Origin of the sequence: Blautia ammoniilytica (assembly GCF_025566965.1) — a bacterium.
GTDB classification, from domain to species: Bacteria; Bacillota; Clostridia; order Lachnospirales; family Lachnospiraceae; genus Blautia_A; species Blautia_A ammoniilytica.
Map to the genome: position 1 here is coordinate 1 of NZ_JAOQJL010000016.1, position 57,671 is coordinate 57,671.

Below are 57,671 nucleotides of genomic sequence, written 5' to 3' on the forward strand. Positions count from 1 at the left end.
CACGCGAGGATAGCTTGTAGATACTTGGCTCAGTAGAGCCATTGAGCAAGAAGCCCCCACTTCAAAATCTGAGATTTAAGTGGTGGGAGCATGTCACAAAAGATGTTAAATATATGGATGAAGATTCTTTGGAAAAGTACAGGGGAACCTTTGGCGACGAAAAGCTCTTCATGGAAGAAAAAGATACTTCAGACAGGATTTTTCTGCTAAGTGAGGAAGAAGCAGAAGAATGCCTGCCTACCTCACAGGAAAAACAGGCTGAACCTACAGAATATGCTTTGGCGCAGGGAGTGTCAGCTGTGGAGAGAACAACAGATTTTGACTATGGTTACTGCAGCTGGTGGCTGCGTTCTCCGGGATTTTTACAAAAAAATGCAAATTATGTATCTGAAAGCGGAGTTACCAGTTTTTATGGTGCAGCTGTGGATAATCTGGACTTTGGTGTGCGGCCTGCAATGTGGATCAATATAACCGCTTCCTGAAATTTGTGAAAGATTACTACTATTCTTCATTTTTTTTAAGAATAAGCTTGTGCCTATTCTTAACTTTTTCTGAAGAATCAGGAACGTTGTTGCCTGGATCATGGAATTGTAATATAATGGGGAAGTTAAATTTGACTGGAATTATGGACTGGAGGTTATATTATGAGCAGACTGTCAATTGTCCTCCCCGCATATAATGAGGAACTGATGGTTGGGAAAACCTGCAAAGTATTAAAGGAAGAATTGGAAAAAGCAGGGATTGCCTATGAACTGGTTCTTGTGGATGACGGATCCAAGGATCACACATGGGAAGAAATCAAAAAGGCCGGTTTTAAGGATGCAAATGTGGTGGGTATTCATTTTTCAAGGAACTTTGGAAAAGAGGCGGCTATCTGTGCAGGGCTTGCACAGGCAGAAGGGGATGTAGTAGCGGTGATGGACTGTGATCTGCAGCATCCGCCGGAAACGCTGCTTCAGATGTACGCACTGTGGCAGAAGGGCTATGAAGTGATCGAGGGAGTGAAGCTCTCCAGAGGCAAGGAAAGCGTGCTCCATAAGGAGTGTGCAGGCTTCTTTTATGGGATCATGTCCAAGGCTACCGGAATTGACATGAAGAATGCTTCGGATTTTAAGATGATGGATCGAAAGGTGGTAGACAGTATTTTGTCGATGCCGGAGCGGAATATGTTTTTCCGGGCCGAGTCTGCATGGGTAGGATACAAAACAACTACCGTTGGATTTTATGTTCAGGAGAGAGAAGCAGGTGAATCCAAATGGTCCACCTGGTCTTTGATCAAATATGCATTTACAAATATTGTGGCATTTACGACTGTGCCCCTGCAGTTTGTTACGATAGCAGGAGCAGCATGCTTCCTTTGCTCACTGGTACTTTTGATCTATTCTCTTGTGCAGTTCTTTGGCGGCCGGGCTGTAGAGGGTTATACTACTACGTTGATCGTGCTTCTTATGATCGGAAGTGCTGTGATGTTAAGCCTTGGCATTATAGGCTATTATATTGCGAAGATTTATGAAGAAGTAAAGAAACGGCCAAGGTATATTGTATCAAAGATATTACGTGGAACAGGAGAACAGCAACAGTAAAATGAAGGAACTGATCAAAAAACTATATAAGAATGATGTGGTGCGGTATGTCTTTTTTGGCGGCTGCACCACTATGGTTAATCTTGTAAGCTTTTATATCCTGCGTAAAGCAGGTACGGAACTGAATACAGCTAATCTTATTTCGATTATCCTTGCCATTCTTTTTGCCTATGTGGTAAATTCAAAATATGTATTTCAGGATAAATGTGAGACCCTGAAGGATCACATTAAGCCTTTTGGCAAGTTTATCGGAGCCAGGCTGGCAACTATGGTGATCGAGGTGGGCGGCGTATGGCTTCTGGTAGAACAGCTTCATATGAATGATATGTTAGGGAAATTTGCCACCCAGTTTGTGGTACTTGTGCTGAATTACATATTCAGTAAATTCCTTGTGTTTACCACAGGAAAGAAGTAAGGAGAGAGAAAAGATGACAATAAATGAAACCATTGCTGCTGTCCGGCCGTTGGATCAGCAGATCATGGAAAAAGCAAAGAAACGATGGGACAGTATTGCAAAGCCTTTACATTCCCTGGGAAAGATGGAGGATCTGATCATACAGATCGCTGGGATCACCGGGAAATTTAACGTAGATATACATAAAAAAGCACTGGTTGCAATGTGCGCGGATAATGGTGTTGTGGAAGAGGGCGTGACCCAGACAGGACAGGAAGTGACTGCTATTGTGGCGGATAATTTTGTACGCGGCACTTCTACTGTATGCGTGATGTGCCAGGAGTGCGGTGTGGATATGAAACCGGTAGATATTGGTATGGTAACAGATGCACTGGCAAGAAGGGATCTGAAGGTTGCTTATGGCACCAGGAATATGGCAAAGGGTCCTGCCATGACAAGAGAACAGGCAGAGCAGGCGATCCGTGCCGGGATCGCTATGGCAGAGGAACTGAAAGGCCAGGGATACCAGATACTGGCTACCGGCGAGATGGGCATTGGGAATACCACCACCAGCAGTGCAGTGGCATCTGTTCTTTTGAGTCAGCCGGTAGAAAAGATGACAGGCCGGGGAGCCGGGCTTTCCAGTGAAGGACTTTTACGGAAGATCCGCACCATAGAGAAGGCGATCCAGCTGAATCAGCCGGATCCAGAAGATCCAGTAGATGTGCTGGCAAAGGTAGGAGGACTGGACATTGCAGGACTTACCGGAGTTTATCTTGGAGGAGCAGCTCTTGGTATGCCGGTTGTTATGGATGGATTTATTTCCTGTGTGGCAGCTCTTGCAGCCAGGAAAATGTGTGAACTGGCAGGTGATTATATGATTCCTAGCCATATGTCAAAGGAACCGGCTTCCAGGCTTTTGATGGAGGCACTGGGAAAGGATCCGGTGATCCATGGAGACATGTGTCTTGGGGAAGGCACCGGGGCAGTAGCGCTATTTCCATTTTTGGATATGGGTGCAAAGCTTTACAATACGCTTAGTACCTTTGAGGATATCCATGTAGAACAATATGAAGAATTGAAATAGCCACATGGAGAAACGATGAACATGCTGAATATGAGGAACTTAAAATAATGCTGGTTTTGGTAACAGGAGGCAGTGGAAGCGGGAAATCTGCCTATGCAGAAGAAAAGATCCTGTCTTTTGGACAGGGAAAACGGATTTATATCGCTACCATGTTTCCTTTTGATAAAGAAAGTGATGCAAGGATCCTGCGGCACAGACAGATGCGTGCAGGAAAAGGTTTTGAAACAGTAGAAAGATATACGGATCTTAAGGGACTAAAGCTGGATCCGGACAGTGTAGTGCTTCTGGAATGCATGTCCAATCTGACTGCCAATGAAATGTTTCAGGAAGAGGGTGCCCATGAAAGAACTGTGGAAGCAGTGATGGAAGGGGTAAAACATCTTCGTGACAGTGTACAGCATCTGGTGATCGTGACCAATGAAATTTTTTCGGAAACTGCCCAGTATCTGGGAGAGACCGCTCTTTATCAAAGCTATCTGGGAGAGATCAATCGTCAGATTGCCGGGGAAGCAGATGAAGTGACGGAAGTTGTATATGGGATTCCGGTATATCTGAAAGGAGGATGTGTACCTGATGAAAAAACTGTGGAATAATTTTAAGGCGGCGTTTGCTATGTATTCCAAGATCCCTATGCCTGTAACTGACTGGGATAAAGAAAATATCAAGTATATGTTCTGCTTTTTTCCATTTATAGGTGCAGTGATCGGGCTGATCACCTGGCTGGCAGGATATGCAGGGCAGTATTGTGGATATAATGGCAGCTTTGTGGCAGTAGTTCTCACTTTGATCCCAGTACTGGTTACAGGAGGGATCCATGTGGACGGTCTTCTGGACACATCAGATGCATTAAGCTCCTGGCAAAGCCGTGAGCGCAGGCTGGAGATCCTGAAGGATTCCAATGCAGGAGCTTTCGCGGTGATCACAGCAGGTATTTATTTCCTTACATGGTATGGGGCTTACAGTCAGATGTGGAGAAACGGCAAAGCGCTGCTGATCATGGCAATGGGCTTTATGGTTTCCAGGTGTTTTTCCGGGATCAGCGTGGTTACATTTCCAAAAGCAAGAAAAGATGGAACAGTTGCAGAGTTCTCAAGAAAATCAGAAGATATTACGGTTCGGAATGTGCTGGTCATTTATCTGGCAGTTTTGCTTGCTCTTATGGTACTGGTACAGCCTGTTTTAGGAATCCTGGCTTTTCTTGGCGCACTGGCGGTTTTTGTCTGGTATCATCATATGGCCATGAAATTTTTTGGAGGGATTACAGGGGATCTGGCAGGGTTTTTCCTTTGTACCTGTGAGGCCGGGATGTGTGTGATCCTGGCTATTGCCTCTAATTTTATATAATGAATAATAAAATGAAACCAGGGAGAAAGTAAATGGAATTGATCATCGGAGGGGCTTTTCAGGGAAAAAGCGATTATGCAAAAAAACAGCATCCTGAAATTTGCTGGAGAGAAGGCAGAGATCTGGGCGCAGACGAGATTTTTACAGCATCAGGTGTTTTGAATCTTCATGAGTTTATCCGAAAGGAAATGCAGGCAGGACAAGATCTGGAAGGATTTGGAGAGGAATTGATAAGAAGAAATCCAAATCTGATCCTTACTTCCTGTGAAATCGGCTATGGAGTTGTTCCTGTAGATGCTTTTGACCGGGCATACCGCGAGAAGACAGGAAGGATCTGCACTGTTCTTGCATCCTACAGCCGGAAAGTGACAAGAGTGATATGTGGAATAGGAACGGTGATCAAAGATGCTTGATTTGTGGCTGATTCGTCATGGGCAGACAGAGGGAAACAAATCCGGCAAGTACATTGGAGTGACAGATGAGCCTCTTTGTGTGGAGGGGATAGAGTTTCTTAAAACTCTTCAATATCCGGAAATAGATGCAGTGTTTGTAAGTCCTAAAAAGAGGTGTCTGCAGACTGCACAGATTCTTTTTCCGGAACATGAGGCGTATGTTATTCCGGAACTTGCAGAGTGTGATTTCGGAGAGTTTGAGAATAAAAATTATAAGGAACTGTCTGGTAATCAGCATTATCAGCAGTGGATTGATTCTAATGGGATGCTTCCATTTCCAGGAGGTGAAAGCAGAGGGGCTTTTAAGAAAAGATGCTTTGACGGATTTGGAAAAGCAGTGCAGCAATGTATCAACCGTAAGATACTAAGAGCAGGTCTGGTAGTGCATGGCGGCACCATTATGAATCTTATGGAGGAATATTGCGATGAGCACAGATCCTTTTATGAATGGCATGTAAAGAACGGAAAGGGCTTTCATGTAGTTCTTGATCCAGAAGCATGGAGTCAGGGAGATCGGCGGCTGATCCTAAAATACGCATATGAATGAGAGAAAGAAGGCAAAAGGAAATCATCCTTTTGCCTTCTTGTACATTCCAACAAAAAAATTAAGAATATCAAAAAAATTTTTTGCAAGTTCCATTGAAATTTATACAAATTTATGATAAATTGATACTATAAAATATGGAGTATTCCTAAAAAAATCAGTTAAATAAAAAAGGAGGAGGTAAATATGCTTATTATTGGTAATGGAAGAATGATCACACGGGACAAATCTCACATATTCTTTGAAAATGGGGCAGTGGCCATAGATGGCAATACGATCCACATGGTGGGCAATACGGAAGAAGTAAAAAAGGCCTGTCCAGGGGCAGAATACATTGATGCAAAAGGTGGCCTGATCATGCCTGCATTTATTAATGCACATGAGCACATTTACAGCGCCTTTGCCAGAGGGCTTTCTATTAAGGGGTACAATCCATCTGGTTTTCTGGATATTCTGGATGGACAGTGGTGGACGATCGACCGGCATCTTACGCTGGAGCAGACCAGGCTCAGCGCTTATGCTACCTATATTGATTCCATCCGCAACGGTGTAACAACTGTTTTCGACCATCATGCCAGTTTCGGGCATATTACAGGATCTTTAAGTGCTATAGAGGACGCAGCCAGGGATCTGGGGATCCGTACCTGCCTGTGCTATGAGATTTCTGACCGTGATGGTATGGATAAGTCCAGGGAGTCTGTTATGGAGAACGTGAATTTTATCAAACACGCCCTGGCAGATGACAGCGATATGATCGCAGCTATGATGGGTATGCACGCATCCTTTACGATTTCTGATCAGACAATGGAGCTTTGTAATGAACTGAAGCCGGAAGGTGTTGGTTACCATATTCACGTGGCTGAAGGGATCTATGACCTTCATCAGTGCCTGAAAGAGCATAATAAGCGGATCGTGGACAGGTTATATGATTGGAATATCCTGGGACCCAAGACTCTTCTGGGACATTGTATCTATGTGAATGAGCATGAGATGGATCTTATCAAAGACACAGATACTATGGTTGTACACAATCCGGAATCCAATATGGGAAATGCCTGTGGATGTCCTCCTACTATGGAGATGGTACATAAAGGAATTGTTACAGGGCTTGGAACAGACGGATATACCCATGATATGTTGGAGTCCTGGAAGGTGGCAAATATCCTTCACAAGCATAGCCTTTGCGATCCTAATGCAGCCTGGGCAGAGGTTCCCAGAATGCTGTTTGAGAATAATGCAGTGATCGCAGGCAGATACTTTAAGAAACAGCTGGGTGTACTGAAGAAAGGTGCTGCAGCGGATGTGATCGTAATGGATTATGATCCTCTTACACCAATGCGTGGGGACAATGTGAACGGTCATCTTCTGTTTGGTACAACCGGAAGAGATGTTGTAACAACCATCTGCAATGGAAAAGTGCTGATGAAGGACAGAGAAGTATTGGTATGTGATGTGGAGAAGGTGATGGCAGACTGCAGACAGTCTGCGAAAGAACTGGCAGATGATATTAACAGTGGGAAATAGGAGGCAGACGAATGAGTGATCTTATGACATGTATGTCCTTTGGACAGCTGATGGAGTGGATCCTGGAGGAAGAAAGATCAAGAGGAACTGTATTTGGAGTGCATAGGGCTTATAAGGCAGATCCTGGGAAAGGCGGAGAGATTTTTGGCAGGAAGCTGGAGAATCCAATTGGGCCGGCAGCCGGCCCCCATACTCAGCTTGCTCAGAATATTGTAGCTTCATATTATGCAGGAGCACGATTCTTTGAACTTAAAACTGTGCAGAAGATGGATGGACAGGAATTGGCTTCCTGTATTAATAAGCCATGTATCCTTGCTGAGGACGAGGGATATAACTGTGAGTGGTCTACTGAGCTGACAGTACCAGATGCAATGGGAGAATATATTAAGGCATGGTTTCTGCTTCATGTAATGGCCAAAGAGTTTGAACTGGGAGGACAGGACGGATTCCAGTTTAATATTTCCGTAGGATATGATCTGGCAGGGATCAAGACTCCTAAGATCGATGCCTTTATCGAAGGCATGAAGGAAGCAAAGGATACCGCTGTTTTTAAAGAATGCCAGGAATGGCTTCTGGATCATACAGACCTGTTTCAGCATGTAAATGCAGAAGATATTAAGAGGATCCCATCTGCAGTCTGTAATTCAGCTACGATTTCTACTTTGCATGGATGTCCGCCAAAGGAAATCGAAAGTATTGCAGATTACCTGCTGAAAGAAAAGCATTTAAATACATTTATTAAATGCAATCCTACTCTTTTGGGCTATGAATTTGCCAGAAAGACTATGGATGAGATGGGATACGACTACATGGCATTTGGAGATTTCCATTTCCTGGATGATCTGCAGTATGAGGATGCTGTGCCTATGCTGACCAGACTGATAGAGCTTTCCAGTCAGCTTGGGCTTGAATTCGGAGTGAAGATCACCAATACCTTCCCTGTGGATGTGACCAGAGGTGAGCTTCCAAGTGAAGAAATGTATATGTCCGGGAAGTCTTTGTTCCCGCTGTCTATTTCACTTGCAGCAAAGCTTTCTGCACAGTTTAAAGGAAAGCTTCGGATCGCTTATTCAGGAGGAGCTGATTATTATAACATTGACAAGATCGTTTCCTGTGGTGTGTGGCCGGTAACAGTAGCTACTACTTTATTAAAACCAGGCGGATATCAGAGATTTACCCAGATGGCAGAAAAAGTAATGGAAAAGCCTTTGGAGAAATGGCAGGGTGTACAGGTGGAGAAGCTGTCTGCCCTTGCTGAAGAAGCGAAAAAAGATCAACACCATTTAAAGAGCATTAAGCCTCTTCCTGTAAGAAAGAGTGATCAGCAGGTTCCGCTTCTGGATTGCTTTTATGCACCTTGTCAGGAAGGATGTCCTATCCATCAGGATATTCCGGAGTATATCCGGCTGACTGGGGAAGGCAGATATAAAGAAGCTCTTGAAGTGATTCTGGATAAGAATCCACTTCCTTTTATTACGGGTACCTTGTGTGCACATAATTGTATGACAAAATGTACAAGGAACTTTTATGAAGAGCCGGTGGACGTGCGCGGAACAAAGCTAATGGCTGCCAAAAACGGATACGAAAGTGTGCTTCCATATGTAAAGGCGAAGGCTGCTATCAGTAAAAAAACAGCTGTTGTAGGCGGTGGCCCGGCAGGTATAGCTGCAGCTTACTTCCTTGCAAGAGAGGGAGCGGATGTAACTATTTTTGAAAAAGAGGCACAGCTGGGCGGAGTGATCCGTTACGTGATCCCGGAGTTCCGTATTACAGACAGTGACATTGAAAAGGATCTGTCCTTCATAAAAGCACTTGGTGTGACAGTAAAGACAGGCAGGGCAATTGGTTCTGTTCAGGAACTGAAAGATGAAGGATTTGATTCTGTAATTCTTGCAGTAGGTGCACACAAACACGGCATTCTCTCTCTGGAAAAGGGAGAAGTTCGAAATGCACTTGAATTTTTAAGGGAATATAAAGAAAAGAATGGAGAACTTTCCCTTGGAAAGAATGTAGTAGTTATCGGTGGCGGCAATACTGCCATGGATACAGCAAGGGCAGCCAGCCGTGTGAAAGGCGTGGAAAAGGTTTCACTTGTATACAGAAGGACTAAGAGATATATGCCGGCAGCTGAGGATGAATTGCTGGAAGTTCTTGGTGAGGGTATTCAGTTTTGTGAACTTCTGTCACCTGTTAGTCTTGAAAATGGCAGCCTCCTTTGCAGAAAAATGGAACTGACCCAGGCAGACGAATCTGGCCGTGCAGGTGTAAAAGAAACGGATGAATGGATGCAGGTTCCAGCAGATACTGTGATTGCAGCAGTTGGTGAAAATGTACCCACAGAGTTTTATCAGGCAAATGGACTGGCTGTGAATGAAAAGGGCAGACTTCGCCTGAATACCCAGACCTGTGAGACAAGTGTGGCCGGGATTTATGCAGTAGGAGATGGATCCAGAGGAGCAGCTACCATTGTAGAGGGCATTCGTGATGCTCAGTTAGCAGCAAAGGATATCTTGAAAAAAGACATCGTAAGCCAGCATCCGGATCAGGGAACAAATGAAGATTGCTATAAAAAGAAAGGTATTCTTTGTGAAAAAGCACAGGCTTCATCCGAGGCAGACAGATGTCTGGATTGCAGCAGGGTTTGCGAGAATTGTGTGGATGTATGTCCAAACAGAGCCAATATTTCCATTCATGTGCCTGGCATGGAGAAAGACCAGGTGATCCATGTTGATTATATGTGTAATGAATGCGGGAACTGCGGCACTTTCTGTCCATATGCAAGTGCACCATATAAAGACAAGTTTACTTTATTTGCCAGTGAAGCTGACATGGCAGACAGCAAAAATGACGGATTTACTGTACTGGATCATGAGAATCGGATCTGCAAAGTCCGTTTTCTGGGTACAGAAAAGCAATGCAAGGCAGACGATCCGGAGGATCCATTATTCGAAAACCTTAGAAAACTGATACTTGCAGTGATTTGTGATTATAGTTATCTGATTCCGTAAAGTAGATCGTTCAGGTTCCGGAAAATATGGGAGGGATCTATGTACCGTTTTTATGTAAATGGAAAGGAATATCAGGAGGAAGGCGATGGGAAGCTGCTTCCTTTCCTGAGAAATGTATGTAAATTAAAATCAGTAAAAGACGGATGCAGCGAAGGCGCCTGTGGTACCTGCCATGTCCTGATCGATGGTAAGCCCATGAAAGCCTGTGTCCCCAGACTTTCCAAGCTTGAAGGAAAGCATATCCTGACTGTGGAAGGTCTAAGTGAGCAGGAAAAGGAGATTTATGTAAGAGCCTTTGGGGAAGCAGGTGCCGTGCAATGCGGTTTTTGCATTCCTGGGATGATCATCAGTGCAAAAGGGCTTTTGGACAAAAATCCGGATCCTTCCAGAGCAGATGCTGCAGATGCCATCAAGAATAATATTTGTCGCTGTACAGGTTACAAAAAGATCATTGACGGGATCCTTCTTGCAGGGAAATATTTGCGGGAAGGGCTTCCAGCCACTCCTTCCTATACTTGGAAGATGGGAGAGAGAGTTCCAAGGATTGATGTACAGGAAAAGGTACTGGGAACCGGTAAATATCCGGATGACCTGGAGTTTGAGGGAATGATCTATGGAAGCGCCCTTCGGGCAGCTTATCCCAGGGCACGGGTTCTTGCTATTCACACAGAGGAGGCAAAGGCACTTCCAGGAGTGATCGATGTTTATACAGCAGAAGATGTTCCAGGCAATGTTAAAACCGGACATCTGAAAAAAGACTGGGATACATTGGTTCCGGTGGGACGGCTGGTTCATTATTTGGGAGATGCGGTTGCCCTTGTGGCAGCCCGCACACCGGAGATCCTTGAAGAGGCCAAAAAACTGATCCGTGTAGAGTATGAAGAGCTTCCTATGGTTAAAGACCCATATCAGGCTATGAGGCCGGAAGCACCTAAGGTTCATGAGTCAGAAAAGGATAATCTTATGGCTCATTGGCATGTACACAGGGGGAATGCAGATCAGGCGATTGCACAGTCTGCCTATGTGGTGAAAGACAGTTTTCAAACACCATGGACAGAGCATGCCTTTTTGGAACCGGAGTGTGCAGTGGCAGTTAAGGATGAAGATGGCGGTGTGACCGTTTATTCTACGGATCAGGGCGTTTACGATACACAGCAGGAATGTATGACTGTTCTGGGACTCCCGGCAGAAAAGGTTCGTGTACGGAATATGCTGGTAGGCGGAGGGTTTGGCGGCAAGGAGGATGTGACTGTCCAGCATCATGCTGCTATGATCGCTTATTTGTCCGGTTATCCGGTAAAGGTTAAGCTTACCAGGGCAGAAAGTATCCTGATCCATCCAAAGCGCCATCCTATGGATATGGAGTTTACGCTGGGGTGTGATGAAAATGGGATCATCCAGGGAGTAAAGGCAAGTGTGATCGCAGATACAGGAGCATATGCCTCTCTTGGCGGACCGGTGCTGCAAAGAGCCTGTACGCATGCATCCGGGCCATACAATTATCAGAATTTTGATATTGATGGTAAAGCGTATTATACCAATAATCCTCCTGCAGGTGCTTTTCGAGGGTTTGGTGTGACCCAGACCTGTTTTGCAATTGAAATGCTCCTTACCAAAATGGCAGAGAAGGTAGGAATCAGTGACTGGGAAATCAGGTACAGGAATGGGATACGGCCCGGACAGGAGCTTCCTAATGGTCAGATTGTGGATGCATCCACTGGCCTTTGTGAAACACTGGAAGCAGTAAAGAAAGTATTTGATGAACATCCAGGTGCCGGCATTGCCTGTGCTATGAAGAATGCGGGTGTAGGAGTAGGGCTGCCAGACTGGGGCAGATGCAGGCTGTTTGTGAAGAACGGGCGTGTGGAGATCCACGCAGGAGCATCCTGCATCGGACAGGGGGTAGGAACTGTTCTGGTGCAGCTGGTATCAGAGCATCTGGGACTTCCAAGAGAAAAGATCTGTTACAGTGGGTCAGATACCTATAGTGCACCGGATTCAGGTACTACCTCTGGTTCCAGGCAGACTCTTGTTACAGGGGAAGCTTGTATACGAGCCTGTGAAAAAATGAAAAAAGCTCTGGAAGGAACAGATCTTTCTAATCTGGAAGGCAGTGAATATATAGGTGAATATTTGGCGAAAACAGATCCTATGGGAAGTGATCTGAAAAATCCGGTTTCCCATGTGGCTTATGGATATGCTACCCAGGTATGTATTTTGAATGAGGACGGAATGGTGGAAAAGATCGTAGCTGCCCATGATGTGGGAAAAGCAGTGAATCCGTTGTCTGTGGAAGGGCAGATCGAAGGCGGTGTGATCATGTCTTATGGATTTGCACTTACAGAAAAATATCCTCTTACAGATTGCAAACCAACAGCCAGATATGGTACACTGGGATTACCAAAAGCAAACAAAATACCTTTGGTAGAGAGTATTATTGTAGAGAAAAAAGGGCTGAATGTAGCAGGAGGGGCCATTGGAATCGGAGAGATCACATCTATACCAACAGCACCGGCTATTGCAGCAGCCTACTATCATTATGATGGAAAGTTCAGGACGTCCCTTCCTCTTTCTGATACTCCCTATGAGAGGAAGAAATAGAAGCAGATAAAGAGCCAATGGCGGTTCCTGAAATGGCAGGGAGCTGTCTGGCTCTTTTAAAATATTAACAAAGCTATGAAAAAAGAAGGTGAAGCTTATGATCGGAAAAAGTGTACCAAGAGTGGATGCTTACGACAAGGTGACCGGAAGAGCCAGGTTTACAGATGATATGATTCTGAACCACTGTCTGGTTGCAAAGGTTTATCATGCTACCATCGGAAATGGCAGGGTAATTTCCATTGACACCAGTGAAGCTGAGGCTTTGGACGGTGTGGTAAAGATTGTAACATTTAAAGATGTGCCCACACATCCTTACCCTACACCAGGGCATCCATGGTCTGTAGAAACTGCACATCAGGATGTGTCAGACCGTAATCTGCTTACCGGACGTATACGGTATTATGGAGATGATATTGCAGCGGTTGTAGCAGAGGATGAAGTGACAGCCTCCAGGGCTTTGCGGCTGATCAAGGTGGAATATGAAGAATATCCTGTGCAGATCCATCCAAGAGAGTCCATGAAAGGAAGTAATCCTCCGATACACCAGGAGAAAAAGGATAATATCCTGGCACATTCAGATTATGAAATTGGAGATGTGGATCAGGGGATGAAGGATGCGGCAGTTGTAGTGAAAGCTAGCTATAAGACACCTATTATACAGCATTGTCATATTGAGAATAATATTTCTTATGCTTATATGGAAAATGGCCGGATCGTAGTAGTATCCTCTACCCAGATCCCGCATATTGTGCGCAGGGTGATCGGTCAGGCACTGGGAATCCCGTGGGGGAAGGTACGAGTGATCAAACCCTATATTGGCGGTGGCTTCGGCAATAAACAGGATGTGCTGTATGAGCCTTTAAATGCCTTTCTTACGATGGCTGTAGGAGGGCGTGCTGTAAAGCTGGAGCTTACAAGAGAGGAAACCTTTGTAAATACCAGAACAAGACACTCCATAGAGTATGATCTGGCTGCTGGAGTGGATGAAGATGGCCACTTGATAGCAAAGGATATGCATGCTTATTCTAACCAGGGTGCCTATGCTTCCCATGGACATGCCATTGTAGCTAACGGGCTTACCGCCTGGCGCCTTCAGTATGGCTGTCCTAATGTGCGGGCAGAGGGATATACCATTTATACCAATACACCTGTAGGTGGTGCTATGCGTGCTTATGGGATTCCACAGGCAAATTTTGCCATGGAATGTTTTATGGATGATGTGGCATATGCCATCCATATGGATCCATTGGAATTCAGAAAGAAGAATCTGATCAAGGGCTTTTACCAGGATGCATACCTGAAGCCTATTGCAGCTCATTCTAACGGTATTTTTGAATGCCTGAAAAAAGGCGCAGAATTTATCCACTGGGAAGAAAAAAGAAAAGAATATGCTAACCAGACAGGCAATATCCGAAGGGGAGTGGGAATGTCCCTGTTTTCTTATAAAACAGGAGTATGGCCTATTTCCCTGGAAATCGCAGGAGCCAGAATGTCTCTGAATCAGGACGGCAGCGTGCAGCTTCAGGTAGGCGCAACAGAGATCGGACAGGGTGCAGATACGGTATTTTCACAGATGGCAGCAGAGACGCTGCATATGGAGCTGGAGAATATCCATATCACTTCTGTGCAGGATACAGATGTTACACCTTTTGATACAGGTGCCTATGCATCCAGGCAGTCCTTTGTAACAGGGACAGCAGTGAAGGAATGTGCCCAGCTTTTGAAGGAGAAGATCCTTGCTTATGCCAAGACGCTTCTTCCTGAGGCTGTGGGTACGCTGGAACTGGATCATGGATATATCCTGGAGAACGGAGAGAAGGTGCTTTCACTTGAACAGCTGGCACTGGAATGCTATTACAGCCTGACGAATTCCTCTGTAATTACAGCTGAGGTTTCAAGACAGGTAAAGAAAAATACCCTTGCCACAGGCTGTGGGTTTGCAGAAGTGGAAGTGGATATGGCTTTAGGAAAAGTAAAAGTACTGAATATTATTAATGTACATGATAGTGGGAAGCTGTTGAATCCCCAGCTGGCTTCCATGCAGGTTCAGGGCGGGATGTCCATGGGTATGGGATATGGTCTGTCTGAGCAGCTGCTTCTGGATGAAAAGACAGGACGTCCTTTGAATGCCACTCTTCTGGATTACAAAATGATGACCATGATGGATACGCCGGATCTGACTGCAGGTTTTGTAGAGATGGACGATCCGGAAGGCCCATATGGCAATAAAGCACTGGGTGAGCCGCCTGCTATTCCTCCGGCGCCAGCTATTCGCAATGCAGTACTTCATGCAACCGGTGTAGCATTTAATGAGAATCCGCTTACGCCTCAAAGGCTGATCGAAGCCTTCCAAAGGGCAGGACTTATACCAGTTGTGGGATGATTGAGGAGGACTGAAAAATGTATGATATTGAGAATTATTATCAGGCGTCAACCATAGAGGAAGCGGTAAAGCTTCTGAAAGAACATCCCCATGCCAGAGTTATTTCCGGAGGCAGTGATGTGCTGATCAAGATCCGGGAAGGCAAAATGGCAGGTACTTCCCTGGTGAGTATCCGGGATATAAGGGAGATCCAGGGAGTATGGATGGCGGAGAACAGGGATATCTGGATCGGGGCAGGCACTACTTTCTCCCATGTGACAGCAGATCCTTTGATCACTAGGCATTTGTCTGTACTTGGTGAGGCAGTAGATCAGGTAGGAGGTCCTCAGGTAAGGAATATCGGTACCATCGGGGGCAATGTATGTAATGGGGCTGTCAGCGCAGACAGTGCACCTACACTGTTTTCCTTAAACGCAATGCTGCTGATCCGAAATGATCAGGGAGAACGGCTGGTTCCTATCCAGGAGTTTTATCTGGGTCCTGGAAAAGTAGATCTTCACCCTGGGGACCTGCTGACCCACATTGTGATCCCTGCCTGTGAATATGAAGGTTATAAAGGCCACTATATTAAATATTCCATGCGTAATGCCATGGATATTGCAACCTTAAGCTGCAGTGTAGTAAGTGCGGTAGACCTTGATACATATACGTTGAAGGATGTAAGGATCACCTTTGGTGTGGCAGCACCTGTACCCCTTCGGTGCAGGGAAACAGAGCAGGCACTGAAGGGAATGAAGATTGGGGAGGAGCTTTATACCAATGTAAAAGAACTGGTACGAAAGGAAATCAATCCCAGGAATTCCTGGAGGGCATCCAGGGCATTCAGACTTCAGATCGGCGGTGAGATTGCAGCCAGGGCGCTGGAAGAAAGCATCCGTCTGCAGGGAGGTGACAGAGCATGAAAAAAGAAATGAGACTGGTACAATGTACAGTAAATGGACGGCCTGTAGCGGAATATGTGGATGTAAGAGAGTCTCTTCTGGATATGTTACGAAATCGTCTTGGACTTACCTCTGTGAAAAAAGGATGTGAGGTAGGAGAATGTGGTGCCTGTACAGTGATACTGGATGGAGAGACCATTGATTCCTGCATTTATCTGGCTGTCTGGGCTGATGGCAAAGAGATCCGTACCTTGGAAGGCCTGGAGAAGAACGGAGAGCTTACAAGGATCCAACAGGCATTTATAGAGGAGGGAGCTGTACAGTGCGGCTTTTGTACTCCAGGTTTCATTATGTCTGCCACAGTGCTCCTGGAAAAAGGGATTCCACTGTCCAGAGATGCTATCCGCAAGCACATGGCAGGGAATTTGTGCAGATGTACCGGATATGAGAACATTGTGAATGCAGTAGAAAAAGTAAATAAGGAAAATCTTCAGAATAATGAGTGAGCATTATATTATTGTAAGAGGTGGCGGTGACCTGGCCACTGGGGTGATCCACAGGCTTTTCCGGTGCGGATATAAAGTCCTTATATTAGAGTGTGAAAAGCCAAGTGCTATCCGCAGGAAAGTAGCTTTTTGCGAAGCTGTATATGATGGAGAAGCCTTTGTGGAAGGTGTGCTTTGCAGCAGGATCGAAGATATTAGCCAATGCAGGCAAGTGTGGGAAAAAAGACAGATTCCGCTGTTGGTAGATCCGGAGGCGGCATGCCTTAAGACCGGGCTGGATGGCCAGACACCAGCAGCTTTGATCGATGGAATCATTGCAAAGAAAAATCTTGGAACAAGGAAAGAAATGGCACCTGTAACCATTGGTCTTGGTCCAGGCTTTCTGGCTGGAGAAGATGTGGACTATGTGGTGGAAACGATGCGTGGACATGATCTTGGCAGGATCATAGAGGACGATTATGCACAGCCTAATACAGGCGTGCCAGGTATGGTAGGGGGAGTAAGCAAGGAGCGTGTGCTCCATTCTCCGGAGGCAGGGATCATCCATGTAAAGAGCCAGATTGCAGATCTGGTGGAGAAGGGACAGATTCTTGCCTATGTAGGAGAAGTGCCTGTACCGGCTTCAATCACAGGTGTGCTGAGAGGGATCATACGTGATGGATATCATGTCTTTAAAGGAATGAAGATTGCTGATATTGATCCCAGAAAAGAAGAAAAAAAGAACTGTTTTACCATATCAGATAAAGCCAGATGTATAGCAGGAAGTGTGATTGAGATCCTGCTTGGAGAGCATATACTTCCATAAAGGAGGAGCCGATGCATTATTCAGAATATTTTCTGGATCTTCTTGATCTGGATATCCAGAACGATCCAGTGATCGCTGTTGTTGGAGGCGGAGGGAAGACTAGCTTGATCTACCGTCTGTGTCAGGAGCTGACGGCTATGGATAAAACTGTGGTGATCGCTACAACCACGCATATGGAATGGGAAAAGGACAGACCATTTGCCAAGGATGGCAACAGGCACCAGGTGCTGGCGTGCCTGGAGCAATATAAATATGTGGTGGCAGCAGGACTGGATCCAGAGAAAAATAAGATAACAGCCTTGCCAGAACAACAGCTACGGGAGCTTAAAGATTTATGCGATGTAATGCTGATCGAGGCTGATGGAGCAAAACATAAACCATTGAAGGTACCAGAGGAATGGGAACCGGTGATCCCGGGGTTTGCACATATTGTGATCAGCGTGATCGGGCTGGACTGTCTTGGTCATCCTATTCGGGAAGTGACCCACAGAGCAGAGAAAACATCCGTATTTTTACAGAAAAATATGGATGCACCAGTAACTGGTGAAGATGTTGTAAAGATCGCATCATCTATACATGGTTTATTTAAGAATGTGGAAAAACGTATTTATCGTGTATACCTGAATAAGGCAGATGTACTGGTAGACCCGGAAGAAGCAGCCAACATTGCCAGATGCCTGGAAGAAAAGGGTACAACGGCTGTATGGGGAAGTATAAAAAATGAGACAGCATGAACTAACAGAACTTGCATTAATTTTACTGGCGGCTGGATATAGCCGCCGTTTTGGACAGAATAAGCTATTGTATCCTGTAAATGGAAAGCCTATGTATAGTTATGGATTGGATACATTAAAGAAAGCTGCAGGGTTGCTGAAAGTAAACTGTCAGGTGCAGGTTGTGACTCAGTATGAACAGATCCTGGAAGCATGCATCAGCCAGGGATTTCCAGTCTATATGAATCCGGCTCCTGACCTAGGGATCGCTTCTTCCATGCAGGTGGGACTGCAGCATAATCTTCACAAAGATGCATGTCTTTTTATGGTGGCAGACCAGCCTGGCCTTACAGCCGGCAGTGTAAAGGAACTGGTGGATGGATTTCTTCTTTCAGGGAAGGGCATGGGTGTGTGCTGTTTTCAGGAGAAAATGGGTAATCCATGTATTTTTGGCAGCAGGTATTACCCTCAGCTTTTAAAACTTACCGGTGACAAGGGCGGGAAGGTACTGATCCGTCAATATCCGGAGGATGTGTTTTATTATCAGATAAGGGATCCACAGGAATTACTGGACATTGATTATTCACCAGAACTGTCCGGCAGATCATAAGAAAACAAAAGGAGTTATCCGAAATGGGAGCGGAAGTGTAAGCACCTTTCTTCTCATTGGGATAACTCCTTTTTGATTACGTGGACGTTAAATGTATTGGTGATGTGATACCAGGCAACCTGTTTATTTCAATAAGTTACTATTACCAGGTTGTTTTATAGATGAATCAGGGTTCCTGTTTTCCCCTGGATCCCTTCTTTCGCCTTTTCAAGCAACGTGATCAGTGCTGTACGTCCGGAACCGGAGCCGGCAAAATCAATGGCTGCTTCTACCTTGGGAAGCATGGAGCCAGCAGCAAATTGGCCTTCTTTTACGTACTTACGAGCCTGGGATACTGTAAGGTCATTCAGCCATTTCTGATCAGGGGTGCCAAAATGAATGGCTACCTTTTCAACTGCTGTAAGGATGATCAGCATATCGGCATCCAGCTGCTTTGCAAGAAGACAGCTGGCAAAGTCCTTGTCAATCACTGCGGATGCACCTTTCAGATGATGATCCTTCAGGATTACTGGAATACCGCCACCGCCGCAGCAAATCACGATCTTATTGGCATCCACCAGGCTGTTGATGGCATCCTGTTCAACAATCTCTACAGGCTTAGGTGATGCTACCACACGCCGGTAGCCACGGCCTGCATCCTCGCGCATGATGTGACCATAGGCTTTTGCCTGATATTCGGCCTCTTCCTTGGTAAGGAATTTGCCGATCGGCTTTGTGGGATTGGCAAAGGCAGGGTCATCCGGATCTACCCTGACCTGGGTGACAACTGTTACTACAGGAGTGCGCATAAAACCACGCTTCCGCAATTCTTCCCTGAGTGCGTTCTGGAGATCGTAGCCAATATAGGCCTGACTCATAGCAACACATACGGAAAGAGGCGTGTTAGGCTGGGTATCATCCTCTCTGGAAAGGGCAGACATAGCATTATTGATCATGCCTACCTGCGGACCGTTTCCGTGGACAACCACCACCTGATGTCCTTCCTCAATAAGATCACAGAGAGCCCTGGCAGTAGTTTTTACAGCAATCATCTGTTCAGGAAGGGTATTTCCCAATGCATTACCGCCAAGAGCGATTACGATTCGTTTTCTCTGATACATACAAACCTCCCACTCCCCAACGGGGTATTATGCCATGATTCTGGGAGCTGCTTTCACTTCCAGCTTTTTCAGGATGTCCTGAGGATTCTCAAATTTAGACAGCATGATCATAGCTGCAATAACATAAGGTTTAAAGCTTGCTTCTTTGTAAAGCGGGATTCTGTAGCGGTCAAATACACTTGCATCAACCTCACCGGTTTCACAGCTTACACCTGTGATATCTGCAGGCAGGCAGTGAAGGTAAAGAGCTTTTCCATTCCTTGTGGTTTTCATAAGCTCTTCTGTGCATGCCCAGTCTTTATGCTCTGCATTTTGAGCAAGCAGTTCTTTTTCCAGTTTGTCAATGCCATCGAAATCACCTTCACCATAAAGGTTGGTACGCTTCTCCATGGCTGCAAACGGAGCCCAACTCTTTGGATAAACAATATCAGCATCTTTGAATGCTTCTTCCATGCTGTTGGTCTTTGTGAAAGAACCGCCGGAAGCCTGTGCATTCTTACGTGCGATCTCCTCAACCTCTGGCATTACATCATATCCGTCCGGATGAGCAAGAACAACATCCATTCCGAAACGTGTCATAAGTCCGATCACGCCCTGAGGAACAGAAAGAGGTTTGCCATAAGAAGGAGAGTATGCCCAGGACATAGCGATCTTTTTACCTTTCAGGTTCTCAACACCGCCAAATTCATGGATGATATGCAGCATATCTGCCATGCACTGGGTAGGATGGTCTACATCACACTGAAGGTTTACAAGAGTAGGACGCTGCTCCAAGATACCGTCCTGATTGCCTTCTGTAACAGAATCCATAAATTCTTTCTGGTAAGCATGTCCTTTGCCAATATACATATCATCACGGATACCAATCACATCAGCCATGAAGGAAACCATATTTGCTGTTTCGCGTACTGTTTCGCCGTGAGCGATCTGAGATTTCTTTTCGTCCAGGTCCTGTACTTCAAGGCCTAACAGGTTGCAGGCAGAAGCAAAGGAGAAACGGGTACGTGTGGAATTATCACGGAAAATAGAAATCCCAAGACCACTTTCAAATACTTTGGTAGAAATATTATGCTCTCTCATAAAGCGAAGTGCATCAGCAACAGTGAAAACAGCTTCCAGTTCATCATCGGTCTTATCCCATGTCCAGAAGAAATCGTTGTTGTACATTTCTTTAAAATTAAGGCTGTTCAATTTGTCAATATAATCCTGTAATGTTTTCATGATTATCATTCTCCTTGTATGTTTTATGATGGATTATCTGGTATACAGCCGGGACGCACAGGTGCGGATCCCGGCCCTGATTGCGGAAAAATAATTATTTGCAGTAATTGCCTGGAAGTGCTGCATATACAGCTGCACATCTTACAAGGTCATCTTTCCAGGTTCTTTCATTTGGAGCATGAGCCTGTGCCTCTGCACCAGGTCCAAAGCCGATGCATGGGATATTATTACGTCCCATAATGGTTACACCATTTGTGGAGAAGGTCCACTTGTCGGTAAGAGGACGGGATTTACGAAGCTGGGATGTTACATCATTGCCCTGGCGTTCTTCGCCATACAGTCCCTTGTATGCATCCTCAAGTGCTTTTGTAACCTTATGATCCTTGGGAATGACCCAGGTAGGGAAGTAGCATTCAATAGGATATACAAGTTCTGTCCAGGAAGGACGGGAATATTCGTACATGGAAACCTTTACATCGTCTCCGTATTTCTTTACGGAAGGAAGGGCACGGATCTCATCCAGGCAGCTTTCCCAGGTTTCGCCTGCGGTCATACGGCGGTCAAGGGATACAGAGCAGGAATCTGCAACTGCACAGCGGCTTGGGGAAGTAAAGAAGATCTCAGAAGTAGTAACAGTACCTCTTCCAAGGAAACGTGCTTCTTCCCATTCTGGATTGTATTTCTCATCCAGCATTTTAACCAGGCCTTTGATCTGTGTTTCATCAGCTGCATCATTTTCGTTGAGGGCACGTATATCCTGAAGGATATCAGCCATCTTATAAATAGCATTATCTCCACGCTCAGGAGCGGAGCCATGGCAGGAGATACCTTTTACATCTACACGGATCTCCATACGTCCACGCTGTCCACGATAAATACCGCCGTCTGTAGGCTCTGTAGATACAACAAACTCAGGACGAATCTTGTCTTCATGGATGATGTATTGCCAGCAAAGACCGTCACAATCCTCCTCCTGTACAGTACCGGTGACTACAACCTGAAATTTGTCATTTAAAAGACCAAGATCTTTCATGATCTTTGCACCATAAACAGCAGAAACAATACCGCCCATCTGGTCAGAGGTTCCACGGCCGCCGATCTCAGAGTCTGTCTCGTAGCCTTCGTATGGATCAAATTCCCAGTTATCTCTGTTACCAATACCTACAGTATCGATATGAGCGTCAAAACCGATGAGAGTCTGGCCGCTTCCCATGAAACCAAGGATATTGCCCATAGGATCGATCTGAACTTTGTCAAAGCCAAGTTTCTCCATTTCTTCTTTGATCCGCATCACATGGCCTTTCTCGCCACAGCTTTCTCCCGGGATTTTTACAAGATCCCGTAAGAATCTGGTCATGTCTGCTTTGTAGCCTTCTGCTGCTGCATTGATTTGACTGTAATCCATTTTTCTTCCTCCTGTATATGTGTAATATTAAATGAATAATTATGTTCTGATTATTTACTGAGAGACTGGGATGTGCCATAAAGACCGTCCCATACGATCTCACGGTAGCGTACCGGGTCAGTGTCTCCCTCTGTGGAGATCACAAGGATGTTGGAATCCGCATCCAGGTGAAGGGCTTCTTTAAGGTCTGCTGCATCTGCATCATGAAGCGCAGTGTAAACAAGGCCAAGCGGTACAGAGCCGGATTCACCGGAAATAACCTTAGGATCATCTCCAAGCGGGTTGGCATAAATTCTTGTAGCTTTTGCACTCATCCAGTCAGGACATGATGCAAATACGGAAACATGGTTCTTAAGGATATCCCATCCGATGGTATTGCCCTCGCCACAAGCAAGTCCAGCCATGATAGTGGCAAGGTCTCCGGTTACATTTACAAGATCACCGGTCTTTGCACAGGCAGAGCGGTAAAGGCAATCAGCTGCGCCTGCTTCGCACACCACCATGATGGGAGGATTTTCTTTATATTTGTTTGCAAAATAACCTACCACAGCACCTGCAAGGGAGCCTACGCCAGCCTGAACAAATACGTGAGTAGGCCGCACACCGGCTTCTTCCATCTGATGATCTGCTTCCAGAACCAAAGTGCCATATCCCTGCATGATCCAGGAAGGAATCTCTTCATAACCGTCCCAGGCAGTATCCTGGACAATGATCCCATGAGGGGTTTTGGCGGCTTCAGCAGCTGCCATCCTTACACAGTCATCATAGTTTACTTCTTCAATAGTAACTTCTGCGCCTTCTTTTGCAATATTGTCAAAACGGGTCTTGGTTGTACCTTTCGGCATCCGCACAACGGCCTTCTGTCCAAGGCGATGAGCTGCCCATGCAACGCCACGTCCGTGGTTGCCATCTGTAGCAGTAAAGAAAGTGGCCTGTCCGAATTCTTTACGAAGTTCTTCAGAAGAGAGAACATTATAAGGCAGCTGGCTGATATCTTTCCCAAGTTCTTTTGCAATATAACGGCCCATTGCATAGGATCCGCCCAGCACTTTAAAAGCATTCAGCCCGAAACGGTAGGATTCGTCCTTGCAGAAAATATTGTTTACGCCCAAAAAACTGGCCAGGGCAGAAAGCTTCTGCAGGGGTGTTACAGAATACTGGGGAAAGCTTTTATGGAATTCATTGGCTTTTGCTACGTTTTCCTCGGACATAAGATCCAGGTAGGAATCAGAAGACTTTGGCACCTGGTTCACAGTCCATTTCAATCCTTCTGTCATATGAAACAACCTCCCTTTATGTTTTTTTAAAATTTATAATTTCTTATTTCTATAATATCATAAAATAAATAATTTACAATAGAAATATGCAAAAATATTTAGGTATTTCAAAAAAAAATTAGGCTCATTGTCATGGGGTGGAAACTGTGGTAAAATAAACTGATGTTTTTGGGTAAATTATTCTGCAGATAACTGTACTTAGAGATGAGAGGAGAGATTATTATGGCCATATTAAGGGCTTTTCGTGCCCTTCGTCCTGTACCGGAGAAGGCGGCAAAGGTGGCTGCACTTCCGTATGATGTGGTGAACCGTGAAGAAGCCAGGGCGATAGGAAAAGCAAATCCGGATTCCTTTCTGCATGTGGATAGGGCTGAGATGGACCTGCCTCCGGATGTAGATCTGTATGACCCTTCTGTTTATCAGAAGGCAAAAGAAAACCTGGAAAAAATGGAAGAAACAGGAACTATGATCCAGGATCCTGATCCCTGCTATTATATTTATGAACTGGTTCGTAAAGGCAGGACCCAGACAGGGATTGCAGGCTGTGCATCCATTGACGACTATATGAATGGTGTAGTGAAAAAGCATGAGCTTACAAGGGAAGATAAGGAACTGGACCGTATCCGCCACGTAGATGTGTGTGATGCCAATACAGGCCCTATTTATCTTGCCTGCAGATATACACAGCAGCTTCTTTCTCTGATGGAACAATGGAAAGAATCCCACAAGGCAGTTTATGATTTTGCGGCAGAGGATGAAGTGATCCACAGGGTGTGGGTGATTGATGATGAGGATACCATCCGGAAGATTTCACAGGAGTTTGGTGATATCCCTGCCTTTTATATTGCAGATGGCCATCACAGGGCTGCATCTGCTGTGAAGGTAGGGCAGAAGAGAAGACAGGAGCATCCAGACTATACAGGTGAGGAAGAATTTAACTTTTTCCTTTCTGTTGTTTTTCCCTTTGACCAGCTTACCATCCTTCCTTACAACAGGATCGTAAAGGATCTGAATGGTCTGACAGAACAGGCATTCCTTGCAAGCCTGAAGTTTAATTTTGAATTAGTGGCTATGCCCGGATTTCCATGTAAGCCTGTGGAGAAGCATTGCATCGGCCTGTATATAGGCGGACAGTGGTTCCATTTGAAGGCATGGCCGGATGTATATGAAAAGAAGGATATTGTGGGGCAGTTGGATGTGCAGATCCTTCATGACAAAGTGCTGGCACCTGTCCTGGGGATCAAAGATGAAAGGCGGGATCCAAGGATACGCTTTGTAGGAGGCAATCGAAGCCTGAAACAGCTGGGAGAACTGGCAAAAGAAGAAGGTGGGATTGCATTTGCCATGTATCCCACCTCTGTTGAGGATCTGATGCAGATCGCTGATGAGGGTAAGCTGATGCCGCCCAAGTCTACCTGGTTTGAGCCAAAGCTTCGCAGCGGGATCTTTATCCACAAGCTGAAAGATTAAAGCTCTACCAAATGTCCGGACTCTTTATCATAGCGGCAGTATTTGCCGTTGCCGGAGATGAAAGGCTGGTATGTATTGGTCTTAACGTCCTTCAGATATACGATCCCTGTAGAGATCATATGCACCAGGGAGAACCGCTCGCTTAGGGAGGAGATCCACTCATAAGTCTTGTTGTGAGAAGAGTCTGCCATGACCAGATTATAGCCTCCATCGCAGGGCTCCAGTGAAAAATACACTTTTTCTGCATGGGCCGGGTCGTCAAAAACCTGGCTCAGGATATAAGAAGAAAAATGGTCCTTTACAAAATTATAAAAGCTGTCCATGGTATATGTGATCCCGGATACTTCATCTGTGATCCTGTCACCACGTTCCAGACGGGTTCGGATTACTTTTAGGACTTCAATAGTCGAATTGATGAATGAGATACCGGTATAGTCCAGGCTGTTGAGAAGTTCTTCGATCAGCTGTCTGGATAATATATTAGAGCGGACTGCTTCTTCGTACATTTCCTGATTCATAATGGCCTCCTTATAGGTTGTTTTTATGATTACAGTATAGCTGTTTTGGCAGGGGATTTCAAGGAGGGGAGAGAAGTGGAAGAGGAATTTATTTCAGGATTTTGCAGGACCATGAATGGAAGTAATACGGTATGCTGTGAATATGAGATCACAGATGGAAAGAAAAAGCTGACATTTATGGACTGTGCTTATAAAAGATGCGTAAACAGCGGCGCCTGTGAAATTTATAAAGAAGCCTGCGCTCTGGAAGAAAAGTGAAATCTCTTCCAGGCCGCAGGCCTTTTCTTTGGAAAATTACTTATTAACATCAATATAGCTGTATAGCGTATATTTGGAAATGCCAAAATAATTGGCTACCTTATCTCCTGACTTTGTAATAAGAAATGCCCCTGAATCATTTAGGAACTGGATGGCTTTTACTTTGTCATCCTTATTCATCAATGCAACTGGCTTGCCTGCAAGTGCTACGGACTCCTCAATCAAGCGATCCAGCAAATCATTCACATTGTGAGAGATCTGCTTTGGCTTTTCTTCCTTATTCTGTGGGGTGATCAGTGCGTGGAGCGCATTCTCGATCATGGTAAGCTTGGTAATATCATAATTGATCCCAAATACATAATGGAGAGATCCATCATCATCACGGATATAGGATGTGCTGCATTTCAGAATCTTGCCGTCACTGGTTTTCATCAGATAACCAGAGTGGTCAGAAGGTTCGCTGCCTTTGCGGTTCCGGTTGCGAATTACATCAAACACTGCATCTGAAGGCCCGTCCCCAATGCTGCGTCCTGTAACATGGCCGTTTACGATATAAACAATAGAGTGTTCAGGATCCTTGGTTTTCAGGTCATGGATCACAACCTCACAGTCAGGCCCGAATTCTGAAGCCAGATCCTGGGCGATTTGTTTTAAGACAGTCAGACGTCCCATAAAAGCTGCCTCCTTTTCTATAAAATAATGGTAACTGCTTAGTGCCTTTACGGCTGCCAGGCAAATGGTCGCTTGTCCTCCTTGTGTATGCACAGGTGGTCTCAGACCTGTTGATACTGTAATCATAGTATATCACAGGCGCAAAAAAATAAAAAGGATTTTCACAAAAAAAATGTGGAAAGCTAAAAAAAATTGTAAAATTAAAGGATATGTATGGAATAATCTGTACAAAAGTGCTATATTGAAGCAAACGGATATGATGCCTTAGGGCAACATGTTCATAATGGGGCCAGTCCCCGGGACAGTGGAATCATAAAACCTGAATGATAAGGAGGTATCACCATGAGATATTTACTTAAGAACGGAACGGTTGTGTCAGGAGAAAAGTCAATGAAAGCAGATGTACTGACAGATGGAGAGAAGATCCTTGCTGTCGGAGAGAAACTTCCGGAAGATGGGGCAAACGTTATAGATGTAACAGGAAAGCTTTTGTTCCCCGGATTTATTGACGGACATACTCATCTTGACTTGGATGTGGCGGGGACTGTTACAGCGGATGATTTTGAAACTGGTACAAAAGCGGCTCTTCTTGGAGGCACCACCATGGTGGTGGATTATGCGTCACAGGATAAAGGCGGCCATACATTAAAAGAAGGTCTGGAAAAATGGCACAAAAAGGCAGACGGTAAATGCTCCTGTGATTATTCATTCCATATGTCTATCGTGGAATGGAATGAAGAAACAGAAAAAGAGATCCAGGATATGATCGATGCCGGGATCACCAGCTTTAAGCTGTATATGACTTATCCGGCAATGATGGTAGGGGATGGGGATATTTACAAAATCATTAAGAAACTAAATAAAGAAGGATGCTTTGCAGGAGTACACTGCGAGAATGCAGAAGTGATCGATGCACTGTCCCAGGAAGCAAAGGCAGCAGGCAGACTGGGACCTGAGAATCATCCGTTGGTGCGGCCGGATACTATGGAGGCAGAAGCTGTGCACCGTTTGCTGGTAATCGCAGAAGCGGCTGGAGCACCTGTTATGATCGTCCATCTTACAAATCGGAAAGCTTATCAGGAAGTTATGGCAGCCAGGGCAAGAGGACAGATCGTATATGTGGAAACCTGTCCACATTATCTGCTGCTAGATGATAGTAAGTATTCACTGCCGGATTTTGAAGGAGCCAGATATGTATGTGCCCCTCCTCTTCGAAAAAAAGAAGATCAGGACTGCTTATGGAAGGCACTGGCAAATGGACAGATCCAGACAGTTGCCACAGATCATTGCAGCTTTACATTGAAGCAGAGGGCTCTTGGAAAGGATGATTTTACAAAGATCCCAGGAGGGCTTCCGGGAATACAGACAAGAGGAAGCCTGCTGTACACCTATGGAGTACGAATGGGAAGGATCAGCCAGGAGCAGATGTGCAGCCTGTTATGTGAAAATCCTGCAAAGCTTTATGGTGTATACCCAAGAAAAGGTGTGCTTGCACCGGGAAGCGATGCAGATATTGTAATATTTGACCCGGAAAAAGAAAGCAGTATTTCAGCAAAGACACATGCTTGCAATACAGACAATACCCCATTTGAAGGCTTTGCACTTCATGGCGATATTGACAGTGTTTTCCTTAGAGGAACCTTATGCGTATCAGGCGGCAGGTTGCTCAGGGAAAAACAGGGAACTTATATCCACAGGGATAAAAACAGCTTTCAGTTTTAAAGGCTTTGCGCTGGCATAATAGCAGATTTTAATCTCAGTCGAGAAGACTCCCACCTCTTTCAGGTGGTGAGTAACAGCAGCTCGACTTGAAAACACATATAGCCGGAGGCACAGGAAATGTATAGAGAAATATACCATATACTTGAAAAACAGGGAAAACTGAAAACAGTTTTGATCCTGGATGGAGAGCATCAGGGACAGAAGGCTTACAGGACGGACCTTGGATGGCAGGGGACGGATCCAAGGTTTGACTGGCACCCTTATGAAGAGGCATTAGATCAGATAGAGGAAACCGGAATCAAGCAGATCTATGGAGTATCTTTTTTTGTGGAAATCTACATGAAGAATCCAAGACTGATCCTTCTTGGAGCAGGTCATGTATCCTGTCCTACAGCAAAGATAGGTAAGATGTTAGGATTCCATGTTACTGTTATGGATGAAAGAGAGGAATTTCTTACAAAAGACAGGTTTCCCGATGCTGATGTACTGGTACCGGCTCCTTTTGAAGAACTATCTGCAAGGATCCCGGCATATGCAAATGCTTATTATGTGATCGTTACAAGAGGCCATGCGGGTGACGGTATCTGTGTTCGGCAGATTCTGGATCGGCCCTATACCTATCTTGGTATGATCGGAAGCAGGACTAAGGTACGGATCACTATGGAGAATCTGGAAAATGAAGGCTATACCAGGGAACAGCTGGAGTCAGTCCATGCACCCATTGGCCTGCCGCTGGGAGGGCAGATGCCGACAGAGATCGCAGTCAGTATTATGGCGGAGATCGTAAAGGTGAAAAACCAGCATTATATGGCATATTGTGATGAGGATGTACAGCATGCAGTGGAAGCCGGCCGAACAGGTGTAATGGTTACTATCATAAGCAAATCTGGCTCATCTCCCAGAGGAGTGGGAAGCAAAATGCTGGTTGGGGATGATGGAAAGACCTGGGGCAGCATTGGAGGCGGCAGGGTAGAGTATGAGGCGATCCGGTATTGCACACAAGTTGTTTCTCCTGAATGTGTATCCTATAATCTGTCCAATGCAGAACAGGGAAATCTTGGAATGATCTGCGGCGGTCAGGTGGATGTGCTGTTTGAAAGGATATGATACTCTAAGAATCTTTTGGGAAAATGGGTTGCATATTCTGAAATAATCATGTATATTAGTTGTAATACAATTTTAATAACTAATATGTGAATAATCAGCGCATTCATGCAGCTGAGTCAGGAGGAAATATATTATGAAAAAAACATTATTGGCATTGCTTGTACTGGGAGCCGCTATTGTGCTTCCAGGATGTGGGTTTGATGATGGAGCCGGTTCAACAGTAACAGTTGTGGAGATCACACCTACTCCGGAGCCAACACCTACTCCAGAGGTGACACCTACCCCAGAAGTAACACCTACTCCGGAGCCTGTTATTGTACAGACAGCAAGCGGTGTTAATGTTACCAAGCAGGACGGTGTATATACTACCAATACAGAAGTGAACCTTCGTGCAGATGCAAGCACAGATGCAGAGCTTGTTACAGGAGTTGGCGCAGGGGTCCAGCTTACCAGCACTGGTGTATGTGATAATGGATGGATCGAAGTGAACTATAATGGACAGACCTTATATGCGTCCGGAGATTATGTGACTGCAGTGGCAGCAGATCCTAATGCAGCAGCGGATCCTAATGCAGCAGCAGACTCTAATGCAGCAGCAGATCCTAATGCGGCTGTAAGTGACGGTACACAGGCAGATGCAGCTGTATCAGATGGTACTGTGCAGCAATAAGACAGAGCATTACAAAAATAATAATAATAATTGAGAAACGAACAGCACAGCCATTTGATGACCGTGCTGTTCGTTTCTTGTGTAAATAAAACATTATTTTGGATAAACCAGACGATCCGGGCGGATATCGTAAAGCACCTGCTCCAGATATTTCTTTGCCAGATATTTGGCCATGCCAAGATTCATATCCAAATAGTTGCCACAATCCCTGGCAGAAGCACCAGGTACTTCTCCTTCAAAATCGCGGATAAATTCAAAGGTTTCAATCATAAGGGGAACAATATCCCTGGATTCGTAGTCTCCATTTAAAAGAAGATAATTGCCGGTGCGGCAGCCCATTGGTCCCCAGTAGATCATCTTAGGACCAAATACAGGATGGTTTCTTAAAAAAGTAGCAGCCAGGTGCTCGATGGTATGAAGTTCAGCAGTGTTCATTACAGGCTCTTCATTAGGGGAAGTCATACGGATATCAAAGGTGGTGATCACGCTGTCACCTGCTTTGTCTTTCCTGGATACATATACTCCAGGCTGCAATTTGATGTGGTCTATGGTAAAACTGGTTATTTTTTCCATGTCAGATCCTCTCTTTCGATTTAAATGATAACAGGCTGTACACTGTCTTTTTTAATTTTAACAGAAAAAAACAGTTTTGCAATATAAAACAGCTGGCAGATAAAAGACCAGATAAAAATCATCTGTAGATATAAGCGGCAGATAAAAAGTAACTGCAACATTGACTTTAATGTGACAGAATGCTAAACTGACTAGGAATGAAAAAAGAAGGAGAAATCATTATGATCGACGGAAATAAAGTGTTGTTCAGCGGCATGCAGGCAACAGGAAATCTTACTCTGGGTAATTATCTGGGTGCTCTGAAGAATTGGGTGACTTTATGTGATGAATATGAATGCTTTTACAGTGTGGTAGATATGCACTCTATTACCATACGCCAGGATCCGGCAGTGCTCCGCAAAAGAGCCAGGAATCTGCTTACCCTTTATATTGCTGCAGGACTGGATCCAAAGAAAAATTGCATCTATTATCAATCTCACGTGTCCGGTCATGCAGAACTGGCATGGATCCTGGACTGCTTTACCTATATGGGAGAATTAAACCGTATGACTCAGTTTAAGGACAAAGCAGCCAAACATGCGGATAATATTAACAGCGGACTTTTTACATATCCGGTACTGATGGCAGCAGATATTCTTCTGTATCAGGCAGATGTGGTTCCGGTGGGGATTGACCAGATGCAGCATCTTGAACTTACAAGAAACATTGCAGAGCGTTTTAATAATATTTACGGCGATGTATTTACAATTCCGGAAGCGTATATCGGCAAGGTAGGTGCAAAGATCATGAGCCTTCAGGATCCTTCCAAAAAGATGTCCAAATCTGATGAGAACCCGAATGGAAGCATTTATCTGATGGATGATCCGGATACTATTATGAGAAAGTGCAAACGTGCAGTTACAGACTCAGAAGGATGCATCCTGTACAGGGATGAGCAGCCGGGAATCAAGAATCTGATCGATATTTACAGTGCATGCACAGGTAAAACACCGGATGAAACAGTGAAGGAATTCCAGGGTAAGGGATATGGAGACTTCAAGCCTGCAGTTGGAGAAGCTGTTGTCAGTGTGCTGAAACCGCTTCAGGATGAGTTCGCCAGACTTTCAAAGGATAAGGCATATATTGATTCTGTTATCAAGGGAAATGCAGAAAAGGCAAACTATTATGCAACAAAAACTTTGCGTAAGGTTCAGAGAAAAGTAGGCTTTCCTGATCGGATTCGATAAGAGTACAAAAAAACAGTCATTATAATATAATAAAAGTAATCTGGGAGGCATAATGAATATGAAACGTAAATATCTTGCAGTGCTTTGTGCAGCAGTGCTTTCAGCCTGCATGTTCACAGGGTGTGGAAACAAAGACACAGATAATAAGGAAACCGCAAAGACTGCATCCGAAGAGCAGCAAGGAACAGAAAAGGATGCAGAGAAGGCTGGTATTTCTGATGGTTCTGATACAGAAGATGTACAGGAGGGCAGCCAGGAGGAAGGCCAGAGCGGACAGCCTGTAGAGGATGCAGAAGATGCTGCAGAAGAAACCTCCCAGGAGCCGGAGAAAGCGGCAGATACTGGATCTTCAGAGGATGTAGTTACACTGGATGTAAGCAAGTCCCTTACCGGTACTCATGATGTGGAGATCAAGGTAAAGGATTATGGCACCATCGATGTACAACTGGATGCAGATACAGCTCCTATTACAGTAACTAATTTTATTAAGCTTGTACAGGAGAATTTTTATGATGGACTTACCTTTCACAGGATCATGGACGGCTTTATGATCCAGGGGGGAGATCCTCTTGGCAATGGTACCGGCGGTTCTGATCAGACCATTAAAGGGGAGTTCAAGAATAACAAGGTGGAGAATAACATCTCCCATAAGAGAGGCGTGATCTCTATGGCAAGGAGCAGTGATCCGGATAGTGCCAGCTCACAGTTCTTTATCGTGCAGACAGACAGCACCTTCCTGGACGGAGATTATGCTGCATTCGGAGAAGTTACCTCTGGTATGGATGTGGTAGATGCCATCTGCAAAGATGCCAAGCCTACAGACGACAATGGCACCATCCCGGCAGACCAGCAGCCTGTGATCGAGTACATCAAGGTTCTGGACTGATCTTCCGGGACTGATCCGTTTATTTCAGCCGGATCACCAGCACAGGCACCGGCGGATGATTGGGCCTGTTATAAAATTCACTTTTGATAACAAGATAACAGTGGGGATCAAGGCTTTTCAGCCAGCTAAGGACAGCATCATGCTCTTCAAAGCCTGTATCTCCCCCGCTGTAGATACAAAGAGACAAAAGCCCGCCTTTTTTCAGAAGCTTCAGCGAAGAAGAAAGAGCGGGTATACTTGTTTTTATCCTTGTAGATATGGTATGATCCCCACCTGGAAGATAGCCGAAGTTAAATACAATGCAGCTGACTGTATCTGGGGATGCATATGCTTCCATGTTGGAATGGGAATCCAGGATGCATTTGCAGTTCTGAAAGGGACTTTCTTTCAAAAGCTTTTCCTTTGTGTGATCCAGGGCGTCCCTTTGGATATCAAAGGCAAGTACATGGCCTGTACTTCCGCAAAGTCTGGAAAGAAGAAGGGTATCTGAGCCGTTTCCTGCTGTGGCATCTATGCACAGGTCTCCTTCCTGTACCTGCTCTTCTATAAAACGGCTGCACCAGCCGGTGATCTGTATATTTTTCATGGTGATCATTCCTTTCTCAATATGGTTTCACTGCTCTTTTTTTCTATTTTACCAAATGGGTAAAAAAAATTCCATTGCAATCCATTAATCCCTGCCGTATAATAAACCAGGATATTACCTGTGTACAGTAACACCATCATATCGAAATTTTACAGAGGAGGACGATTTATTTCCATGTTAAAAGACAAAACTGTGCTTCTGGGAGTGACAGGCAGCATTGCTGCATATAAAATCGCATATCTTGCCAGTGCGCTTGTAAAGCTTCATGCAGATGTACATGTGCTTATGACAAAGAATGCATGTAATTTTATAAATCCTATTACTTTTGAAACACTTACAGGAAATAAATGTCTTGTGGATACCTTTGACAGGAATTTTCAGTTTTCTGTGGAGCATGTATCTGTTGCCAAGAAGGCTGATGTGGTGATGATCGCACCGGCAAGTGCGAATGTGATCGGCAAGCTGGCCCATGGCATTGCAGATGATATGCTTACCACTACGATTCTGGCGTGCAGATGCAGGAAATTTATTTCCCCAGCAATGAATACCAATATGTTTGAGAATCCCATTGTGCAGGATAATTTAAAGATTCTTGCAGGCTATGGATACTCTGTGATCGATCCTGCAGTAGGATATCTGGCATGTGGGGATACAGGGGCAGGCAAGATGCCGGAGCCTGAGACGCTTCTTACTTATATTTTACAGGAGATCGGTGCAGCAAAGGATCTGAGAGGAAAGAAGGTTCTGGTAACAGCAGGACCTACCCAGGAGCCCATTGACCCGGTACGCTATATTACGAATCATTCCTCTGGCAAGATGGGATATGCCATTGCAAAGGCAGCTATGCTAAGGGGAGCGGAGGTAACTCTGGTCAGCGGACCGGTTGCCATTAAGCCTCCGGCTTTTGTAAAGCTGATCCCTGTTGTAACTGCCCAGGATATGTATGAGGCTGTGACCAGTATCAGTGACAGCCAGCATATTATCATCAAGGCTGCAGCAGTAGCTGATTATTGCCCTGCTACAGTAAGTGAGGACAAGCTCAAAAAACAGGATGACCAGATGTCCATTCCACTAAAAAGAACAAGGGATATTTTGAAATACCTGGGTGAGCATAAGGTGCCCGGGCAGTTTTTGTGCGGATTTTCTATGGAAACCCGCGATATGCTCAGTAATTCCAGAGCCAAGCTAAAGAAGAAGAACCTGGATATGGTAGCTGCCAATAATGTAAAGGTGGCAGGAGCCGGATTCCAGGGAGATACCAATGTGCTGACTCTGATTACACAGGATGAGGAAGTATCACTCCCGCTGATGAGCAAGGAGGATGCAGCCGGAAAGATCCTGGATAAGATCCTGGAGATTATGAACCAGGAGGTAACTGATTAACCAAAGGATGCGGACAAATTTATAATATCCGCAGATCCAGCACCGTATTGTATCCCGAAAAGGGAACGATAACAAGGAGGACAAAATGAAAAATCAACTGAAAACATCACAAATCACTATGCTTGGCCTGATGATCGCCATCCTGCTTCTTATGGCCTACACACCCCTTGGGTATCTGAATATCGGCCCGCTTGCCATCACCTTTAATGTGATTCCGGTAGCTATCAGTGCCATTGTACTTGGGCCTGCAGGCGGAGCTGTTGCAGGGGCAGTGTTTGGTATTACCAGCTGTCTGCAGTGTATAGGCGTTGGCGGCTCCAGTGCCATGGGTGCTACACTTTTTGCCATAAATCCTGCATTGGCTATTATTCAGAGATTTGTACCAAGATTTCTGGATGGTATTCTTCTTGGATATATTTTCAGAGGAACCCGTAAGAAATCCAAGAATGTTTACCTTTCTTGCTCTGTAACAGGCTTCTTTTCCGCATTTCTTAATACTCTGTTTTTCATGACAATGCTGGTTGTTCTTTTTGGCAACAGTGAGTATATACAGGGACTGATGGGCGGCCAGAATGTGATTGTGTTTATTTGCTCATTTGTTGGAATTAATGCTGTATGTGAGATGATCTCTTCTACTGTGATCACCGGAATGGTAGGCGCTGCACTTTATAAGGCAAGACTGCTCCCCGGCACAGCAACTGAGGGCACAGAAGCAGTAAAAAGAGATGCCGTAAGGCTGTAACCAGGAGGAAACATGATTTTTGCAATCGATATTGGCAACACAAATATTGTAGCCGGCTGTATTGATAAGGAGAAGACTTATTTTATTGAAAGGCTTTCTACAGTAAGAACAAAAACAGAATTGGAATATGCAGTTGACATTAAAACGCTTCTGGACATTTATCACATTAAGAAGAATGACATTGAAGGATGCATTATTTCTTCTGTTGTGCCTCAGATCACCAACGCAGTGAAGCTGGCTGCTGAAAAGATCCTGAAAAAAGAAGTGATGGTATTAGGCCCTGGCGTGAAAACAGGACTGAATATTATGATGGATAACCCCGGCTCACTGGGGGCAGACCTGGTGGCAAATGCTGTGGCAGGGATTGCAGAATATCCGCTGCCTCTGGCCATTATCGATATGGGCACTGCCAGTACAGTAAGCGTTGTGGATGAGAAGAAGCATTATGTAGGGGGCATGATCTTTCCGGGAATCAACATTTCCCTGGATGCCCTCACTGCACGAGCATCCCAGCTTAGTGGGATCAGTATTGACGCACCTAGAAGGATCATTGGGAAAAACACCATTGAGTGTATGAAAAGCGGTGTGATCTACAGCAATGCCGCTGCTTTGGACGGAATCGTGGAGCGGATCGGAGAGGAACTTGGGAAAGAACCCTTTGTAGTGGCAACCGGTGGCCTTTCCAAAAAGATAGTTCCCTATTGCAAAAAGAAGATCGTTCTGGATGAGGATCTTCTTTTGAAGGGGCTGATGATCATTTATGACAAAAATAAATGATTCATCTGGCAGAAGCCGGGGATTGTATCATTGGTCATGACAGTTCCTTTGTAAAGGCAGACGCAAAGTCCTGTGGAACAGGTGCAGTAAATAAAAGGGGACTACCGGTCACAGGATGGGTGAATTCCAGCTGATAGGAGTGGAGCGGCTGTCTGTGGATGATCTGGTAGTCCGGATTGTATAAGTAATCTCCTGGCAGAGGGAAGCCCAGATATTTCATGTGGACCCGGATCTGATGTGTCCGGCCTGTGTCCAGTCGGAGAGCAAGAAGTGAGCGCTTTGCATGGACAGCGAGGCGCTCATAGTGCGTTACCGCCTTTTCTCCATTTTGGAAGTCCACAATTCTGGTAATGGCAGATCCGTTTTCGCGGGCAATGGGAGCATCTATGGTGCCATGTTCGGGTGTGATCCCTGTGACAATGGCAAGATAAGTTCTTTTGATCTGCCGGGCTTTCATCTGCTGGGACAGTACAGCTGCACTGAGAGCATTTTTGGCAAGCACAAGGACTCCGGAAGTGTCACGATCCAGACGGTTGATACAACGGTATACAAAGGGCTGCTCTTTGGAAGCAAAATAATAAGAAACTCCGTTAGCCAGGGTATTTTCATAATTGCCGGCAGATGGATGAACCGGCATATCTGCAGGTTTATTTAAAACAAGCAGGTCTTGATCCTCGAACAGGATCTGCAAATCCATTTTTACAGGAGAGATCAGAGATGGAGGATCCATTTCCCGAAGGAGGATGGTAAGTATATCCCCTTCTTTTAACAGGGTATGACCAAAGCCACGGTCTTCATTCAGACGGATGCAGCCTGGGTCATTTTTCATCGAGGACAGAAGATGGCGAGAAAAGCCATGGCTTCGCAGGAAATCAAGGATCTCTACGCCTGCATCTTTGTCTGTAACAGAATATGTAAGGGTACGACACATAAGGTTACCTTTCTAAATGATTTTTTAATTACAGAATCATAGCATTTTCAGAAAGAAATAACAAGACTTCAGGATAAAAGACAGTCAATACAAAGCTTCATTAGAGGGAAAGGGAGTATATATGGAGCAGAAACATCTTTTTTCAAATAAAATGTTAAAAAGCATTCTGGTACCGGTCATTCTGGAACAGCTGTTGAATTCCTTTATGGGTACGGCTGATACCATGATGGTGAGTAATGTAGGATCTGCAGCTATTTCTGCAGTTTCTCTTGTGGATTCCATTAATGTGTTGTTGATCCAGGCATTCTCTGCGCTTGCAGCAGGAGGAACCATTATCTGTGCTCAGTATATGGGACAGCGTAATTATGAAAGGGCAAATAAATCAGCCAGACAGGTATTATTCATCATACTGTCCATTTCGGCTGCTGTTACTATTTTGTGCCTTCTTTTTAAAGATCCTCTGCTTCATTTTATCTTTGGAAAAGTAGATGCAGATGTTATGGAAGCATCTTCTGTTTACTTTCTGTTTTCAGCAGCTTCCTATCCTTTTATTGCACTGTATGACTCTGGTGCATCTATTTTCAGAGCACAGGAAAATACAAAAGGGCCACTGATCATTTCAGTAATCTCCAATGTGATGAATATTGTTGGCAATGCGATACTGATCTGGGGGTTTAATATGGGGGTGGCAGGAGCTGCCATTGCAACCCTGGTTTCAAGGATCTTCTGTGCAGTTGTTGTACTTTGGCAGTTAAGGAAGGACAGACAGCCTATTGTAGTCAGGGATTATCTGAAGATACGTCCGGATCGTAAATTGATCGGCAGGATCCTGGGACTTGGGATTCCTTCCGGGATTGAGAACAGTATGTTTCAGCTTGGAAAGCTTGCTATACAGTCTACGGTTTCCACGCTTGGTACAACAGCTATCGCAGCCCAGGCAATGACTAACAATCTGGAGATGTTAAATGGTACGGCAGCTATGGGAGTTGGGATCGGGCTGATGACCATTGTAGGAGAATGTATCGGAGCAGGCAGGGAAGATGAGGCTGTTTATTATGTGAAGAAACTGAGCTGTGTGGCTGAGATGATCATCATTGGATGTTGCCTTCTGGTATTTGCCCTTACAAAGCCTATCACCATTCTTGGCGGTATGGAGCCGGAAAGTGCAAGGATGTGCTTTCAGATGATGGCCTGGATCACAGTGGTCAAGCCGCTTGTATGGGTGGTATCCTTTATCCCGGCATATGGAATGCGTGCTGCCGGTGATGTGCGTTTTTCTATGATCACCTCTTGTGTAAGCATGTGGGTGTTTCGGTTCTGTTTATGCGTATTTCTGATCCGTGTTATAGGCATGGGACCACTGGCTGTATGGTTTGGAATGTTTACAGACTGGACCATCCGCGGCATCGTCTTTATTTGGCGTTTCCACAGCCGTAAATGGCTGAAACATAAGGTTGTATAGGGTGTGTAAAAGTTATCAGATAAGAGCGTACAGGCTGAATATAGCTTCAAAGAAGGAATCATATCACAGGAAAGGAAAAGGCATGCATAAAACAGGTCTGGAAGATTATTACGTCATTAAGGGACAAAAGAAAATGCGTTTTGGATATACCACAGGTTCCTGTGCAGCTGCGGCTTCAAAGGCTGCAGTAAAGATGCTTCTGTCCGGGAAAAAGGTGGAAGAAGTATCGATTATGACGCCAAAAGGGATCCGGCTTTCTCTGATTCCTGAGGATATTTGTATTGACAAAGACAAGGCATCCTGTGCGATCCGAAAGGATGGGGGAGATGATCCGGATACCACCAGCGGGCTCCTTGTGTATGCCTCGGCAGAAAAAATTAGTACTCCGGGAATCCTTATCGATGGGGGAATCGGTGTAGGACGGGTGACAAAGCCAGGATTATCCCAGCAAATAGGAGAGGCTGCCATTAATCCTGTTCCGCGGGCGATGATCAAAAAAGAAGCAGAAGAGGCTGCCCAGGAATGGGATTATGAAGGTGGTCTTAAGATCATCATTTCTGTACCTGAGGGAGAAAAGACAGCCCAGAAAACCTTTAATCCAAGGCTTGGCATAGAGGGCGGGATTTCCATTTTAGGTACCAGTGGGATCGTGGAGCCTATGAGCGAGAAAGCACTTATCGAAAGCATTCGTGTGGAGATGAGACAGCATTTTACCCAGGGAGAGGAATATCTTCTTGTAACCCCTGGAAATTATGGGGCAGAATATTTGAAAAATCATATGGATCTGCCATTTGAAAAAAATATAAAATGCAGCAATTATGTAGGGGAAACTATTGATATGGCCATTGATATGGGAGTAAAAGGCATTCTTTTTGTGGCTCATATTGGGAAGTTTGTAAAGGTGGCAGCAGGGATCATGAATACCCATTCTCATAATGCAGACGGAAGGATGGAGGTACTGGCAGCCAATGGGATCCGTGCAGGGTCTGATCTGGAGTGTGCCCGTAAGATCCTGGAATGCAATACTACAGATGAGGCATTACAGATCCTGGAACAGAACGGAATCTTAAAGCCTGCAATGGAGCAGGTGATGAAACGGATCCAGTTTTATCTGAATCACCGCTCTTATGATCAGATCCTTCTGGGAGCAGTGGTATTTTCTAATGTTTATGGCTATCTGGGAATGACAGAGGATGCTCCCTGTCTGATCCAGAAGATTCAAAAGGAGTATAAAGGAGAATTATGACCGGAAAATTATACGGGGTAGGAGTAGGACCGGGAGACCCGGAACTGCTTACGCTAAAAGCCCTAAGAATTATAAAAGAGGCAGATGTGGTGGCAGTGCCTGGAGAAATCCCAGAGCAAAGCATTGCCTACCGGATCGTTTACGGTGCATGGGAAGGAATCAGGGAAAAAGAACTGCTTGCTGTGCCTATGCCAATGACAAAGGACAAAAAGCAGCTGAAGGAAAATCATGAAAAAGGGGCACAGCTTCTTGGAAGACTTCTTGAGCAAGGGAAAAAGGTGGCTTTTCTGACTTTGGGAGATCCTACTGTTTATTCCACATATCTTTATGTACATAGGATCCTAACGGATCGGGGATATGACACACAGATCATCAGTGGTATCCCTTCGTTCTGTGCAGTCAGCGCAAGGCTGAATACAGGTCTGGTAGAAACAAGCCAGCAGCTTCATGTGCTTCCGGCCTCCTATCAGATCCGGGAAGGGCTGAAGCTTCCGGGAACAAAGGTGCTGATGAAGGCAGGACATAAGATGAAAGAAGTCAGGCAGCAGATCCAAAAGCTGGGGGAAGAAGCGGTGATGATCCGTAACTGTGGCATGGAAGACGAGCAGATCTTTGACAGTGTGGAAAAGATCCCGGATGATCCTGGCTATTATTCGCTGATCATTGTAAAAGATAAAGCAAACATATAAAGCAAACATATAAAGCAAACATATAAAGCAAACATATAAAGCAAACATATAAAGCAAACATATAAAGCAAACACATAAAAGGAGGACTGATCTATGGTACATTTTGTTGGAGCAGGTTCAGGAGCAGCGGATCTGATCACAGTAAGAGGAAAACAGTATCTGGAAGAGGCAGATGTGGTGATCTATGCAGGATCACTTGTAAATCCGCAGATTCTGGACTATACAAAGGATGTGTGCACCATTTATAACAGTGCCAAAATGACACTGGAGGATGTGATCTCTGTGATGGAAAAGGCAGAAGCAGCAGGGAAAACAACAGTCCGACTGCATACTGGAGATCCTTGCATTTATGGAGCTATCCGTGAACAGATGGATATTTTGGATGAAAAGAAGATCGCTTATGACTATTGTCCCGGAGTCAGTGCATTTTGTGGAGCAGCCAGTGCCCTGAACCTGGAATATACACTTCCGGAGATATCACAAAGTGTGATCATTACCAGAATGGAGGGAAGGACACCGGTTCCGGAAAGAGAGAGCATTCAGTCTTTTGCTGCTCATCATGCAACTATGGTTATCTTTTTAAGTACAGGAATGTTGGAAGAATTAAGCCGCCGTCTGATCGAGGGAGGATATGAAGCCGAAACTCCTGCAGCTATTGTATACAAGGCAACCTGGCCGGATGAGAAAAAATTCATTTGTACGGTTGGAACTTTGGCACAAACTGCAAAAAAAAATAATATTACAAAGACAGCTTTGATGATCATCGGAGATGCAGTGAAGGGTGCAAAGTATGACCGCTCCAAGCTGTATGACCCGGGATTTACAACAGAATTCAGAGAAGCAACTAGTACATCAGCTGGGAGATGACTCCCACCTCTATAGGTGGTGAGAAACAAGCTGGTATCAGTGGTGGGAGTCAATCCCCCAGCTGATATAGCCTCCGGCAGGATTGCAGAGGTGCGCAGGAGAAGTATGTCATGCAATTGCATGACGCGCACCTCGCAGCAAGAATGCCGAGGCATTCTTGAACGAAAACCATGTAATAGATAATCAACGAAAAGAGAGATGTCCAGGTGATAAGAAATGAAAATAGCCATGATATGCTACAGCCTGACAGGAGAAAGTACAGGGCTTCGCCTAAAAGAAGGCCTGGAAAAGCTGGGACACAGTGTACAGCTGTGGAAGAAAAGCAAATATCTGCCGGATTCAATAAAGGAGTCTTGTAGTCAGTGGACCGGCGACAGGTTTCTGGATTCTCAGGCAGTGATATTTATTGGAGCTTGTGGGATTGCAGTACGCAGTATTGCGCCTTTTGTAGCATCCAAAAAAACAGATCCTGCAGTTCTTGTAGTGGATGAATGCAGCAGATTTGTGATTTCACTGCTTTCCGGTCATCTGGGAGGGGCCAATGAACTGGCTGGGACAGCAGCAAAAATACTGGATGCCATGCCGGTAGTAACAACTGCCACAGACCTTCACCAGTGCTTTGCAGTGGATGTTTTTGCAAAGAAAAATGATTGTGGGATTCTCAATATGAAGGGTGCAAAAGAAGTGTCAGCAGCCCTTCTTGCTGGGGAAAAAGCAGGATTTTTCAGCGATTTCCCATGGGAAGGAAGTCTTCCGCCCGGACTGGTTTATTGTAAAGACAGGCAGGAAGCAAAGAAAAAAGGACTGCTTTTGGGAATCAGTGTAACGGTTTATAAGGAGCATACTCCTTTTGAGGAAACCGTTTATGTAGTACCAAAAACAGTAGCTTTAGGCATGGGCTGCAGAAAGGGAAAAGAGTCTGAAGCTGTGCTTCAGGCAGCAAATGAGATCCTAAAAAAGGCCGGGATTTTCAAAGAAGGGGTAAAGACCCTGACCAGCATTGATATCAAAAAAGAAGAGCCAGGCCTTGTGGCATTAGCAGAGCAGTGGAAGATTCCCTTCCAGGTATATACAAGTGAGGAACTGCAGGCTGTGCAGGGGGATTTTACACCCTCATCCTTTGTAAAAGCCCAGGTAGGGGTAGACAATGTATGTGAAAGAAGCGCCCTTCTTGCAAGTGGGGAAGAAGGGGTACTGATAGAAAAAAAGCAGGCGGCAGGTGGCGTGACAGCAGCTTTGGCAGCCGGAAACCGGAGGATTCATTTTGAGTAAACAGAAAATCTATGTGGTAGGCATCGGACCTGGCGCATACCAGGAAATGACCGGGGCAGCAGTGGCAGCCCTTGAACAAAGTGATGTGATCGTTGGATATACAGTATATATCGATCTTGTAAAAGAGCATTTTAGTGATAAAGCCTTTCTGACAACACCGATGAGAAAAGAAGTGGACCGGTGTGTGATGGCTTTTGAGGAAGCAAAAAAGGGACAGACTGTGTCTATGATCTGCAGTGGAGATGCAGGAGTATATGGTATGGCAGGATTGATCTATGAGATCAGTGAAAGATATCCGGATGTGGAAATTGAGATCATTCCCGGGGTCACTGCTGCCATTGGAGGAGCCTCTGTGCTTGGAGCACCTTTGATCCATGATTTCTGCCTGATCAGCTTAAGTGACCTTCTTACTCCCTGGGAAAAGATCCAGGCAAGGCTTCTTGGCGCATCCCAGGCGGACTTTGTGATCTGTCTTTATAATCCATCCAGCCATAAGCGCCATGATTATCTTCAGAAGGCATGTGATTTGATGATGACATACAAATCCCCGGATACAGTGTGTGGGATCGTGTCAAATATTGCAAGAGAAGGGGAAAACTCCAGGATCATGACATTAAAAGAACTGCGTGATACAAAGGTGGACATGTTTACCACTGTATTTATTGGCAATTCTCAGACAAAGGTGATAAACGGCAAAATGGTAACTCCAAGAGGATATAAAGATGTATAAGGTTCTTGTGTTTGCAGGTACAACAGAAGGATATGAGCTTTGCAGGTTCCTTGGAAAACAGAAGATTTCTGTATGCGCCCTTGTAGCAACTGAATATGGCACCCGCTCCCCAGGGGAATTGCCAGGGGTGGCGCTTCATGCCGGGCGTATGGATGAAAGTCAGATGGAGGCCTTTATCCAGGAAACGTCTCCGGAACTGGTGCTGGACGCCACTCATCCTTATGCAGCAGAAGTGACGAAAAATATCCGGGAAGCCTGTGACAATAAAAATACGGAGTATGTACGGATCCTGCGGGCACAGGGAAAACATGAGGATCAGGCGGTTTATACAGAAAGCATTCAGGATGCTGTGGAATATTTAAAAGGCACCAGGGGAAATATTCTGCTTACTACAGGAAGCAAGGAGCTTTTAGCATTTACCGGACTTCCGGATTATAGGGAGCGGGTGTACGCACGTGTACTTTCCCTTCCTTCCGTGATCAGTGCATGCAAGGAAATGGGATTTGAAGGAAAGCATCTGATCGGTATGCAGGGGCCTTTTTCCAGAGAATTAAATGAAGCTATGCTCAGGCAGTTTCAGTGTGATTTTCTTGTCACAAAAGATACCGGGATGGCAGGAGGCTTTCAGGAAAAGATCGATGCGGCTTTAAACTGCCATGCAGTTCCGGTGATCATTGGGCGTCCCATAAAGGAGCAGGGGCTGACTGTTCTGGAATGTAAACGTTTTTTGCAGAAGCGTTTCCAGATTGTGGCAAAGCCAAAGGTTACTGTGCTTGGGATTGGGATGGGTTCTGAAGAAACACTTACTATCCAGGGAAAAAGGGCAGTTCAGGAAGCAGATCTTGTGATCGGAGCCAGAAGGATGGCAGACAGCGTAGGGATGCCAGGTCAGAAAGTGGTATATGAGTACCGCAGCGAAGCGATTCTGAAGTACATTGAAGAGCATCCGGAATTTGAAAATATTCTGATCGTATTATCCGGAGATGTGGGATTTTACAGTGGAGCCAAAAAGCTTCTGGAAGGTCTTGGCAGTGACACACAGGTGATCTGCGGGATTTCTTCAGTTGTTTATTTTATGTCCAGGATCCACATGTCCTGGGAGGATGCAAAGCTTTTAAGCGCACATGGAAAGAATTGTAATCTGATCCACTATATTTGCCATTACCGAAAGGTTTTTGCTATTCTTGGCAGTGGCCGGGAAATCGGAAATCTGGCTGCAAAGCTGGTTTCTTATGGCATGTCAGATGTGATGCTGTATGTAGGAGAGAAGCTTTCTTATCCTGAGGAAAAAATATTTGCAAAAACAGCAGGAGAGCTGATCGGATATGAAGGGGATGCTTTATGTGTGGTCTGCGCCTGTAATCCGAAAGCAAAGCCTATGCTTTTGGTGTATGGTATCCGGGATGAGGAATTTATCCGTGGCAAGGCACCAATGACAAAAGAAGAGATCCGTACAGTTTCCCTTTCCAAGCTTCAGCTGCCAAAGGATGCCATATGCTATGATGTGGGGGCAGGTACAGGCTCCCTGTCTGTGGAAATGGCTTTAAGAGCCTTTGATGGAGAAGTATATGCAATCGAAAAAAAGGATGAGGCGGCAGAACTGATCCATGAAAATAAAATGAAATTTGCAGCAGACAACCTGGAAGTGATCAAGGGAGAAGCACCGGAGGCTCTGAAAAGTCTGCCTGCACCTACCCATGTATTTATCGGAGGTTCTTCAGGAAATCTTTCCCAGATCGTAGATCTGCTTATGGAAAAGAATCCGGAAGTACGGATCGTGATCAACTGTATTACTTTGGAAACTGTAGGGGAGGCTTTGCAGGTGATAAAGAACCAGCAGTTTACAGAAACAGACATTGTGCAGATAAGCGCTGCAAGATCCAAAGAAATCGGACGTTACCATATGATGATGGGAGAAAATCCTATTTATATCATCACCTGTCAGAAGAGGGAGGAAAAGAAATGAAGATCCCCAGGATCCTTTTTGCAGCAGGGGCTAGCGGAAGCGGAAAAACCCTGATCACCTGCGGATTTTTACAGGTGCTTGTAAACAGAGGGCTCAGAGCAGCTTCCTTTAAATGCGGGCCTGATTATATTGATCCCATGTTCCACAGCAAGGTGATCGGTACCAAATCCAGAAATCTTGACACCTTTTTTACATCTCCATATGTTACCAGATATCTGCTTCAGGAAAATGCAAAGGACTGTGATCTGGCTGTTATGGAAGGCGTTATGGGATATTATGACGGAGTGGCAGGCACGACCACAAAAGCCAGTGCTTATGATCTGGCAGATATTACGGATACTCCGGTGATCCTGATTGTAAACAGCAAAGGGATGAGTGTTTCTCTGGTTGCCTATATCAAAGGGTTTCTGGAATATAAAAAGAACAGCCACATTAAAGGCGTGATCTTTAACCAGATGTCGGCCATGTTGTATCCAAGGATGAAAAAACTGGTTCAGGAACAGCTGGGAATCCAGGTTCTTGGCTATGTGCCAAGGGTGGAAGACTGCCTGATTGAAAGCCGTCATCTTGGTTTGATCCTTCCAGAGGAGATCCCAGGACTGAAACAGCGGCTTTACAAGCTTTCCCAGATCCTGAATGATACCCTGGAGATTGATGAGATCCTGAAGCTTGCCGCGGAAGCATCAAAGATTGATGTACCAGATAAACTGGAAAAAGTGGATCCTTCTTTTGGATGGAGTTTACCAAAGAAAGAAAAGAAGCTTCGGATCGGACTGGCAAAGGATGAAGCCTTCTGTTTCTTTTATGAGGATAATTTCAGACTTCTTCAGCAAATGGGAGCAGAACTGGTGCCATTTTCACCAATTCATGACAAGAAGCTTCCGAAGGATATACAGGGACTTTTGTTGTACGGCGGTTATCCGGAGCTGTATGGTAAGCAGCTGGAGGAAAACCAGGAAATGCGTCAGCAGATCCGGGAAGCCATTTATGATCAAATGCCGGTTCTTGCAGAATGTGGAGGCTTTATGTACCTGCATCAGCAGATGGAAGGTATGGATGGGAAGCTTTATCAGATGGCAGATGTGATAAAAGGAAAGGCATACAGAACACCAAGGCTTACCCGGTTTGGCTATATTACTCTGGAACAGAAGCTTTCTGTGCTTGGACATACGGATCTGGGAAGCATACCTGCCCATGAATTTCATTATTTTGATTCCAACAGCTGTGGAGAAGCCTTTCATGCATCAAAACCGGAAAGCTTAAGAGGCTGGGAATGTATTTGGGGCAATGACCGTATACTTGCAGGATTTCCTCATTTGTATTATTATGGAAATCCACGGATACCACAGGCCTTTCTTGAAAGGTGCCTTGCGTTTCGCCAGGAAAAATCCCTGAAAAACAAAGGAGATCAATGAAAATGCTGAGAATACTTGCACTTCCCCTTGGATTCGTTCTGGATCTGATACTTGGAGATCCATCCTGGATCAGACATCCGGTATGCTGGATCGGTGATTTGATCAGTGCATTGGAAAAAAGACTTCGGAAGATTTTTCCGGATACTCCAGGCGGACTTCTGACTGCAGGGATCGTGATGGTTTTTATGGTATGTGCAGTCTGTTATTTTCTGCCCTTTGCCATTCTTTATATATTATATAAGTTTGTACCTGTGGCTGCTTTCCTTCTTGAAACTTTCTGGTGCTATCAGCTTCTTGCAGCCAGATCACTGAAGCAGGAAAGCATGAAGGTGTATGACAGACTGGTAAACGGCACCCTGGATGAAGCCAGATATGCGGTTTCCATGATCGTTGGACGGGATACGGAAAGCTTAAGTGATACAGGAGTTACAAAGGCGGCTGTGGAAACAGTGGCTGAAAACGCTTCTGACGGAGTGATTGCACCTATGCTTTTTATGGCTATTGGCGGTGCACCGCTTATGTTTTTGTACAAAGGCATCAATACTATGGATTCTATGGTTGGTTATAAAAATGACAAGTATCTGTATTTTGGCAGATGTGCTGCAAAGCTGGATGATGTGGCTAATTTTATCCCGGCCAGGCTTTCCGGATGGCTGATGGTAGCAGCAAGTGGACTGACCGGCTTTAACTGGAAGAATGCAGCAAGGATCTACCGAAGGGACAGACGCAATCATGCAAGTCCCAATTCAGCCCAGACCGAAGCGGCTATGGCAGGAGCCCTGGGTGTACAGCTGGCAGGCAATGCGTTTTATTTTGGAAAGCTGTATGAAAAGCCCACTATAGGTGATCCGGACAGGACTGTAGAATATGAAGATATTCCAAGGGCAAACCGGATCCTGTATGGGACTGCTGTTCTTGGAATGGCAGTTTTTACAGTGCTTGGATTCCTGATTAGATTAGCCTGAAGATTTGGAGGAACAGATGAATAATCATGTGCATGGCGGAGATGTTTATCATTACAGGGATTGCCTGGATTTCTCAGCAAACTGTAATCCGCTGGGAACACCAGAAAGTGTAAAGGCTGCGGCAAGGGATAGCTTGGAGCGAATCTATGAGTATCCACAGGTAGGCTATCAGCCTTTGAAAGAGGCAATCGGAAAATATGAGCAGGTAGATCCTGACTGGATCATCTGCGGCAATGGGGCAGCTGAGGTGATCTTTTCTGTGTGCAGGGCAGGAAAGCCAAAGAAGGCGCTGGTCACAGGTCCTTCCTTTGCAGAATATGAACAAGCATTGCAAGGTGTGGGATGTGAGGTGGATCATTTTTGGCTGGAAGAGGAAGAAGATTTTCGAGTTAAAAGAGATTTTTTGAAAGCTCTCCGGCCGGAGCTGGATATTGTTTTTCTGTGCAATCCTAATAATCCTACAGGTGTTCTGATGGATCAATGCCTTCTTATGGAAATACTGAAAAGGTGCAGGGAACTGGATATTTTTCTTGTAGTGGATGAATGCTTCCTTGATTTTGTGGAAGAGCCGGCACTTTATACGCTGAAGAATGTACTGGGAGACTACAGGAATCTTTTTATTATAAAGGCATTTACCAAAAGGTATGCGATGCCAGGCTTAAGACTTGGGTATGGGCTTTGTGCAAATACAAGGCTGCTGGAAAAAATGACAGAAGAAAATCAGCCATGGAATATTTCCACACCAGCCCAGGCAGCAGGGATGGCAGCTCTTTTGGAAAATTCATATGTGGAGGCCGGAAGACAGCTGGTTTTTAAGGAAAAAGCATATTTAAGGGAGAGACTTACCAGGCTGGGACTTAAGGTATATCCATCGATGGCCAATTATCTGTTTTTTAAGGGCCCGGAGGATCTTTTTCAGGCCTGCCTGCAAAAAAAAGTGCTGATCCGGGATTGCAGCAATTATCCCGGTCTTTCTAAGGGATATTACCGGATTGCCGTGAAAAAGCATGTACAGAATGAAATACTGGTAAAAGCATTGGAGGAAATATGGCAAAAGCGATTATGATACAGGGAACCATGTCAAATGCAGGAAAAAGCCTTCTTGCAGCTGGACTTTGCCGGATCTTTCGGCAGGACGGATATTCGGTGGCCCCCTTTAAATCACAGAATATGGCATTGAATTCCTTTATCACTGAGGAAGGTCTGGAGATGGGCAGAGCCCAGGTGATGCAGGCAGAGGCAGCAGGGATCCGTCCTTCAGTAAAGATGAATCCCATCCTTTTAAAGCCTACCAATGATGTGGGCTCCCAGGTGATCGTAAACGGAGAAGTGCTGGGGACTATGAGCGCCAGGGATTATTTTAAATACAAAAAGAAGCTGGTGCCGGACATTATGAAGGCTTATCAGGAATTGTCTGATGAATACGATATTATTGTGATCGAAGGCGCAGGCAGTCCGGCCGAGATCAATCTGAAAAATGATGATATTGTTAATATGGGAATGGCTAAAATGGCAAAAGCACCAGTGCTTCTTGTAGGAGATATCGACCGGGGCGGTGTGTTTGCCCAGCTGATCGGTACTGTAGACCTTCTGGAGCCTTCCGAGCGTGATATGGTAAAGGGGCTGATCATCAACAAATTCCGGGGAGACAAGACCATTCTGGATCCTGGTGTAAAAATGCTGGAGGAGCGAAGCCACATCCCGGTGGTAGGAGTTGCCCCGTACATGAATATCCAGGTGGAGGATGAAGACAGTCTGACGGAACGGTTTGACAGGAAGCAGCCGGCAGGTCTGATCGATATTGCAGTGATCCGTGTGCCCAGGATTTCCAATTTTACGGATTTTAATCCTTTTGAAAGTGTAGAAGGGGTATCCCTGCGTTATGTACAGCATGTGTCTGAACTGAAGAATCCGGATATGATCATTCTTCCAGGAACGAAAAACACAATGGAAGATTTGCTGTGGATGAGGGAAAACGGTCTGGAAGCAGCTGTTCTGAAGGCTGCAGCTGCAGGCTGTATCGTATTTGGGATCTGCGGAGGATACCAGATGCTGGGAGATACATTAAGTGACCCTTATCATGTGGAGGCTGGCGGAAAGATCCGGGGTATGGGTCTTTTGCCTATGGATACAGTATTTGCCAGCAAAAAAACAAGAACCCGTGTTACAGGGCAGTTTCTTCCAATGCCAGGTACCTTTGCTGCATTGTCAGGAGTAAGCCTGGAAGGTTATGAGATCCATATGGGAGAATCAGTAAGAAAAGAGGGGATATTGCCCGCAACAAAGCTGATGGTGGCCGGAAATCAGCCGGAAGAAAAAAAGACAGAAGGTGCTTTTCATGAAAATGTATGTGGAACCTATGTACATGGGGTGTTTGATAAAGAGGAAGTTGTGGAGACTTTGATCCGGATCCTTGGAGAAAGAAAAGGGATAGATGTATCTTCTATGACAGGCATTGATTTTGCTGCCTTTAAGGAAACACAGTATAACATCCTGGCTGCGGAGCTTAGAAAGCATCTGGACATGAAGAAAATATACAGCATATTGGAAGAAGGGGTGTAACTTATGATAAAGGTGGAACTGGAAAATGTTAAGCCTATGGATATCGAAAAAAGGAGCTTTGAGATCATAACCTCAGAGCTTGGGGATGTGCAACTGGTTCCTGGAACAGAGCTGATCGTTAAACGGTGTATCCATACAAGTGCGGATTTTGATTATGCTCAGAATCTGAAATTTTCAGAAGGGGCAGTACAGCATGCCCTGGATGCAATTAAAAACGGAGCCTGTATTGTAACAGATACCCAGATGGCAAAAGCCGGGATCAATAAAAAGGCATTGGCACGGTATGGCGGAGAAGTGTACTGCTTTATGTCAGATGAGGATGTGGCACAGAATGCCAAAAAAAACGGCACCACCCGTGCCACTGCAAGTATGGACAAGGCAGCAGGCCTTTCAAAACCGCTGATCTTTGCTGTTGGGAATGCACCTACAGCTCTTGTAAGGCTGTATGAACTGATCGAAGATGGCTTCTTGAAACCTGAGCTGATCATTGGTGTTCCGGTAGGATTCGTAAATGTGGTCCAGTCAAAGGAGCTGATCATGAAAGCTCCGGTTCCCTATATCGTTGCCCAGGGAAGAAAGGGCGGCTCAAATATTGCAGCCTGTATTGTGAACGCTCTTTTATATATGATCAATAATTCAAGAGACTGAAAGACTTTGCAGGGTTTCTTTCAGTATATGACAAGCCGGGAGAAAATCCTGGACTTCCATAGCTGAATAGGACAACAGGAAGGTTTTTGTATCTGCCGTTTCAGACAGCACAGGGATACGAAGACCTTTTTTTTCTGTTTCTTTGTGAACAATATCGGTACTTACCACACAGGGTAGGGTCAGGGCAAGGCTTGTGCCTGCAGGCCCCATTTTTATGCTGTATTCTTTGCCGAAAACTGTGGAAAGTATCTGGCACAGCTGCTTTCCTTTTTGGGCATATAATCGTTTCAGCTTTCTGGTCTGGGAAGCAAGATGTCCGTCTCTGATAAATTGGCACAAAGCGATCTGCTCTGCTTTAGAGGCTGTCTGATTGTAAAAATCAGCTTTTTTTCGGTAAGCATCCAACAAAGATGGGGGAAGGACCATAAAGCTGATCCGGATGGAAGGAAGGAGAAGTCTGGAAAAAGAGCCAATATATACTACATTCTGTCCGCCGGAAAGACCAAACAGGGAGGGCGTTGGCTTTTGCAGATATACAAACTCATTTTCATAATCATCCTCTATAATCAGGCTTTCTCGCTGGCTTGCATACTCAAGCAGCTCCAGGCGTCTGGAAACGGGCATGATCTCTCCCCATTTGGTCATATGAGCCGGGGATACGTAGATGACCTGGCTGTTCTTATCCCTGTAATGGAGCTGAAATCCAAAATCCTGAAATATGGTAGATCCTTGTACAAAGGAGGGATTAGGAAAAGAAACAGAGTGGTACCTGCTTTTCAGAAGCGGGCACAGTACCTGAAGAAGACACTGCACACTGGCACCTACCACAATATCATCGGGGGAGCATTGAATATTCCGGCGATGTCTTATGTAGTCAGCCAGCACCTGTCTGAGATCCGGCTCCCCTTGTACTTCGCCGTAGGTCAGCATTCGCTGATCCTGCCGCAGGGCACTTTTGATATACCTGCTCCAAAGGTCGAAACGGAAGCTTTCTCTGTCTACGCCTGCAGAGGAGAAGTCAAACCGGACATTTACGCTCTGGCTGTACCTGGAACTGGCCTTTTGGCGTTGATGAACAGAGATTTCAGTTACATAGTATCCACTTTGGGCTTTGGCAAGGATGTATCCGTCTGCAGCCAGCTGAAGATAAGCATTTTCTATGGTAGTTCTGCTTAATTTCAATTCCTGGGCACATTTTCGCAGGGAAGGCATTTTGCTGCCTGGCAGCATTTTACCGTTTTGAATCAGGTCACGGTAATATCGGTACACTTCCAGATATAAATGATCAGTTGTTTCTTTTTTATCTAATTGAATCATAGCTGTCCTCTTAAAAATAATTAAATTTGGATATTTATTAAGATACACTTAGGTGATATTCTACGATTAAAGTATTGTGGGAGTGCAAAGCACGGAACAATCCGTGTAATCATGATCTTGGTGTTTTGACACCAAAATCATTCTATATCACACTGAAAAAAAATACAAGGAGAGATCGTAGCTGCTTCATACCTTTGCAGTTACGAGAAATTAAATATTGAAAAAAATAGCAGTTTTAAATGATTTGTCCGGACTTGGAAAGTGTTCTCTGACAGCAGCTATTCCGGTGATCTCTGCCATGGGTGTGCAGGCCTGTCCTCTTCCTACAGCAATTCTTAGTAATCAAACCGGATATGCCTCATATTATTGTGACGATTATACACAGCATATGGATGCGATTATGGATGAGTGGGAGAAACGGGGGTTTCGTCCAGATGGAATCTATACAGGATTTCTGGCAGGAGAGAAACAGGCAGACAAGATTCTTGAGTTTATTCATCGATTTTCTTCATCAGACACAAGCATCCTGGTAGACCCGGTGATGGGAGACCAGGGAAGGGCTTATGATATTTATTCTCCGCAGCTTTGTGAGAAAATGAGAGCCCTGATATCCCAAGCCCAAGTGATCACTCCTAATCTGACAGAGGCATTGCTTTTACTATACGGGAAAGAGGAAATGGAAAAGAAATGGGCGTCCCTTTTGCAGCTTTCAGGTAAAGAATACCTAAAAGAGATAGAATCACTGGGAAGCAGGCTTCATGAACAGTACCAGGTGCCTGGGATTGTGATCACAGGAGTGGACGATCAGGATGGAGAAATAAAGCAGATTGGCAATCTGATTTGGGAAAATAACGAAGAAACATGGGTTTTTTCTGAGAAAACAGGAGGCAGCTATTCTGGTACAGGCGATCTTTTTGCATCTGTTTTATGTGGTGGGATGGTGCAGGAAATCTGCTTAAAAGCACTTGTTCATAAAGCAGTCCGTTTTCTTGAAAAGGCGATCCGGGATGCAGTAAAGGAAGGTACGGACCGAAACGACGGAGTTTGCTTTGAAAAATATCTTTATACATTATGGGAGGATTAGGACTATGACAGATATTGTATATCATTATAATCATCAGGTGTATTTTAATCTGACAAATAAATGTCCATGCAGATGTACCTTCTGTATCCGAAATAATGGAGACACAGTAGGGGAATCTGGGAATCTGTGGTTTTCCAAGGAGCCTTCTCTTGAGGAGATCATCCCGGCGATAGACAGGTTTGATTTTACCGGATGCAGGGAAGCTGTATTTTGTGGGTATGGGGAGCCTACCATGGTACTTGACAAGCTGGTGGCAGTAAGTGAATACGTAAGGAAAAAATATGATTTCCGTCTGCGATTAAATACCAACGGATTAAGTGACCTGATCCACGGAAGATCTACGGCAGAAGAGATCTGTAAGGCTGTAGACTGTGTTTCCATCAGCCTGAACATGCCGGACGCAAAATCCTATAATGAAGTGGTACGTCCTGCTTATGGGGAGAAGTCCTTTGATGCTATGCTGAAATTTGCCTGCGACTGCAGAAAATATCTGGATGATGTAAGATTTACAGTAGTAGACTGTATCGGAGAAGAGAATATACGTAAAAGTCAGGAATTGGCAGATTCCCTTGGTATTCCGTTACGTGTCCGTATCTACTCCGCAGGCTGAATATAGTAAAATTATTATTGGTAAATCAGCGATGTGATTCATTGCATTGCATAAAAGAATAGGGGTATATATCATGCGAGGCTTTCGTAGATTTCGATTCGTGCTAGCTTCTCTGTTATTTGCCGTGTTTGAGCACGTAAGTGCGAGTTTGGCAAATGACAGAGATAATAAGCATACGAGAGAAATCCGAAAACGAAGCCCTGATATATAACCCTATCTTTTTTGCATAATGCAATAAGTATATGTATAAGATTTGCCAAGTGATGATTTTTCTATATCTGGCACCCATCCCTTCACCGCTGTATTGACATTCCATTCTTTCACGATTAAAATGTTATCCAGAGCAGGACATACAAAGGAAGCAGGAGATAACTAGTCAACTATCCATCACCTAAAGGTAATGGGCTTGTAACTGCCCAGTCGTACTAACGGCTTGCACCTCCGACCTTTAATCCCCGATAGATATTGCTATCTAAAGTGGCGTTACATCATAGGGTGGTTGACAGCACCCTTTGTAGCAGAGTTTACTCTGTTACAACTGTATTAGGTACTTGGCTATCTGCAAGATAGTCTATTCCCATACGATACAGATTCATAGCTCCAATGCGGTCATCATTAGATTTGTAACCACAGTTTTTGCAAGCAAACAGATGTATCTTCTTATTGCGGTTAGACTTTTCAACGTGTCCGCAACAAGGGCAGCACTGACTTGTATAGCGAGGGTCTACCTTAATAACAGAAGACTGATTCTGTTTTGCTTTGTAGATTAGTTTTTGCTCAAGGTCATAGAAAGACCATGATACAGAAACATAACGGTCTTTTGTTTTAACACGTTCTGTAGCATTACGAATACCTGACAAATCTTCCAATACAAAGAGAGTGTGCTTTGGGTTATTAGTGGCGAGTGCCTTTGATACCTGATGGTTAATATCCTGCATCCAACGGTTTTCTCGCCCACCAATAGCTTTAATTCTACGTCTTGAAGATGGTGTCTGTCGTATTTGGAGTTCTTTACGAAGTTTGGAATAATTAGCACGTTTTTGCTTTATAGCCTTACCGCTAACAAATCCAGACTTGTGTTTGCTGTTATAAGTGACAACAACAAAGTTAATGCCTCTGTCTATGCCCACAACGTTACAGATGTCAGAAATATTACTTTCTTCTACATCATAGGTTACTGGTATGTGAAGATAGTACTTGCCATGCTTATTTACAAGCTTAGCTGTACCAAACTTATAAATCGTATGGTCAAAATATTTAGACATTCCATTTGCAAAATAAGGCAACTTCACACGACCATTAAGTGTGTTAACTGAAAAACAGTTTTGTGTTAAGGAATAATCTCTGTTCCAAACCAAATCATACTGAGGCTTTTTGAACGAAGGTTTAATCCATTCGTTTTGATTTTCGAGAATGGTTTTATACTTTGCAATAACTGTCTTGAATACAGACTGTACCATTTGCGATTTAAGGTTAAACTTTTCTCGTAAAGTAAAATACAAAACCTTATTAAGTGAAAACTGCTTTAAGTCGTGAGTACGGAATACATAGTCTGAAACATAATTACAGGCATCACGATAAACAGACATAGTTTCATCAAGCAAAACTTTATCTGTTTCAGCTGCGATTATTTGAATTTTAGCTGTAATAGTCATCTGTTCCATAGATGTGCTCCTTCTATAGATATTTCACTAAATATATTATATAATAATAATTAGTGAAAATCAATGTTTCGAGGTGAATTATGGATAATAGATACAATCGTCATAACAGACGGAAAAACGCCTTAAAGTACATATAGTTCTAGTGATCAAATATCGTAAACAATTACTCAAAGGTTCTATCGCTGATGATGTTAAGCAAAAGATTTTCGATATTGCTAATACTTATGGCTACGAAATTATTGCTATGGAAACCGAAAAAGACCATATACATTTCTTATTAAGTTACGATACAATAGATAGAGTTTGCGATATTGTCAAAATTGTAAAGCAAGAAACAACGTATTATTTATGGCACAAATATGGTTCGCTTCTGTCTAAACAATATTGGAAGAAAAAGATATTTTGGTCAGACGGATATTTTGCTTGTAGTATTGGAGAAGTATCGTCAGCTACCATACAAAAATATATTGAGAGTCAGGGGTAATGACTAAAGATTTACAGGGCTCCTCCCACCACCTGAAGATAGTGGGTTTCCGCCTATGGCAAACGAAAGGATTTTATTTATGAAAAACAGTCGGTATTTTCCAATGTTCGTGGATTTATCAGATAAAAATATAGTTGTGGCAGGAGGTGGCAAAACAGCCCTTCAAAGGACGAAGTGTCTTCTCCTGTTTACCAGGAATATTACAGTGATTGCACCCAGGATGAACCTGGAGCTTCAGGAAATGGGAAAGGCAGGCAGAGTCAATATCCAGCTTCGTCCCATCAGGCGGTCAGATTTCGATAATACATATATGGTGATCGCGGCATCACAGGATTGGAAGCTGAACGATCAGATCTGTAAGGTATGTAAGGAAGAAGGCATTTATGTGAATGTATCCGGAGATAAAGAAGAAAGTGATTTCTATTTTCCTGGACTTTGCATTGCAGATGATTCTGTGATCGGGATCCAGACCGGCAGTGCGGATACTTCCAGAAAGAGGGAGCTAAGAGAAGAGACAGATCAGGTGCTTACAAGGCTTACAAAAAAATGGAAGACTGAGGACGAATAGTTTACACTGACGCTTGTTCCAGAGACCACGATATGGTATAATTACCCAAAGGGTGCTATTTGCCTTGGGAGATGCGAGATGACTTTAGGAGGTTGACAGAACAATGGGGAAAAAGAAATACGTGGCTTATGTTGGAACTTACACCCATGGAACCAGTAAAGGGATCCAGGTGTATGATGTGAATGTGGAAGAGGGAACCCTGACAGAGCGCAGTGAGGTGCAGGTAAGCAATGCATCCTATACGGCAGTCTCCAAGAATGGCAAGTTTCTTTATTCCATAGAGGATGAGGGAGTTGCTGTTTTTCAAAGGGATGAGAACGGAGACCTTACAAGGATCAACAGTGTGGACATTGATGGTATGAGAGGCTGTTTTCTGGCTACGGATGTGGATGGCAGATATCTTTATGTGGCTGGCTACCATGACGGGAAGGTTACAGTGGTACATACCCATCAGGATGGAAGCCTTGGCAGTGTTATGGATGGGGTTTTCCATACAGGCCTTGGCAGTGTTGCGGAGCGTAATTTCCGGCCGCATGTGAATTGTGTACGTCCTACACCGGATAACAAGTATCTTTGTGCAGTAGATAATGGGATTGACCAGGTAAAGATATACAGAATCAACAAGAGAACAGATAAGCTGGAACTGGTAGATATTTTGCGTTGCCCAAGAGAGAGCGGTCCAAGGATCATTCGGTTCAGCGCAGACGGCAGATATGCATATCTTCTTTTTGAACTGAGCAATGAGATCAAGGTTTACAGTTATGACGGCAGCGGAAATGCACCGGAGTTTGAATTGCTGCAGAGCGTTTCCACCCTTCAGAAGGGTGACACAGATGTATCACATAATGCAGCCTCAGGTCTGGCTCTTGCGCCGGATGGCAGACATTTGTTCAGCACTACTGCAGGGGAGAATACAGTTTCCATGTATGAGATCGATGAACAGACAGGGCTTCTCACCAAGAAGTTTACCCTTCCCATTAGTGGGGATTATCCTAAGGATCTGGCTATTTTCCCGGATAATAAGCATATAGCCATTGCCAATCATTCAAGTAATTCCATCACCATGTTTACTGTGGATTATGAGAAGAATATTATCGTTATGAACGGCAAACCAAGAAAGATCGAGACACCTAACTGTATCGGTATCTGGCCGGTACCGGACG

Annotated in this window: 54 protein-coding genes and 1 pseudogene (1 of these 55 running past the window's edge); 44 read left to right on the forward strand and 11 right to left on the reverse strand. The window is 44.7% G+C overall.

All coding sequences use genetic code 11. The features are described 5' to 3' along the window. The first annotated feature begins 113 nt into the window (after positions 1 to 113). The 17 genes from OCV61_RS09275 to OCV61_RS09355 all read left to right on the forward strand — a co-directional run bounded on the left by OCV61_RS09275 (position 114) and on the right by OCV61_RS09355 (position 18,435). A complete protein-coding gene (locus tag OCV61_RS09275) occupies positions 114 to 482 on the forward strand; it encodes a DUF6273 domain-containing protein (protein WP_262582770.1) in 369 nt (122 codons plus the stop codon). Positions 483 to 644: 162 nt separating this feature from the next. Beyond that, positions 645 to 1,583 carry a glycosyltransferase family 2 protein gene (locus OCV61_RS09280; RefSeq protein WP_158421564.1) on the forward strand — a complete coding sequence of 313 codons (939 nt, stop codon included), beginning with the start codon at positions 645 to 647 and terminating at the stop codon, positions 1,581 to 1,583. Position 1,584: 1 nt separating this feature from the next. Next, complete coding sequence (locus OCV61_RS09285) at positions 1,585 to 1,998, forward strand: GtrA family protein (protein WP_158421565.1); 414 nt, start codon at positions 1,585 to 1,587, stop codon at positions 1,996 to 1,998. Between the two features lie 13 nt (positions 1,999 to 2,011). Beyond that, complete coding sequence (cobT, locus tag OCV61_RS09290) at positions 2,012 to 3,064, forward strand: nicotinate-nucleotide--dimethylbenzimidazole phosphoribosyltransferase (protein ID WP_158421566.1); 1,053 nt, start codon at positions 2,012 to 2,014, stop codon at positions 3,062 to 3,064. A gap of 47 nt (positions 3,065 to 3,111) precedes the next feature. Next, positions 3,112 to 3,657, forward strand: coding sequence for a bifunctional adenosylcobinamide kinase/adenosylcobinamide-phosphate guanylyltransferase (locus OCV61_RS09295; RefSeq protein ID WP_158421567.1), 546 nt, complete (start codon positions 3,112 to 3,114; stop codon positions 3,655 to 3,657). Next, positions 3,638 to 4,408 (forward strand): adenosylcobinamide-GDP ribazoletransferase, encoded by a 771-nt coding sequence (cobS, locus tag OCV61_RS09300; RefSeq protein WP_158421568.1) that lies wholly within the window; start codon positions 3,638 to 3,640, stop codon positions 4,406 to 4,408. Before OCV61_RS09295 ends, cobS begins: the two co-directional genes overlap by 20 nt. Before the next feature lie 32 nt (positions 4,409 to 4,440). Further along, on the forward strand, positions 4,441 to 4,821 hold the full coding sequence (locus OCV61_RS09305; RefSeq protein WP_158421569.1) for a bifunctional adenosylcobinamide kinase/adenosylcobinamide-phosphate guanylyltransferase: 381 nt from the start codon (positions 4,441 to 4,443) through the stop codon (positions 4,819 to 4,821). Further along, positions 4,814 to 5,407, forward strand: a complete 594-nt coding sequence (locus tag OCV61_RS09310; RefSeq protein ID WP_158421570.1) for a histidine phosphatase family protein — start codon at positions 4,814 to 4,816, stop codon at positions 5,405 to 5,407. The genes OCV61_RS09305 and OCV61_RS09310 overlap by 8 nt, the downstream gene beginning before the upstream one ends. 183 nt (positions 5,408 to 5,590) lie before the next feature. Beyond that, on the forward strand, positions 5,591 to 6,928 hold the full coding sequence (gene ssnA / locus OCV61_RS09315) for a putative aminohydrolase SsnA (RefSeq protein ID WP_158421571.1): 1,338 nt from the start codon (positions 5,591 to 5,593) through the stop codon (positions 6,926 to 6,928). An 11-nt stretch (positions 6,929 to 6,939) separates the two neighbouring features. Continuing rightward, positions 6,940 to 9,936, forward strand: coding sequence for a putative selenate reductase subunit YgfK (gene ygfK / locus OCV61_RS09320; protein WP_158421572.1), 2,997 nt, complete (start codon positions 6,940 to 6,942; stop codon positions 9,934 to 9,936). A 39-nt stretch (positions 9,937 to 9,975) separates the two neighbouring features. After that, complete coding sequence (gene xdh / locus OCV61_RS09325) at positions 9,976 to 12,537, forward strand: selenium-dependent xanthine dehydrogenase (protein ID WP_158421573.1); 2,562 nt, start codon at positions 9,976 to 9,978, stop codon at positions 12,535 to 12,537. A 97-nt stretch (positions 12,538 to 12,634) separates the two neighbouring features. Next, positions 12,635 to 14,920: a xanthine dehydrogenase subunit XdhA gene (gene xdhA / locus OCV61_RS09330; RefSeq protein WP_158421574.1), complete on the forward strand. Its 2,286-nt coding sequence runs from the start codon at positions 12,635 to 12,637 to the stop codon at positions 14,918 to 14,920. Positions 14,921 to 14,937: 17 nt separating this feature from the next. After that, positions 14,938 to 15,822 (forward strand): xanthine dehydrogenase subunit XdhB, encoded by an 885-nt coding sequence (gene xdhB / locus OCV61_RS09335; protein WP_158421575.1) that lies wholly within the window; start codon positions 14,938 to 14,940, stop codon positions 15,820 to 15,822. After that, positions 15,819 to 16,307 carry a xanthine dehydrogenase subunit XdhC gene (gene xdhC, locus OCV61_RS09340; RefSeq protein WP_158421576.1) on the forward strand — a complete coding sequence of 163 codons (489 nt, stop codon included), beginning with the start codon at positions 15,819 to 15,821 and terminating at the stop codon, positions 16,305 to 16,307. Before xdhB ends, xdhC begins: the two co-directional genes overlap by 4 nt. Next, a complete protein-coding gene (yqeB, locus tag OCV61_RS09345) occupies positions 16,300 to 17,112 on the forward strand; it encodes a selenium-dependent molybdenum cofactor biosynthesis protein YqeB (protein WP_158421577.1) in 813 nt (270 codons plus the stop codon). Before xdhC ends, yqeB begins: the two co-directional genes overlap by 8 nt. Before the next feature lie 11 nt (positions 17,113 to 17,123). Then, a complete protein-coding gene (yqeC, locus tag OCV61_RS09350) occupies positions 17,124 to 17,846 on the forward strand; it encodes a selenium cofactor biosynthesis protein YqeC (RefSeq protein WP_158421578.1) in 723 nt (240 codons plus the stop codon). Further along, positions 17,833 to 18,435 carry a nucleotidyltransferase family protein gene (locus OCV61_RS09355; protein ID WP_158421579.1) on the forward strand — a complete coding sequence of 201 codons (603 nt, stop codon included), beginning with the start codon at positions 17,833 to 17,835 and terminating at the stop codon, positions 18,433 to 18,435. The genes yqeC and OCV61_RS09355 overlap by 14 nt, the downstream gene beginning before the upstream one ends. A gap of 155 nt (positions 18,436 to 18,590) precedes the next feature. Here the strand turns inward: OCV61_RS09355 and arcC are convergent, their stop codons facing one another. The 4 genes from arcC to dpaL all read right to left on the reverse strand — a co-directional run bounded on the left by arcC (position 18,591) and on the right by dpaL (position 23,438). Next, positions 18,591 to 19,535 carry a carbamate kinase gene (gene arcC, locus OCV61_RS09360; RefSeq protein WP_158421580.1) on the reverse strand — a complete coding sequence of 315 codons (945 nt, stop codon included), beginning with the start codon at positions 19,533 to 19,535 and terminating at the stop codon, positions 18,591 to 18,593. 27 nt (positions 19,536 to 19,562) lie between these two features. After that, positions 19,563 to 20,756 (reverse strand): knotted carbamoyltransferase YgeW, encoded by a 1,194-nt coding sequence (gene ygeW / locus OCV61_RS09365; RefSeq protein ID WP_158421581.1) that lies wholly within the window; start codon positions 20,754 to 20,756, stop codon positions 19,563 to 19,565. A gap of 94 nt (positions 20,757 to 20,850) precedes the next feature. Then, complete coding sequence (locus OCV61_RS09370; RefSeq protein ID WP_158421582.1) at positions 20,851 to 22,161, reverse strand: YgeY family selenium metabolism-linked hydrolase; 1,311 nt, start codon at positions 22,159 to 22,161, stop codon at positions 20,851 to 20,853. A 50-nt stretch (positions 22,162 to 22,211) separates the two neighbouring features. Then, positions 22,212 to 23,438 (reverse strand): diaminopropionate ammonia-lyase, encoded by a 1,227-nt coding sequence (gene dpaL, locus OCV61_RS09375; RefSeq protein WP_158421583.1) that lies wholly within the window; start codon positions 23,436 to 23,438, stop codon positions 22,212 to 22,214. A gap of 222 nt (positions 23,439 to 23,660) precedes the next feature. Here dpaL and OCV61_RS09380 point away from each other — a divergent pair, with 222 nt between their 5' ends. Then, positions 23,661 to 24,908 carry a DUF1015 domain-containing protein gene (locus OCV61_RS09380; protein WP_158421584.1) on the forward strand — a complete coding sequence of 416 codons (1,248 nt, stop codon included), beginning with the start codon at positions 23,661 to 23,663 and terminating at the stop codon, positions 24,906 to 24,908. On the opposite strand, the gene OCV61_RS09385 is transcribed toward OCV61_RS09380, so the two are convergent. Further along, positions 24,905 to 25,426, reverse strand: coding sequence for a hypothetical protein (locus OCV61_RS09385; RefSeq protein WP_158421585.1), 522 nt, complete (start codon positions 25,424 to 25,426; stop codon positions 24,905 to 24,907). The two genes, OCV61_RS09380 and OCV61_RS09385, sit on opposite strands and share 4 nt — an antisense overlap. Positions 25,427 to 25,501: 75 nt before the next feature. Here OCV61_RS09385 and OCV61_RS09390 point away from each other — a divergent pair, with 75 nt between their 5' ends. Further along, on the forward strand, positions 25,502 to 25,684 hold the full coding sequence (locus tag OCV61_RS09390; RefSeq protein ID WP_158421586.1) for a hypothetical protein: 183 nt from the start codon (positions 25,502 to 25,504) through the stop codon (positions 25,682 to 25,684). A gap of 36 nt (positions 25,685 to 25,720) precedes the next feature. On the opposite strand, the gene OCV61_RS09395 is transcribed toward OCV61_RS09390, so the two are convergent. Beyond that, the gene (locus OCV61_RS09395; protein WP_158421587.1) at positions 25,721 to 26,356 is read right to left on the reverse strand and encodes a helix-turn-helix transcriptional regulator; all 636 of its coding nucleotides are present in this window, start codon (positions 26,354 to 26,356) and stop codon (positions 25,721 to 25,723) included. A 342-nt stretch (positions 26,357 to 26,698) separates the two neighbouring features. Here OCV61_RS09395 and hydA point away from each other — a divergent pair, with 342 nt between their 5' ends. The 3 genes from hydA to OCV61_RS09410 all read left to right on the forward strand — a co-directional run bounded on the left by hydA (position 26,699) and on the right by OCV61_RS09410 (position 29,855). After that, entirely contained in the window at positions 26,699 to 28,078 is a 1,380-nt protein-coding gene (hydA, locus tag OCV61_RS09400) for a dihydropyrimidinase (protein WP_158421588.1), read from the forward strand. A gap of 117 nt (positions 28,079 to 28,195) precedes the next feature. Further along, entirely contained in the window at positions 28,196 to 29,185 is a 990-nt protein-coding gene (locus OCV61_RS09405) for an XdhC family protein (protein WP_158421589.1), read from the forward strand. Positions 29,186 to 29,318: 133 nt separating this feature from the next. After that, on the forward strand, positions 29,319 to 29,855 hold the full coding sequence (locus OCV61_RS09410) for an SH3 domain-containing protein (protein ID WP_158421590.1): 537 nt from the start codon (positions 29,319 to 29,321) through the stop codon (positions 29,853 to 29,855). A gap of 93 nt (positions 29,856 to 29,948) precedes the next feature. On the opposite strand, the gene OCV61_RS09415 is transcribed toward OCV61_RS09410, so the two are convergent. Further along, entirely contained in the window at positions 29,949 to 30,428 is a 480-nt protein-coding gene (locus OCV61_RS09415) for an S-ribosylhomocysteine lyase (RefSeq protein WP_158421591.1), read from the reverse strand. A gap of 221 nt (positions 30,429 to 30,649) precedes the next feature. Here OCV61_RS09415 and trpS point away from each other — a divergent pair, with 221 nt between their 5' ends. Together trpS and OCV61_RS09425 are read left to right on the forward strand one after the other, a co-directional pair. Then, a complete protein-coding gene (gene trpS, locus OCV61_RS09420) occupies positions 30,650 to 31,654 on the forward strand; it encodes a tryptophan--tRNA ligase (protein ID WP_158421626.1) in 1,005 nt (334 codons plus the stop codon). Positions 31,655 to 31,712: 58 nt separating this feature from the next. After that, complete coding sequence (locus OCV61_RS09425; protein ID WP_158421592.1) at positions 31,713 to 32,540, forward strand: peptidylprolyl isomerase; 828 nt, start codon at positions 31,713 to 31,715, stop codon at positions 32,538 to 32,540. Between the two features lie 19 nt (positions 32,541 to 32,559). On the opposite strand, the gene mnmM is transcribed toward OCV61_RS09425, so the two are convergent. Beyond that, positions 32,560 to 33,126 (reverse strand): tRNA 5-(aminomethyl)-2-thiouridylate-methyltransferase MnmM, encoded by a 567-nt coding sequence (mnmM, locus tag OCV61_RS09430; RefSeq protein ID WP_158421593.1) that lies wholly within the window; start codon positions 33,124 to 33,126, stop codon positions 32,560 to 32,562. Positions 33,127 to 33,300: 174 nt separating this feature from the next. Here mnmM and coaBC point away from each other — a divergent pair, with 174 nt between their 5' ends. The 3 genes from coaBC (at position 33,301) to OCV61_RS09445 (ending at position 36,028) form a co-directional block, all read left to right on the forward strand. Then, on the forward strand, positions 33,301 to 34,509 hold the full coding sequence (coaBC, locus tag OCV61_RS09435) for a bifunctional phosphopantothenoylcysteine decarboxylase/phosphopantothenate--cysteine ligase CoaBC (RefSeq protein WP_158421594.1): 1,209 nt from the start codon (positions 33,301 to 33,303) through the stop codon (positions 34,507 to 34,509). Positions 34,510 to 34,594: 85 nt separating this feature from the next. Beyond that, positions 34,595 to 35,251, forward strand: coding sequence for an ECF transporter S component (locus OCV61_RS09440; RefSeq protein ID WP_158421595.1), 657 nt, complete (start codon positions 34,595 to 34,597; stop codon positions 35,249 to 35,251). Between the two features lie 12 nt (positions 35,252 to 35,263). Further along, entirely contained in the window at positions 35,264 to 36,028 is a 765-nt protein-coding gene (locus OCV61_RS09445; protein WP_158421596.1) for a type III pantothenate kinase, read from the forward strand. A gap of 34 nt (positions 36,029 to 36,062) precedes the next feature. On the opposite strand, the gene OCV61_RS09450 is transcribed toward OCV61_RS09445, so the two are convergent. Next, complete coding sequence (locus OCV61_RS09450) at positions 36,063 to 36,959, reverse strand: RluA family pseudouridine synthase (RefSeq protein WP_158421597.1); 897 nt, start codon at positions 36,957 to 36,959, stop codon at positions 36,063 to 36,065. A 121-nt stretch (positions 36,960 to 37,080) separates the two neighbouring features. Between OCV61_RS09450 and OCV61_RS09455 the strand changes: the two genes are divergently transcribed. The 12 genes from OCV61_RS09455 to OCV61_RS09510 all read left to right on the forward strand — a co-directional run bounded on the left by OCV61_RS09455 (position 37,081) and on the right by OCV61_RS09510 (position 50,781). Continuing rightward, positions 37,081 to 38,421 carry an MATE family efflux transporter gene (locus OCV61_RS09455; protein ID WP_158421598.1) on the forward strand — a complete coding sequence of 447 codons (1,341 nt, stop codon included), beginning with the start codon at positions 37,081 to 37,083 and terminating at the stop codon, positions 38,419 to 38,421. Between the two features lie 82 nt (positions 38,422 to 38,503). Beyond that, the gene (cbiD, locus tag OCV61_RS09460) at positions 38,504 to 39,667 is read left to right on the forward strand and encodes a cobalt-precorrin-5B (C(1))-methyltransferase CbiD (RefSeq protein WP_158421599.1); all 1,164 of its coding nucleotides are present in this window, start codon (positions 38,504 to 38,506) and stop codon (positions 39,665 to 39,667) included. Then, the gene (gene cobI, locus OCV61_RS09465) at positions 39,664 to 40,356 is read left to right on the forward strand and encodes a precorrin-2 C(20)-methyltransferase (protein ID WP_158421600.1); all 693 of its coding nucleotides are present in this window, start codon (positions 39,664 to 39,666) and stop codon (positions 40,354 to 40,356) included. The genes cbiD and cobI overlap by 4 nt, the downstream gene beginning before the upstream one ends. A 93-nt stretch (positions 40,357 to 40,449) precedes the next feature. Beyond that, positions 40,450 to 41,223: a precorrin-4 C(11)-methyltransferase gene (cobM, locus tag OCV61_RS09470; protein ID WP_158421601.1), complete on the forward strand. Its 774-nt coding sequence runs from the start codon at positions 40,450 to 40,452 to the stop codon at positions 41,221 to 41,223. A 216-nt stretch (positions 41,224 to 41,439) separates the two neighbouring features. Further along, positions 41,440 to 42,495 carry a cobalt-precorrin 5A hydrolase gene (locus OCV61_RS09475; RefSeq protein ID WP_158421602.1) on the forward strand — a complete coding sequence of 352 codons (1,056 nt, stop codon included), beginning with the start codon at positions 41,440 to 41,442 and terminating at the stop codon, positions 42,493 to 42,495. Further along, positions 42,488 to 43,225: a precorrin-3B C(17)-methyltransferase gene (gene cobJ / locus OCV61_RS09480; protein WP_191868051.1), complete on the forward strand. Its 738-nt coding sequence runs from the start codon at positions 42,488 to 42,490 to the stop codon at positions 43,223 to 43,225. Before OCV61_RS09475 ends, cobJ begins: the two co-directional genes overlap by 8 nt. Beyond that, complete coding sequence (gene cobK / locus OCV61_RS09485; protein ID WP_158421604.1) at positions 43,218 to 45,191, forward strand: precorrin-6A reductase; 1,974 nt, start codon at positions 43,218 to 43,220, stop codon at positions 45,189 to 45,191. The genes cobJ and cobK overlap by 8 nt, the downstream gene beginning before the upstream one ends. After that, complete coding sequence (locus OCV61_RS09490) at positions 45,188 to 46,606, forward strand: cobyrinate a,c-diamide synthase (RefSeq protein WP_158421605.1); 1,419 nt, start codon at positions 45,188 to 45,190, stop codon at positions 46,604 to 46,606. Before cobK ends, OCV61_RS09490 begins: the two co-directional genes overlap by 4 nt. 2 nt (positions 46,607 to 46,608) lie before the next feature. Next, positions 46,609 to 47,571, forward strand: coding sequence for an adenosylcobinamide-phosphate synthase CbiB (gene cbiB / locus OCV61_RS09495; RefSeq protein ID WP_158421606.1), 963 nt, complete (start codon positions 46,609 to 46,611; stop codon positions 47,569 to 47,571). Between the two features lie 16 nt (positions 47,572 to 47,587). Further along, positions 47,588 to 48,637: a pyridoxal phosphate-dependent aminotransferase gene (locus tag OCV61_RS09500; RefSeq protein WP_158421607.1), complete on the forward strand. Its 1,050-nt coding sequence runs from the start codon at positions 47,588 to 47,590 to the stop codon at positions 48,635 to 48,637. Beyond that, entirely contained in the window at positions 48,619 to 50,133 is a 1,515-nt protein-coding gene (locus OCV61_RS09505) for a cobyric acid synthase (protein WP_158421608.1), read from the forward strand. The genes OCV61_RS09500 and OCV61_RS09505 overlap by 19 nt, the downstream gene beginning before the upstream one ends. Positions 50,134 to 50,139: 6 nt before the next feature. Further along, positions 50,140 to 50,781, forward strand: a complete 642-nt coding sequence (locus OCV61_RS09510) for a precorrin-8X methylmutase (RefSeq protein WP_158421627.1) — start codon at positions 50,140 to 50,142, stop codon at positions 50,779 to 50,781. Here the strand turns inward: OCV61_RS09510 and pdxR are convergent. Next, entirely contained in the window at positions 50,770 to 52,098 is a 1,329-nt protein-coding gene (pdxR, locus tag OCV61_RS09515) for a MocR-like pyridoxine biosynthesis transcription factor PdxR (protein WP_158421609.1), read from the reverse strand. The two genes, OCV61_RS09510 and pdxR, sit on opposite strands and share 12 nt — an antisense overlap. Positions 52,099 to 52,315: 217 nt before the next feature. On the opposite strand from pdxR, the gene OCV61_RS09520 reads away from it, so the two are divergent. Together OCV61_RS09520 and OCV61_RS09525 are read left to right on the forward strand one after the other, a co-directional pair. Then, complete coding sequence (locus tag OCV61_RS09520; protein WP_158421610.1) at positions 52,316 to 53,182, forward strand: pyridoxamine kinase; 867 nt, start codon at positions 52,316 to 52,318, stop codon at positions 53,180 to 53,182. Between the two features lie 4 nt (positions 53,183 to 53,186). Then, on the forward strand, positions 53,187 to 53,792 hold the full coding sequence (locus OCV61_RS09525) for a TIGR04100 family radical SAM protein (RefSeq protein ID WP_158421611.1): 606 nt from the start codon (positions 53,187 to 53,189) through the stop codon (positions 53,790 to 53,792). 524 nt (positions 53,793 to 54,316) lie between these two features. On the opposite strand, the gene OCV61_RS09530 is transcribed toward OCV61_RS09525, so the two are convergent. Further along, a complete protein-coding gene (locus OCV61_RS09530; RefSeq protein WP_158421612.1) occupies positions 54,317 to 55,456 on the reverse strand; it encodes an RNA-guided endonuclease TnpB family protein in 1,140 nt (379 codons plus the stop codon). 80 nt (positions 55,457 to 55,536) lie between these two features. Here OCV61_RS09530 and tnpA point away from each other — a divergent pair. The 3 genes and pseudogenes from tnpA to OCV61_RS09545 form a co-directional block, all read left to right on the forward strand. Then, positions 55,537 to 55,940: pseudogene (tnpA, locus tag OCV61_RS09535) on the forward strand (IS200/IS605 family transposase). A 79-nt stretch (positions 55,941 to 56,019) separates the two neighbouring features. After that, complete coding sequence (locus OCV61_RS09540) at positions 56,020 to 56,508, forward strand: precorrin-2 dehydrogenase/sirohydrochlorin ferrochelatase family protein (RefSeq protein ID WP_158421628.1); 489 nt, start codon at positions 56,020 to 56,022, stop codon at positions 56,506 to 56,508. 103 nt (positions 56,509 to 56,611) lie between these two features. Then, positions 56,612 to 57,671 carry the 5' portion of a lactonase family protein gene (locus tag OCV61_RS09545; protein WP_158421613.1) on the forward strand. 26 nt of this gene lie beyond the right edge of the window, so only the first 1,060 of its 1,086 coding nucleotides appear in the window; its start codon is at positions 56,612 to 56,614; the stop codon falls past the right edge of the window.

Coding starts and splice junctions, on each gene's coding strand:
- OCV61_RS09275 (WP_262582770.1), top strand. CDS start 114: ATGGATGAAGATTCTTTGGAAAAGTACAGGGGAACCTTTGGCGACGAA.
- OCV61_RS09280 (WP_158421564.1), top strand. CDS start 645: ATGAGCAGACTGTCAATTGTCCTCCCCGCATATAATGAGGAACTGATG.
- OCV61_RS09285 (WP_158421565.1), top strand. CDS start 1,585: ATGAAGGAACTGATCAAAAAACTATATAAGAATGATGTGGTGCGGTAT.
- cobT (WP_158421566.1), top strand. CDS start 2,012: ATGACAATAAATGAAACCATTGCTGCTGTCCGGCCGTTGGATCAGCAG.
- OCV61_RS09295 (WP_158421567.1), top strand. CDS start 3,112: ATGCTGGTTTTGGTAACAGGAGGCAGTGGAAGCGGGAAATCTGCCTAT.
- cobS (WP_158421568.1), top strand. CDS start 3,638: ATGAAAAAACTGTGGAATAATTTTAAGGCGGCGTTTGCTATGTATTCC.
- OCV61_RS09305 (WP_158421569.1), top strand. CDS start 4,441: ATGGAATTGATCATCGGAGGGGCTTTTCAGGGAAAAAGCGATTATGCA.
- OCV61_RS09310 (WP_158421570.1), top strand. CDS start 4,814: ATGCTTGATTTGTGGCTGATTCGTCATGGGCAGACAGAGGGAAACAAA.
- ssnA (WP_158421571.1), top strand. CDS start 5,591: ATGCTTATTATTGGTAATGGAAGAATGATCACACGGGACAAATCTCAC.
- ygfK (WP_158421572.1), top strand. CDS start 6,940: ATGAGTGATCTTATGACATGTATGTCCTTTGGACAGCTGATGGAGTGG.
- xdh (WP_158421573.1), top strand. CDS start 9,976: ATGTACCGTTTTTATGTAAATGGAAAGGAATATCAGGAGGAAGGCGAT.
- xdhA (WP_158421574.1), top strand. CDS start 12,635: ATGATCGGAAAAAGTGTACCAAGAGTGGATGCTTACGACAAGGTGACC.
- xdhB (WP_158421575.1), top strand. CDS start 14,938: ATGTATGATATTGAGAATTATTATCAGGCGTCAACCATAGAGGAAGCG.
- xdhC (WP_158421576.1), top strand. CDS start 15,819: ATGAAAAAAGAAATGAGACTGGTACAATGTACAGTAAATGGACGGCCT.
- yqeB (WP_158421577.1), top strand. CDS start 16,300: ATGAGTGAGCATTATATTATTGTAAGAGGTGGCGGTGACCTGGCCACT.
- yqeC (WP_158421578.1), top strand. CDS start 17,124: ATGCATTATTCAGAATATTTTCTGGATCTTCTTGATCTGGATATCCAG.
- OCV61_RS09355 (WP_158421579.1), top strand. CDS start 17,833: ATGAGACAGCATGAACTAACAGAACTTGCATTAATTTTACTGGCGGCT.
- arcC (WP_158421580.1), bottom strand. CDS start 19,535: ATGTATCAGAGAAAACGAATCGTAATCGCTCTTGGCGGTAATGCATTG.
- ygeW (WP_158421581.1), bottom strand. CDS start 20,756: ATGAAAACATTACAGGATTATATTGACAAATTGAACAGCCTTAATTTT.
- OCV61_RS09370 (WP_158421582.1), bottom strand. CDS start 22,161: ATGGATTACAGTCAAATCAATGCAGCAGCAGAAGGCTACAAAGCAGAC.
- dpaL (WP_158421583.1), bottom strand. CDS start 23,438: ATGACAGAAGGATTGAAATGGACTGTGAACCAGGTGCCAAAGTCTTCT.
- OCV61_RS09380 (WP_158421584.1), top strand. CDS start 23,661: ATGGCCATATTAAGGGCTTTTCGTGCCCTTCGTCCTGTACCGGAGAAG.
- OCV61_RS09385 (WP_158421585.1), bottom strand. CDS start 25,426: ATGAATCAGGAAATGTACGAAGAAGCAGTCCGCTCTAATATATTATCC.
- OCV61_RS09395 (WP_158421587.1), bottom strand. CDS start 26,356: ATGGGACGTCTGACTGTCTTAAAACAAATCGCCCAGGATCTGGCTTCA.
- hydA (WP_158421588.1), top strand. CDS start 26,699: ATGAGATATTTACTTAAGAACGGAACGGTTGTGTCAGGAGAAAAGTCA.
- OCV61_RS09405 (WP_158421589.1), top strand. CDS start 28,196: ATGTATAGAGAAATATACCATATACTTGAAAAACAGGGAAAACTGAAA.
- OCV61_RS09410 (WP_158421590.1), top strand. CDS start 29,319: ATGAAAAAAACATTATTGGCATTGCTTGTACTGGGAGCCGCTATTGTG.
- OCV61_RS09415 (WP_158421591.1), bottom strand. CDS start 30,428: ATGGAAAAAATAACCAGTTTTACCATAGACCACATCAAATTGCAGCCT.
- trpS (WP_158421626.1), top strand. CDS start 30,650: ATGATCGACGGAAATAAAGTGTTGTTCAGCGGCATGCAGGCAACAGGA.
- OCV61_RS09425 (WP_158421592.1), top strand. CDS start 31,713: ATGAAACGTAAATATCTTGCAGTGCTTTGTGCAGCAGTGCTTTCAGCC.
- mnmM (WP_158421593.1), bottom strand. CDS start 33,126: ATGAAAAATATACAGATCACCGGCTGGTGCAGCCGTTTTATAGAAGAG.
- coaBC (WP_158421594.1), top strand. CDS start 33,301: ATGTTAAAAGACAAAACTGTGCTTCTGGGAGTGACAGGCAGCATTGCT.
- OCV61_RS09440 (WP_158421595.1), top strand. CDS start 34,595: ATGAAAAATCAACTGAAAACATCACAAATCACTATGCTTGGCCTGATG.
- OCV61_RS09445 (WP_158421596.1), top strand. CDS start 35,264: ATGATTTTTGCAATCGATATTGGCAACACAAATATTGTAGCCGGCTGT.
- OCV61_RS09450 (WP_158421597.1), bottom strand. CDS start 36,959: ATGTGTCGTACCCTTACATATTCTGTTACAGACAAAGATGCAGGCGTA.
- OCV61_RS09455 (WP_158421598.1), top strand. CDS start 37,081: ATGGAGCAGAAACATCTTTTTTCAAATAAAATGTTAAAAAGCATTCTG.
- cbiD (WP_158421599.1), top strand. CDS start 38,504: ATGCATAAAACAGGTCTGGAAGATTATTACGTCATTAAGGGACAAAAG.
- cobI (WP_158421600.1), top strand. CDS start 39,664: ATGACCGGAAAATTATACGGGGTAGGAGTAGGACCGGGAGACCCGGAA.
- cobM (WP_158421601.1), top strand. CDS start 40,450: ATGGTACATTTTGTTGGAGCAGGTTCAGGAGCAGCGGATCTGATCACA.
- OCV61_RS09475 (WP_158421602.1), top strand. CDS start 41,440: ATGAAAATAGCCATGATATGCTACAGCCTGACAGGAGAAAGTACAGGG.
- cobK (WP_158421604.1), top strand. CDS start 43,218: ATGTATAAGGTTCTTGTGTTTGCAGGTACAACAGAAGGATATGAGCTT.
- OCV61_RS09490 (WP_158421605.1), top strand. CDS start 45,188: ATGAAGATCCCCAGGATCCTTTTTGCAGCAGGGGCTAGCGGAAGCGGA.
- cbiB (WP_158421606.1), top strand. CDS start 46,609: ATGCTGAGAATACTTGCACTTCCCCTTGGATTCGTTCTGGATCTGATA.
- OCV61_RS09500 (WP_158421607.1), top strand. CDS start 47,588: ATGAATAATCATGTGCATGGCGGAGATGTTTATCATTACAGGGATTGC.
- OCV61_RS09505 (WP_158421608.1), top strand. CDS start 48,619: ATGGCAAAAGCGATTATGATACAGGGAACCATGTCAAATGCAGGAAAA.
- pdxR (WP_158421609.1), bottom strand. CDS start 52,098: ATGATTCAATTAGATAAAAAAGAAACAACTGATCATTTATATCTGGAA.
- OCV61_RS09525 (WP_158421611.1), top strand. CDS start 53,187: ATGACAGATATTGTATATCATTATAATCATCAGGTGTATTTTAATCTG.
- OCV61_RS09530 (WP_158421612.1), bottom strand. CDS start 55,456: ATGGAACAGATGACTATTACAGCTAAAATTCAAATAATCGCAGCTGAA.
- OCV61_RS09540 (WP_158421628.1), top strand. CDS start 56,020: ATGAAAAACAGTCGGTATTTTCCAATGTTCGTGGATTTATCAGATAAA.